This window comes from Pseudofrankia asymbiotica (genome assembly GCF_001983105.1).
Taxonomy (GTDB): Bacteria; Actinomycetota; Actinomycetes; order Frankiales; family Frankiaceae; genus Pseudofrankia; species Pseudofrankia asymbiotica.
In genome coordinates, this window is sequence record NZ_MOMC01000045.1 from 1 (window position 1) to 57,671 (window position 57,671).

At 72.1% G+C, this 57,671-nt stretch carries 48 protein-coding genes and 2 riboswitches (1 of these 50 running past the window's edge); of the genes, 22 read left to right on the plus strand and 26 right to left on the minus strand.

The window, feature by feature from the left end; translation table 11 throughout:
- From BL253_RS21820 to BL253_RS21830, 3 genes are all read left to right on the plus strand, one after another.
- The coding region (locus tag BL253_RS21820) for a transposase (RefSeq protein WP_198946349.1) at positions 1–423 on the plus strand (423 nt) is incomplete at its 5' end.
- Positions 424–887: 464 nt separating this feature from the next.
- Entirely contained in the window at positions 888–1,106 is a 219-nt protein-coding gene (locus tag BL253_RS21825; protein ID WP_081438567.1) for a CbtB domain-containing protein, read from the plus strand.
- Between the two features lie 15 nt (positions 1,107–1,121).
- Complete coding sequence (locus BL253_RS21830) at positions 1,122–1,997, plus strand: CbtA family protein (RefSeq protein ID WP_076818997.1); 876 nt, start codon at positions 1,122–1,124, stop codon at positions 1,995–1,997.
- Positions 1,998–2,107: 110 nt separating this feature from the next.
- On the opposite strand, the gene BL253_RS21835 is transcribed toward BL253_RS21830, so the two are convergent.
- The 8 genes from BL253_RS21835 to BL253_RS21870 all read right to left on the minus strand — a co-directional run bounded on the left by BL253_RS21835 (position 2,108) and on the right by BL253_RS21870 (position 11,147).
- Positions 2,108–2,890, minus strand: coding sequence for a (2Fe-2S)-binding protein (locus BL253_RS21835; protein WP_081438550.1), 783 nt, complete (start codon positions 2,888–2,890; stop codon positions 2,108–2,110).
- Positions 2,887–4,509, minus strand: coding sequence for an ABC transporter ATP-binding protein (locus tag BL253_RS21840; protein WP_081438551.1), 1,623 nt, complete (start codon positions 4,507–4,509; stop codon positions 2,887–2,889). The genes BL253_RS21835 and BL253_RS21840 overlap by 4 nt, the downstream gene beginning before the upstream one ends.
- Positions 4,506–5,396, minus strand: coding sequence for an ABC transporter permease (locus BL253_RS21845; protein ID WP_198946350.1), 891 nt, complete (start codon positions 5,394–5,396; stop codon positions 4,506–4,508). The genes BL253_RS21840 and BL253_RS21845 overlap by 4 nt, the downstream gene beginning before the upstream one ends.
- Positions 5,393–6,385, minus strand: a complete 993-nt coding sequence (locus tag BL253_RS21850) for an ABC transporter permease (protein ID WP_076819081.1) — start codon at positions 6,383–6,385, stop codon at positions 5,393–5,395. The genes BL253_RS21845 and BL253_RS21850 overlap by 4 nt, the downstream gene beginning before the upstream one ends.
- Before the next feature lie 2 nt (positions 6,386–6,387).
- Positions 6,388–7,968 (minus strand): ABC transporter substrate-binding protein, encoded by a 1,581-nt coding sequence (locus tag BL253_RS21855; RefSeq protein ID WP_131831540.1) that lies wholly within the window; start codon positions 7,966–7,968, stop codon positions 6,388–6,390.
- Between the two features lie 28 nt (positions 7,969–7,996).
- Positions 7,997–8,210: riboswitch (cobalamin riboswitch) on the minus strand.
- 61 nt (positions 8,211–8,271) lie between these two features.
- Positions 8,272–9,186: a methylisocitrate lyase gene (gene prpB, locus BL253_RS21860; protein ID WP_076818999.1), complete on the minus strand. Its 915-nt coding sequence runs from the start codon at positions 9,184–9,186 to the stop codon at positions 8,272–8,274.
- A gap of 17 nt (positions 9,187–9,203) precedes the next feature.
- Entirely contained in the window at positions 9,204–10,715 is a 1,512-nt protein-coding gene (locus BL253_RS21865; protein WP_076819000.1) for an MmgE/PrpD family protein, read from the minus strand.
- Positions 10,716–10,751: 36 nt separating this feature from the next.
- On the minus strand, positions 10,752–11,147 hold the full coding sequence (locus BL253_RS21870; RefSeq protein WP_076819001.1) for an ArsR/SmtB family transcription factor: 396 nt from the start codon (positions 11,145–11,147) through the stop codon (positions 10,752–10,754).
- Positions 11,148–11,250: 103 nt separating this feature from the next.
- On the opposite strand from BL253_RS21870, the gene BL253_RS21875 reads away from it, so the two are divergent.
- The 3 genes from BL253_RS21875 (at position 11,251) to BL253_RS21885 (ending at position 14,780) form a co-directional block, all read left to right on the plus strand.
- Positions 11,251–13,224 carry a heavy metal translocating P-type ATPase gene (locus tag BL253_RS21875; protein WP_076819002.1) on the plus strand — a complete coding sequence of 658 codons (1,974 nt, stop codon included), beginning with the start codon at positions 11,251–11,253 and terminating at the stop codon, positions 13,222–13,224.
- Positions 13,225–13,339: 115 nt separating this feature from the next.
- Entirely contained in the window at positions 13,340–13,825 is a 486-nt protein-coding gene (locus tag BL253_RS21880; RefSeq protein ID WP_076819003.1) for a flavin reductase family protein, read from the plus strand.
- A 175-nt stretch (positions 13,826–14,000) separates the two neighbouring features.
- On the plus strand, positions 14,001–14,780 hold the full coding sequence (locus BL253_RS21885; protein WP_076819004.1) for a GntR family transcriptional regulator: 780 nt from the start codon (positions 14,001–14,003) through the stop codon (positions 14,778–14,780).
- A 119-nt stretch (positions 14,781–14,899) separates the two neighbouring features.
- On the opposite strand, the gene BL253_RS21890 is transcribed toward BL253_RS21885, so the two are convergent.
- A complete protein-coding gene (locus tag BL253_RS21890; RefSeq protein ID WP_198946352.1) occupies positions 14,900–16,267 on the minus strand; it encodes an LLM class flavin-dependent oxidoreductase in 1,368 nt (455 codons plus the stop codon).
- Positions 16,268–16,539: 272 nt separating this feature from the next.
- Positions 16,540–16,766: riboswitch (cobalamin riboswitch) on the plus strand.
- 323 nt (positions 16,767–17,089) lie between these two features.
- Between BL253_RS21890 and BL253_RS21895 the strand changes: the two genes are divergently transcribed.
- Both BL253_RS21895 and BL253_RS21900 read left to right on the plus strand, forming a co-directional pair.
- The gene (locus BL253_RS21895) at positions 17,090–19,591 is read left to right on the plus strand and encodes a ribonucleoside-diphosphate reductase subunit alpha (protein ID WP_076819005.1); all 2,502 of its coding nucleotides are present in this window, start codon (positions 17,090–17,092) and stop codon (positions 19,589–19,591) included.
- Complete coding sequence (locus BL253_RS21900) at positions 19,588–20,724, plus strand: ribonucleotide-diphosphate reductase subunit beta (protein WP_241835001.1); 1,137 nt, start codon at positions 19,588–19,590, stop codon at positions 20,722–20,724. The genes BL253_RS21895 and BL253_RS21900 overlap by 4 nt, the downstream gene beginning before the upstream one ends.
- A gap of 359 nt (positions 20,725–21,083) precedes the next feature.
- Here BL253_RS21900 and BL253_RS21905 read toward each other — a convergent pair whose 3' ends face one another.
- Entirely contained in the window at positions 21,084–22,220 is a 1,137-nt protein-coding gene (locus tag BL253_RS21905) for an enoyl-CoA hydratase/isomerase family protein (RefSeq protein WP_076819006.1), read from the minus strand.
- The gene (locus BL253_RS45160; protein WP_338013733.1) at positions 22,217–22,321 is read right to left on the minus strand and encodes a hypothetical protein; all 105 of its coding nucleotides are present in this window, start codon (positions 22,319–22,321) and stop codon (positions 22,217–22,219) included. The genes BL253_RS21905 and BL253_RS45160 overlap by 4 nt, the downstream gene beginning before the upstream one ends.
- 568 nt (positions 22,322–22,889) lie before the next feature.
- Between BL253_RS45160 and BL253_RS21915 the strand changes: the two genes are divergently transcribed.
- Together BL253_RS21915 and BL253_RS21920 are read left to right on the plus strand one after the other, a co-directional pair.
- Positions 22,890–23,591, plus strand: coding sequence for a cysteine hydrolase family protein (locus BL253_RS21915; RefSeq protein ID WP_076819008.1), 702 nt, complete (start codon positions 22,890–22,892; stop codon positions 23,589–23,591).
- A gap of 221 nt (positions 23,592–23,812) precedes the next feature.
- The gene (locus BL253_RS21920; RefSeq protein ID WP_076819009.1) at positions 23,813–25,468 is read left to right on the plus strand and encodes a regulator; all 1,656 of its coding nucleotides are present in this window, start codon (positions 23,813–23,815) and stop codon (positions 25,466–25,468) included.
- A 247-nt stretch (positions 25,469–25,715) separates the two neighbouring features.
- On the opposite strand, the gene BL253_RS21925 is transcribed toward BL253_RS21920, so the two are convergent.
- The 4 genes from BL253_RS21925 to BL253_RS21940 form a co-directional block, all read right to left on the minus strand.
- The gene (locus BL253_RS21925) at positions 25,716–27,110 is read right to left on the minus strand and encodes a serine hydrolase domain-containing protein (protein ID WP_076819010.1); all 1,395 of its coding nucleotides are present in this window, start codon (positions 27,108–27,110) and stop codon (positions 25,716–25,718) included.
- A gap of 68 nt (positions 27,111–27,178) precedes the next feature.
- Positions 27,179–28,399, minus strand: a complete 1,221-nt coding sequence (locus BL253_RS21930; RefSeq protein WP_076819011.1) for a sensor domain-containing phosphodiesterase — start codon at positions 28,397–28,399, stop codon at positions 27,179–27,181.
- 264 nt (positions 28,400–28,663) lie between these two features.
- Positions 28,664–28,894, minus strand: coding sequence for a hypothetical protein (locus BL253_RS21935; protein ID WP_076819012.1), 231 nt, complete (start codon positions 28,892–28,894; stop codon positions 28,664–28,666).
- A 317-nt stretch (positions 28,895–29,211) separates the two neighbouring features.
- A complete protein-coding gene (locus BL253_RS21940) occupies positions 29,212–30,885 on the minus strand; it encodes a GMC oxidoreductase (protein ID WP_081438569.1) in 1,674 nt (557 codons plus the stop codon).
- Between the two features lie 2,074 nt (positions 30,886–32,959).
- Here BL253_RS21940 and BL253_RS21945 point away from each other — a divergent pair.
- Both BL253_RS21945 and BL253_RS21950 read left to right on the plus strand, forming a co-directional pair.
- Positions 32,960–34,435, plus strand: coding sequence for an amylo-alpha-1,6-glucosidase (locus BL253_RS21945; protein ID WP_076819014.1), 1,476 nt, complete (start codon positions 32,960–32,962; stop codon positions 34,433–34,435).
- 51 nt (positions 34,436–34,486) lie between these two features.
- Positions 34,487–34,882, plus strand: a complete 396-nt coding sequence (locus BL253_RS21950; RefSeq protein ID WP_076819015.1) for an STAS domain-containing protein — start codon at positions 34,487–34,489, stop codon at positions 34,880–34,882.
- 72 nt (positions 34,883–34,954) lie between these two features.
- On the opposite strand, the gene BL253_RS21955 is transcribed toward BL253_RS21950, so the two are convergent.
- The 3 genes from BL253_RS21955 to BL253_RS21970 form a co-directional block, all read right to left on the minus strand.
- The gene (locus BL253_RS21955; protein WP_198946354.1) at positions 34,955–36,031 is read right to left on the minus strand and encodes an alanine racemase; all 1,077 of its coding nucleotides are present in this window, start codon (positions 36,029–36,031) and stop codon (positions 34,955–34,957) included.
- Between the two features lie 270 nt (positions 36,032–36,301).
- Positions 36,302–36,685 (minus strand): hypothetical protein, encoded by a 384-nt coding sequence (locus tag BL253_RS21965; RefSeq protein WP_076819017.1) that lies wholly within the window; start codon positions 36,683–36,685, stop codon positions 36,302–36,304.
- A 125-nt stretch (positions 36,686–36,810) separates the two neighbouring features.
- The gene (locus BL253_RS21970; RefSeq protein WP_076819018.1) at positions 36,811–37,509 is read right to left on the minus strand and encodes an alpha/beta fold hydrolase; all 699 of its coding nucleotides are present in this window, start codon (positions 37,507–37,509) and stop codon (positions 36,811–36,813) included.
- A 210-nt stretch (positions 37,510–37,719) separates the two neighbouring features.
- On the opposite strand from BL253_RS21970, the gene BL253_RS21975 reads away from it, so the two are divergent.
- The 3 genes from BL253_RS21975 (at position 37,720) to BL253_RS21985 (ending at position 40,842) form a co-directional block, all read left to right on the plus strand.
- Positions 37,720–39,444 (plus strand): flavin-containing monooxygenase, encoded by a 1,725-nt coding sequence (locus BL253_RS21975; RefSeq protein WP_241835002.1) that lies wholly within the window; start codon positions 37,720–37,722, stop codon positions 39,442–39,444.
- A 73-nt stretch (positions 39,445–39,517) separates the two neighbouring features.
- Positions 39,518–40,351, plus strand: coding sequence for a mycofactocin-coupled SDR family oxidoreductase (locus tag BL253_RS21980; protein WP_076819019.1), 834 nt, complete (start codon positions 39,518–39,520; stop codon positions 40,349–40,351).
- 59 nt (positions 40,352–40,410) lie between these two features.
- Positions 40,411–40,842, plus strand: coding sequence for a PPOX class F420-dependent oxidoreductase (locus tag BL253_RS21985; RefSeq protein WP_076819086.1), 432 nt, complete (start codon positions 40,411–40,413; stop codon positions 40,840–40,842).
- A gap of 127 nt (positions 40,843–40,969) precedes the next feature.
- Here the strand turns inward: BL253_RS21985 and BL253_RS21990 are convergent, their stop codons facing one another.
- Positions 40,970–42,262: an ABC transporter substrate-binding protein gene (locus tag BL253_RS21990; RefSeq protein ID WP_076819020.1), complete on the minus strand. Its 1,293-nt coding sequence runs from the start codon at positions 42,260–42,262 to the stop codon at positions 40,970–40,972.
- 491 nt (positions 42,263–42,753) lie between these two features.
- Between BL253_RS21990 and BL253_RS44815 the strand changes: the two genes are divergently transcribed.
- Positions 42,754–42,879: a hypothetical protein gene (locus BL253_RS44815; RefSeq protein WP_274535234.1), complete on the plus strand. Its 126-nt coding sequence runs from the start codon at positions 42,754–42,756 to the stop codon at positions 42,877–42,879.
- 214 nt (positions 42,880–43,093) lie between these two features.
- Here the strand turns inward: BL253_RS44815 and BL253_RS21995 are convergent, their stop codons facing one another.
- Both BL253_RS21995 and BL253_RS22000 read right to left on the minus strand, forming a co-directional pair.
- Entirely contained in the window at positions 43,094–44,299 is a 1,206-nt protein-coding gene (locus tag BL253_RS21995; protein ID WP_076819021.1) for an SGNH/GDSL hydrolase family protein, read from the minus strand.
- Positions 44,296–45,690, minus strand: coding sequence for an MFS transporter (locus BL253_RS22000; RefSeq protein WP_076819022.1), 1,395 nt, complete (start codon positions 45,688–45,690; stop codon positions 44,296–44,298). The genes BL253_RS21995 and BL253_RS22000 overlap by 4 nt, the downstream gene beginning before the upstream one ends.
- Before the next feature lie 104 nt (positions 45,691–45,794).
- Between BL253_RS22000 and BL253_RS22005 the strand changes: the two genes are divergently transcribed.
- Together BL253_RS22005 and BL253_RS22010 are read left to right on the plus strand one after the other, a co-directional pair.
- Positions 45,795–46,505: a TetR/AcrR family transcriptional regulator gene (locus BL253_RS22005; protein WP_076819023.1), complete on the plus strand. Its 711-nt coding sequence runs from the start codon at positions 45,795–45,797 to the stop codon at positions 46,503–46,505.
- Between the two features lie 109 nt (positions 46,506–46,614).
- Entirely contained in the window at positions 46,615–47,145 is a 531-nt protein-coding gene (locus BL253_RS22010) for a hypothetical protein (protein WP_131831541.1), read from the plus strand.
- Between the two features lie 48 nt (positions 47,146–47,193).
- Here BL253_RS22010 and BL253_RS22015 read toward each other — a convergent pair whose 3' ends face one another.
- The 5 genes from BL253_RS22015 to BL253_RS22035 all read right to left on the minus strand — a co-directional run bounded on the left by BL253_RS22015 (position 47,194) and on the right by BL253_RS22035 (position 53,087).
- The gene (locus BL253_RS22015) at positions 47,194–47,736 is read right to left on the minus strand and encodes a thioesterase II family protein (RefSeq protein WP_076819025.1); all 543 of its coding nucleotides are present in this window, start codon (positions 47,734–47,736) and stop codon (positions 47,194–47,196) included.
- A gap of 92 nt (positions 47,737–47,828) precedes the next feature.
- On the minus strand, positions 47,829–49,043 hold the full coding sequence (locus tag BL253_RS22020) for a beta-1,3-glucanase family protein (RefSeq protein ID WP_076819026.1): 1,215 nt from the start codon (positions 49,041–49,043) through the stop codon (positions 47,829–47,831).
- A gap of 247 nt (positions 49,044–49,290) precedes the next feature.
- Positions 49,291–50,841, minus strand: a complete 1,551-nt coding sequence (locus tag BL253_RS22025) for a glycoside hydrolase family 18 protein (RefSeq protein WP_076819027.1) — start codon at positions 50,839–50,841, stop codon at positions 49,291–49,293.
- Positions 50,842–50,943: 102 nt separating this feature from the next.
- On the minus strand, positions 50,944–52,383 hold the full coding sequence (locus tag BL253_RS22030) for a sensor histidine kinase (RefSeq protein ID WP_076819028.1): 1,440 nt from the start codon (positions 52,381–52,383) through the stop codon (positions 50,944–50,946).
- Positions 52,380–53,087, minus strand: coding sequence for a response regulator transcription factor (locus BL253_RS22035; protein WP_076819029.1), 708 nt, complete (start codon positions 53,085–53,087; stop codon positions 52,380–52,382). The genes BL253_RS22030 and BL253_RS22035 overlap by 4 nt, the downstream gene beginning before the upstream one ends.
- Before the next feature lie 36 nt (positions 53,088–53,123).
- On the opposite strand from BL253_RS22035, the gene BL253_RS22040 reads away from it, so the two are divergent.
- From BL253_RS22040 to BL253_RS22055, 4 genes are all read left to right on the plus strand, one after another.
- Positions 53,124–53,732, plus strand: coding sequence for a hypothetical protein (locus BL253_RS22040; protein ID WP_076819030.1), 609 nt, complete (start codon positions 53,124–53,126; stop codon positions 53,730–53,732).
- Between the two features lie 248 nt (positions 53,733–53,980).
- Complete coding sequence (locus BL253_RS22045) at positions 53,981–55,609, plus strand: ABC transporter substrate-binding protein (protein ID WP_076819031.1); 1,629 nt, start codon at positions 53,981–53,983, stop codon at positions 55,607–55,609.
- Between the two features lie 165 nt (positions 55,610–55,774).
- Positions 55,775–56,806, plus strand: a complete 1,032-nt coding sequence (locus BL253_RS22050; protein ID WP_338013734.1) for an ABC transporter permease subunit — start codon at positions 55,775–55,777, stop codon at positions 56,804–56,806.
- 26 nt (positions 56,807–56,832) lie between these two features.
- Positions 56,833–57,671: the 5' portion of an ABC transporter permease gene (locus BL253_RS22055; protein ID WP_076819088.1), read on the plus strand. It continues 130 nt past the right edge of the window; only the first 839 of its 969 coding nucleotides appear in the window; the start codon lies at positions 56,833–56,835; the stop codon falls past the right edge of the window.

Below are 57,671 nucleotides of genomic sequence, written 5' to 3' on the forward strand. Positions count from 1 at the left end.
CTCTGGGGCGTGGTCCGCACCCACAAAAGCGCCGAGAACACCCTGGCCGCCTTCCAGTCGATCCGAGCGGCCCGCCCCGACAACGCCCCGGTCTACGTCATCTGCGACAACCTGTCGGTCAACACCACCCCGAAGATCCTGCGCTGGGCGGCGCGCAACGACGTGCACCTGTGCCTGACCCCGACCTACGCCTCCTGGGCCAACCCGATCGAGGCCCAGTTCGGCCCGGTCCGGTCCTTCGTCATGAACAACTCCAACCACCCCAACCACCCCGCGCTGGCCCGCCACCTACAGGCATACCTACGCTGGCGCAACACCCACRCCCGCGACCCCTCCGTCCTGGCCGCCCAACGCCGCGAACGCGCCCGCGTCCGCTCCGAACGCCAACAACGATGGGGACGACCACGACCACACGCCGCCTGACCCACCCCGGCACACGTTCGCGGTCAGCGCACTAGGGCGTGGTCGGCGTCCGGCGCGCTGGTGCGAGGCCGCGCGCAGGGCCTCGGCCATCTCGGCGAAGCCTTCGACGGCGACCGCCGTCATGATCGCGTCCTTGCCCTTGAAATGGCTGGGGCCTGGTGTGGCGTGGTGTGGCGGGACCGTCGTCGTTCCGCCTGCCTGTCCGTCCGTCGGAGGGTCTCAGCGTTGGCCCTCCCTGGACGAGGCCGGTATCGGTCGTGTGACCTGGTTGATAGGGCATTGACAGGGTCTGGCATGCCCCGCACACTGCGAACACGATCTGTGGGTGGAAGCCGGTGTGAATCCGGCGCGGTCGCGCCACTGTGATCAAACTGTCCGCCCGTCCGGGCGGACGTTTGAGAGTCAGACCCACCCGCGGGTCCAGTCCGAATGTTCAGGGACGCGTGATCCCGAAGGGGGCTGCCGTGAGTACCAGTGCGCCTGTTGTCGACGCGCAGGACCAATCGATCTCCTCACCTGTCAGCGCGCGGGCGCTGTGGCTCGGCGGAGTCCTCGTTCTTTCGCTCCTGCTGTACTACTTCATCGGTATCGACCAGGGTGCGACGTCGCTGTTCGGCCAGGACAGCCACATCCATGAGTTCGTCCATGACGCGCGGCACTTCCTCGGCTTCCCCTGCCACTGAGAAGCCGGAGTCGTCATGGAATCGCGTTTCGTTTTCCGTGCCCTCGGCGTCGGCGCTCTCGGCGGCCTGCTGGCATTCGTCTTCGCCCGGATCTTCGCCGAACCGTTCATCCAGAACGCGATCGACTACGAAGCGGGCCGCGACGCCGCCCAGAACGAGCTCGACAGGGCCGCGGGCCTGACGGTCGGTGGCGAAGAAGCGGAGATCTTCAGCCGGGGGCTGCAGCGCAACCTCGGTATCGCCACCGGCATGGTCCTGTTCGGCCTGGCGATGGCCGGCCTGTTCGTCGTCGCCTACCTTGTCGTGTCCCGGCGCTTTCCCGGTATCCGGCCACGGGTGCTCGCGGCCCTGCTCGCCGCCGCCTGCTTCCTGGGCTTCTACGCCGTCCCGTTCGTGAAGTACCCGGCGAACCCACCCGCGGTCGGGCACGGCGAGACGATCGGCGACCGGAGCGCGGTCTACCTGGCCATGGTCGGGATCTCCGTCGTCGCGCTCATCCTCGCCGTGGTGGCCGGCTACCACCTCGCCAGGCGCTTCGGCACCTGGTACGGCAGCCTGCTCGCGGCGCTCGGCTTCGTCGTCGTCATCTCCGTCGCGATGGCGCTGCTGCCAGCCCTGGGGCACTTCCCGCTCAACGAGTCCCAGTACGGCAGGCACGCCGCCGAGACCCCGCAGCCGCTGCTCGACCCGGACGGGAAGATCGTGTACCCGGGCTTCCCGGCCGACGTCCTGTTCAAGTTCCGGCTGTACTCCCTCATCGCCCAGATGATCATGTGGGCGACGATCGGTCTCGCCTTCGGCGCGCTCGCCGAGCGCGTCACGGCCAGGGCGAAGGCTCCCGCGTCGGCCAGCCGCCCAGCGGCGGTCGTCACGCCTTCGCCGGCATCCTGACGGCGCGTACCCACCTGGACCGAGCCCGGCGGGCCGCGACTGCGCGGCCCGCCGGGCTCGCTGGCGTCCGGCCGAGGACGCCATGACCACGGATGGCCGTGGGCCGAGTACTACGGCCCGCGTTCGCCGTGACGAAGCGGGGGCGCCGCCGTGCTGAGACCCAGGGCGCGGTCGACGGCGGCGCGTCGAGGGCAGTCGGTGCACATGGTCTCGGAGGGGACGCGGTAGAGCAGGCAGCAGGAGGCGCGGTGAACGAGTCTGTGGCTCCTGTTGTGGCCCACCTCCACGTCGGCGTAGCGAGGGCGCGGCAGGGGCGGACCGATCCGGGCGACGAGGCCGGCCGCCAGCGCGGTGGCGTGCTCGACGCGCCCGGTCGCCTGCCCGGCCCAGAGCAGCCGGCCCGCGATCGCGTCGGTGGCGATCGCCCAGAGTGGCGCCGGGCGGCCCTTGGTGAACGCGGCGACGGCGCCGATCGCCGTGGCGAGGCTGGCTCTCAGCTCGGCGGCCAGGTGGTCGATGCCACCGTCGAGGACGGCGGTGGAGTGGGAGCCGCGGAACCGGCTTGAGGGCGTGTGGTGCAGGACGAGGTCTTCCAGGCGGGGGCTGAGGCTGTGGCCGGTGAGGGCGAGGCTGGCCAGGGACGGGTTGAGCAGGACCGCGCTGGCCGAGTACCACCACAGTGTCGCCAGGACGTGCTGGTCGTCGATGTTCCAGATCCCGGCGCGGAGCCTGATCTGTTCCGCCAGCCAGTCGTGGTCGGTGACCCGGGTGGCGACCAGCTGGTTGTCCGACGGGGCCGGGCGCAGGACGTCACCGAGCTGACCTGGCAGCTGGGCCAGCACCTGCCTGGTCAGCTCGTCGGGGGTGGGCGGCGGCATGCCCGCGCCGCTCATGATGGGACGCCGGTCGTCATGACGTCGACTATCCGCCCGCGCTCGAGTCGCACCGTGCGGTGGACGAGGGCGGTGAGCAGCGGCAGGTCGTGGCTGACGACCAGCAGCGCGGTTCCCTGCTCGGCGACGCCGCGGAGCAGGGTGACGATCCCGGCGGCGGTGGTGACGTCGAGGCTGGCGGTGGGTTCGTCGGCCACGATCAGCGCGGGCCGGGCGATGAGCGCGCGGGCGATGGCGACGCGCTGGCACTGCCCGGCGGACAGCTGGCCGGGCAGCAGGGTCGGATCGAGGTCGGCGAGGCGTACCTGGGCGAGTGCCTGACGGGCCAGTCCGACGCGTTCGGCCCGCGACCACCGTCGTCGCCGGGTGAGCGGCTCGGTGATCGTCCGCCACAGGGGCCAGCGCCGGTCCAGCGACGCGACCGGGTCCTGGAAGATCGGCATCACGTAGCCCGGCGGCGGGCCCGGCAGCTCGGCCTCGGTGTAGTGGCGGGTGCCGGAGTCGGGCGCCTCGGTCCCGGAGAGCAGCCGCAGCAGGGTGGACTTGCCCGAGCCGGACGGCCCGAACAGGCCGACGAGCTCGCCGGCGCCGATGGTGATCGAGACGTCCTCGACCGCGCGCACCGTCCGCGAGCCGTCGCCGTAGGAGCGGGTGAGGTTCGCCGCGGCCAGCACCGGTCGAGCGGCGGGCCGCTGCCCCTCCTCGGTGGCGGGCCGGCCCTTCTCGACCTCGGTGGCGGGCGGGCCCTTCTCGACGGAGGGCGCGCAGGACGCAGCGGGGAGGCGGACGGCGGTGGAGGCGGCGAGCAGGCCGCGCGTGCAGGGGTGGTCGGGGTGTTCGAGCACCTGGCCGGTGGGGCCGGTCTCGACGACGCGGCCGTCGGCGATGACCGCGACGCGGTCGCTGTGACCGGCGACCAGTCGCAGGTCGTGGCTGATCAGCAGCAGGGTGGGGCTCGCGGCGCGCAGGGTGGCGAGGACGCCGTCGGCGAGGTCGGCGTCCAGGGCGCTCGTCGGCTCGTCGGCGATCGTCAGGGCGGGGGAGTGGGCGGTGGCGGCCGCGATGGTGACCCGCTGCAGCATGCCGCCCGACCACTGGTGCGGCCGGTCCCGCAGCCGCGACCCGGCGTCGCGGATGTCGAGGGCGTCCAGCCGTCCGACGACGGCGCCGTCGGGCGGGCGTCGGCCCTTCGCGGTCCAGGCCTCGGTGACGTGGTGGGCGATGGTGCGCAGGGGGTCGCAGGCGGCGTAGGGGTCCTGGGCGACGTAACCGATCCGGTCACCGAGATGTCGCCGCATCGCCCGTCGGGGCAGACCCAGGATCTGCTCGCCGCACAGTTCGATCGATCCGGTCACCGTGGTATGGGCGGGCAGCTGCCCGAGGACGGCGCGCGCCAGGCTGGTCTTGCCGCAGCCGGACTCGCCGACGAGCGCCAGGCACTCGCCGGCTCGCAGGTCGAGGTCCACGCCGGTGAGCGCGCGATGGCCGTTGCCGTAGGTGAGGCGCAGGTCCCGGATCCGCAGCGTGATCTCCGCGGTCCCGGTCGGCGTCTCGGTCGGCGTCTCGGTCGGCGTCGCGGTCGGCGCGTCGAGGGAGGTGGGAGAGTCGGGAGACGTCATGAGACGCGGGYGGGGTCGGTGCAGTCGCGCAGCGCGTCGCTGATCAGCGTGGCGGCGGTGACGGCGGCGATGACGCCGAGGCCGGGGCCGACGAGCAGCCAGGGCGCGATGGTGAGATCCATGYGGGAGTCGTTGAGCATGGCGCCCCATTCGGCGGTGGGGGGTTGGACGCCCAACCCGAGGAAGGACAGCCCGGCCAGGCCGAGGATGGTGTCGCCGAGCAGCAGGGTCGCGGCGATCAGGACCTGGGAGAGCACGCCAGGCAGCACGTGCCCGGCCGCGACGCGGTACATCGGGATGCCGGCCATGCGGGCGGCGATCACGTCCGGGCGTGTGCGGGCCCCGACGGTGTACGCACGGGCGAGCTTGGCCAGCCCGGCCCAGCCGGTGACCGCCATCGCGAGCACGAGATGGCCGAACCCGGGCCCGAGCACCCCGACGACGGCGAGGGCCAGCACGAGGGAGGGCAGTCCGAGCAGCAGGTCGATGATCCGGCTCAGGACGAGATCCACCACACCGCCGCGCAGGCCCGCGACGGTCCCGGCGACGAGGCCGAGGCCGGTGCTGATGAGGAACACCAGCAGCGCGGCGCCGAGCGAGGTGCGGATCCCGGCGACCGTGCGGGCGAACTCGTCACGCCCCGCCGCGTCCGTTCCGAGCCAGTGGCCGGATCGCGGCGAGAGGAGCTGGTGGGCGTAGTCGGTCGCGTTCGGGTCGCGGGCGAACAGCGGCCCGACGACCGTGACCAGCAGGATCAGCGAGGCAAGGGCGGCTCCGGCGCGGAACCCGTGGTGCGCCATCAGTCGGCGCCCAAGCCCCGCCACGGCGAGAGCGGTACCGGCATCGATGTCGGTAGGCAGGCGCCGCCCCGGTGACAGGATGCTCATGCTGCCGTGTCGACCGTGTCGACCGTGTCGGCGGTGTCGGCGGGGCGGCGCCGCGCCCGCGCGGGGCGCAGCCGAGGGTCGATGCTGGCGACGATCAGGTCGACCACCAGGCTGGCCACGACGTAGGTGACGACCGCGATCATGGTGTAGGCGACCACGACGGGCAGGTCCCGGGCGTCGATGGCCTGGACGGCGTACTTCCCGACGCCGGGCCAGCTGTAGACGGTCTCGGCGATCGGCGCCCCGCCGAGCAGCCCGGCCGCGCCCAGTCCGGCGACGGTCAGGAACGGTCCCGCCGCGTTGGGCAGCACGTGCACCCACAGCCGCCGCCACGCCGAGGCGCCGCGGGCGGCGCTCACCCGCAGGTACGAGGCGGAGCGGGCCTCCAGCAGGCTGGCCCGCAGCACCCGCGCCCAGTACCCGGCCGACCCGAGCGCCAGCGTGAGCGCCGGCCAGCCGACCGTGGACCAGGACCCGTCGGCGATCACCACCCCGAGGTCGAGGCGCACGACCAGCACGTTGAGCACGAACAGCCCGATCAGGAACCCCGGGGTGACGACCATGACCAGGGTGACCGCCCGCACCGCGCGGTCCAGCCACCCGCCCGGCACGGCGCCGGCGGTCAGGCCGAGCAGCAGCGCCAGCCCGAGCGAGATCAGCATCGCGACAAGGGTCAGGCGCGCGGTGGCCCCGAGGCGGGCGCCGATGTCGCTCATGACCGGGTTGCCAGTCTGCCAGGAGGTGCCGAAGTCGCCGTGGACCGCGCCGGTCAGCCAGTGCCAGTACCGCGCCGGCACCGGCTGGTCCAGACCGAGCTGTACGCGTGTCGCCGCGATCTGCGCGGGGTTCGGCTCGGCCACGCCGCGGGCCGCGAGCACGGTGCGGGCGGGGTCGCCCGGCGCGGTCAGCAGCATGGCCCACACGGCGGCGCTGGTCACCCAGAGGGTGACCAGCGCCTGCCCCGCCCGCCTGCCGAGAGCGGCCAGCACGGTCAGCTCGTGGGCGCGGTGGTGGCGTCGACCCACAGGTTCGCCGGCGGAACCCTGAAGCCCTTCCAGGCCGGTCCGGCGACCGCCGCCGGCAGCCGCTGCCCGGTGAAGACGATGTAGGCGTTGTCGGCGATGCGGCGCTGGATCTGGCGCAGCAGGTCGTCGCGCTGGTTCTCGTCGACCGCCGTGGAGACCCGCTCGATCAGCCCGTCGAGGGCGGGGTCGCTGATACCAGTGGTGTTGCTCGGGCCCTTGGTCTGGAAGTAGTCGCGTAGCGGCGGGATCGGGTCGCCGGCGAAGGAGACCATCCCGTTTCCTTCGAGTACGGCTGTCCAGCCGGTCGGGTCCTCCTGCGCGGCGTCGATGTCGGGGACCTGGTTGATGGCCACGTCGATCCCGATCGCCCGCAGCTGGGCCTGGATCGCCACGGCCAGGGTCTGGGTGTCGGGCTGCTGGGCGTACGTGTCGATGGTGAACTTCAGCGGTGCGCCGTTCCTGGTGAACATGCCGGACCCGTTCTGGGTCCATCCGCCCTGGGTCAGGGCGTTCCTGGCGGCGGTGACGTCGGTCTTCTGGGTGGCGACCGCGTACGGCGCCGCGGAGACGTACATGCCCGTCGCCGGCTGGTAGAGGCCGTTCATCACCTGGTTGGCGAGCTGGTCGTAGTCGATGCCGGCCTGTACCGCCTTACGCACGGCGAGGTCGTTGAAGGGTGCGGTCCGCTCGTTGAGGAACAGCTGGAGCGTCGGGCCCTTCGGCGTGYCGGTGACGTAGTAGGAGTCGGTGCGGCCCTTCAGCGTCCTGGCCGACGTGGTCGGCGGGTACAGCGCGAGGTCGGCCTCACCGTGCTGCACCGCGAGGATGCGGGCGCTGGCGTCCTCGGTGAACTTCACGGTGACCGACGCCAGGGCCGGGGTGCCGTCCCAGTACTTCGGGTTGCGGGTCATCGTCATGACCTGCGGGCTGTTGCCGGTGACGACGTAYGGGCCGGTGTACATCTTCGCCGCGATCAGTTTCTCCGGGCTGCCCTTCGCCGTCGCGTAGGCGGCCTGGTCATAGATGATGAAGAACGACTCGTCGCCCAGGATGAACGGCATATTCGGTACCGGGCCGCTCGTCGTCAGCGTGACCTGGTCGGCGCCCGTCGCGGTGACCGTCGCGCCGGGCAGGGCCGCGGCGGCGGACGAGTTCTCCTTCAGCTGGTATTCCATGCACGCGACCAGCGCGGCCGCGTCCAGCGGCCTACCGTCCTGGAAGGTGATTCCCGGATTGAGCGTGAGAACCCATGTGGTCGGTGAGGTGCTCGTCAGCGATTTCAAAAGCCACGGGGTGACGGTGCCCGCGTTCTGGGGCTTCATGAGCAGCTCGCCGTAGCCCAGCTCGTTGCCCCAGTATCCGTTTTCGACAGGGTCAAGGTCGTCGACCGCGAAACTCGTCGCGATCGTCAGTGTCTTCGCCGCCGTCCCCGCACTCGCGCCTGGCGAGGACTCGTCCGCCTGCGTCGAGCAGGAAGCCAGCCCGACACACGCGAGTATCACGGCGAGCGCCGCCGACGTTCGACGAACGAACCTGGGCACGCTCACGCGGACCGCCTCTCCAACACCTCGTGGATGGGTACTCGGTGCCGTGGCCGGTCTCCTGGCTGACGGGTCGTTCGCACCGGACCGAAGTYCGGCCTCGAACCGCCGCGACCTGACACCTTCCCAGACGTGATGGCGTCCAGTGGCTCCCCTCACGGGGACAGGTCGAAGCACCCGATTCACAGTGGCGAGGGCCGCGCCGGCGTCACACCGGCTTCCCGAGCACCACGGCTCGCCGAGCCTAGAGGCCGTCGTCGCGGGCCGCAAGGCTCATGGGCCGCGCAGGTGCCGCACCTCACGTGGAGATCAGTCGGAGAGGCGGAAGTTGAAGATCTCGTCGTCGAAGACGTTGTAGTCGGCGTAGTCGAGCAGTTCGTAGAGCCTCGCCCGGTGCTGCATCCGGTCCACCAGCCCCGCCTGGGTGCCCTCGTCCCTGATCCGGCGCAGGCCGTCCTCGACGGCGCCCATCGCGAGGCGCAGCAGCGTCACCGGGTAGATGACGAGGTTCACGCCGACCGACTCGAGCTGCGTCGCGGTGAACAGCTCGCTCTTGCCGAACTCGGTCATGTTCGCGAGCAGCGGCACGTCCACGGCCTCGCGGATGGCCGCGAACTCGTCGAGGTCCGCCATCGCCTCCGGGAAGATCATGTCCGCGCCGGCGTCGACGTAGGCCCTCGCCCGGTCGGCGGCCGCGTCGAGGCCCTCGACCGCGCGCGCGTCGGTCCGTGCGCAGATGACGAAGTTCGGGTCCCGGCGGGCCGCGACGGCCGCGCGGACCCGCCGCACCATCTCGGCGGTCTCGACCACCGACTTGCCGTCGAGATGGCCGCACCGCTTCGGGTTGACCTGGTCCTCCAGGTGGCAGCCGGCGAGGCCCGCGTCCTCGAGGACCTGGATGGCGCGGGCGACGTTCATCGGCTCGCCGAACCCGGTGTCCGCGTCGACGATCGCCGGCAGGTCGGTCACCCGGGCGATCGCGCCGGACCGCCCGGCGACCTCGGTCAGGGTCGTCAGCCCGATGTCGGGCAGGCCCAGGTCGGCGGAGAGCACCGCGCCGGAGACGTACACACCGTCGAACCCGAGCCGCTGGATGAGCAGGGCGGACAGCGGGTTGAAGGCGCCCGGGAAGCGCAGCGGCCCGCTGTCTCCGCTCCGGGAGGCGGCCAGCGCCTCGCGCAGCGCCACCCGCCGGTCCGCCGCCGGTGTCCGGGCATGCAGCATCGCTGGTCTCCTCCCAACTAGAAGAGCCCGCCCTCGGACCCGATGGGCAGCGGCCAGTCGGGCACGAGGGTCAGCTCGCCGAGCTCGTCCGGCCGCAGCTCCGGCAGCCGCACGGCGGCGGCGAGGAACCGGTCCTGCTCGTCGGTCGGCACGACGCCCTCGGCCAGCCGGCGGAACTTCGCCACGTACTCGGACCGCCCGAACGGCCGGGCACCGAGCGGGTGCGCGTCGGCGACGGCGATCTCGTCCTCGACCGTCGAACCGTCCGCCAGCGTGACGACGACCCGCCCTCCGAACGCCTTCTCCGCCGCGTCGGTCGCGTGGTAGCGGCGGGTCCAGTCCGGGTCCTCGACCGTGGTGATCTTCCGCCACAGCTTGACCGTGTCGGGCCTGGCGGCACGCCGCGGCGCGTAGGAGCGCTCGTGATGCCAGCCGGAGTCCTGCAGCGCGACGGCGAGGATGTACGGGATCGAGTGGTCGAGGGTCTCGCGGCTCGCTGTCGGGTCGTACTTCTGCGGGTCGTTCGCGCCCGAGCCGATCACGTGGTGGGTGTGGTGGCTGGTGTGGATGACGACCGAGCGCGCCGTCGCCAGGTCGGGGCCGAGCCGCGGGCCGAGGCGGCGGGCCAGGTCGATGAGCGCCTGGCTCTGGTACTCGGCCGAGTGCTCCTTGGTGTAGGTGTCCAGGATGCCGAGCTTGGGCTCGCCGGGGCCGGGCAGGCCGACGACGTATCGCGCCCGCGGGCCGTCGAGCAGCCAGGCGATCACTCCGTCCTCGCCCTCGTAGATCGGGGACGGCGCGCCCTGGCCCCGCATCGCCCGGTCAACCGCCTCGATGGCGATCTTGCCGGCGAACGCGGGCGCGTAGGCCTTCCAGCTGGAGATCTCGCCCTTGCGGGACTGCCGGGTCGTCGTCGTGGTGTGCAACGCCTGGCCGACCACCTGGTAGACGGTCTCGGTGGGCAGGCCGAGCAGCGTGCCGATGCCGGCGGCGGCCGACGGCCCAAGGTGCGCGATGTGGTCGATCTTGTGCTTGTGCAGGCTGATCGCGCGGACCAGCGCCACCTGGATCTCGTAGCCGGTCGCGATGCCGCGCAGCAGCTCGCGCCCGCCGAGCCCGACGTGCTGCGCCGCGGCCAGGATCGGCGGGATGTTGTCGCCGGGATGGGAGTACTCGGCGGCGAGGAACGTGTCGTGGAAGTCGAGCTCACGCACCGCGACGCCGTTCGCCCAGGCCGCCCACTCGGGTGAGACCCGGGTCTCGGGCGGCAGGCCGAACACCGTGGCGCCCGCGCGCCCGGCCGGCGGGGCGTGCCGTAGCGCCTGCTCCCGGGCCGCCGCGACCGGCCCGCGGGCCAGCGCCGCCGCCGCCACGCCGGCGTTGTCGATCACCCGGTTGATGACCATCTCGGTGACCTCCGCGGTCACCGCCACCGGGTCGGTCGCGACGGCGGCGATCTTCCAGGCGAGCTGCTCGTCCCGGGCCAGCCGCTCCTCGCTGCGGTGGACGCGCACCGTGTGCTCGATCATGCGGTCACGCCTGTCCCTCAGGCATCCGGGGCTCCCTCAGGCACCTGGGGCGGTCGCCGGCTCGCGTCCGGCCTCGGGGGAGGCGTCCGGGAGGCCGAGGCCGAGGTGCTCGACGTGGTACAGGGCCTGGTCGAGGAGTTCGGCGACGTGGTTGTCGTAGAGGGCGTAGACGACGGAGCGGCCGGTCCGGGTGCCGACCACGAGGCCAAGGTGCCGCAGCAGGCGGAGCTGATGGGAGCAGGCGGACTGCTCCATCCCGACCTCGGAGGCCAGCTCGGTCGCGGCAAGCGGCCCTTCGCGTAGCCGGGCGAGGATCAACAGCCGCGACGGGGTCGCGAGCGCCTGGAGCGTGGTGGCGACCTTCGCGGCGCTGGCCGCGTCCAGACGGGGGCGCGGGACGCGGCTTGCTGGCGGTGCGGCTCCGTGACCCACCTGACCAGGGTACGCCCGCCATGAACATATGAACTGTTGTTCATATATTCCTGTACGGTGGGGCGGACCTGTCGTCCAGCGCGGCCTACTCGAAGGACCCCCGATGTTGTTGCCGCCCACAGTGGGCCGCTCGGCGCCGACCGCCCGCGCCGCCGGAGACCGGCCGGTACCCAGGCGCCGCACCCGGGTCCTCGCCGTGCGTGAGAGCCGCTGGGCGGCCGCCGCGCTCGCGCTGTTCGTGCTGGCGTTGCCGCCGTACCTGCTGCACGCCCCGGCCTGGACATGGGCGCCGCTCTACGCCGCCGTGTACGCCACCGGCGGCTGGGGCCCGGGCTGGGCGGGTCTTCAGGCGCTGCGGAACAGGACTCTGGACGTGGACCTGCTGATGGTGGTCGCCGCGCTGGGAGCGGCGGCGGTCGGACAGGTGCTCGACGGGGCGCTGCTGATCGTCATCTTCGCCACGTCAGGGGCGCTCGAGGCCATCGCCACCGCCCGGACCGCGGACTCCGTGCGCGGCCTGCTCGACCTGGCACCGGCCACGGCCAGCCGGCTCGCCGACGACGGCACCGAGCAGACCGTGCCCGCCGGCGAGCTGGCGGTCGGCGACACCATCCTGGTACGCCCGGGCGAGCGCGTCGGCGGCGACGGCCGGGTCCTGGGCGGGGCCAGCGAGGTGGACCAGGCCACGATCACCGGCGAGTCGCTGCCCGTGGTCAAGGAGAGCGGCGACGAGGTGTTCGCCGGCACCGTGAACGGCACCGGCATGTTGCGGGTGAAGGTCGAGCGCGACCCGGCCGACTCGGTACTCGCCCGGATCGTGGCCATGGTCGAACAGGCCTCGAGGACCAAGGCGCCGACCCAGCTGCTCGTCGAGAGGATCGAACAGCGCTACAGCCTCGCCATGGTCGCCGGCACGGTCGCGCTGTTCGCCGTGCCGCTGCTGGCCGGCGCCGTCCTGCGGCCGACGTTGCTGCGCGCCATGACCTTCATGATCGTCGCCTCGCCCTGCGCGGTCGTGCTGGCCACCATGCCCCCGCTGCTGGCCGCGATCGCCACGGCTGGCCGTCACGGCGTCCTGGTCAAGTCCGCGCTCGTCATGGAACGCCTCGGCCAGGTGGACGCGGTCGCCCTGGACAAGACCGGGACCCTCACCGAAGGCACCCCGCGAGTCACCGACATCCACCCGCTGACGGGCTCCGGCCTGACCGAGGACGGCCTGCTGACCCTCGCGGCGGCGGCGGAGCATCCCAGCGAGCACCCGCTGGCCCGCGCCATCGCCCGCGCCGCCCGCACCCGCGGCCTGCGCGTGCCGTCCGCCGAGGACTTCGTCTCGATCGCCGGCACCGGCGTGACCGCCACCGTCGACGGCCACGCGGTGACGGTCGGCAGCCCCGCGCGCCTGCCCGGCGGACGTGCCAGCCATCCGGCCGTCGTCGCGGCGGCGAACGAGGTGGAAGGGCCAGGCCGCACCGCGGTCGTCGTCGCGCTGGACGGCGCGCCGGTCGGCGTACTCGGCATGGCCGACCGGCCGCGCGACGGCGCGCCCGCCGCCGTCGCCGCCCTGACCAGAGTGACCGGCGCGGCACCGGTCCTTGTCACCGGCGACAACCCGGCGGCCGCCGCCCACCTCGCCGCCGAACTCGGCATCGTCGACATCCGCGCCGACCTGCTGCCGCGGGACAAGGTCACCGTCCTCGCCGAACTGCGGCACGCCGGCCGGAGGGTACTGATGGTGGGCGACGGCATCAACGACGCCCCCGCGCTCGCCGCCGCCCACACCAGCGTCGCGATGGGCCGCGCCGGCTCCGACCTCGCCCTCGAGACGGCCGACGCCGTGGTGGTCCGCGACGAGCTCGCCACCATCCCCGCCGTCCTCGCGCTCGCCCGGCAGGCCCGCCACCTGGTAGTCCAGAACCTCGTCGTCGCGGCGGTCTTCATCGTCGGCCTCGTGGCCTGGGACCTGGCGGGGACCCTCCCGCTGCCGCTGGGCGTCGCCGGCCACGAAGGCTCCACCGTCCTCGTCGGCCTCAACGGACTACGCCTGCTCTCCGACTCCGCCTGGCGTCGGGCCCGCTGATCGCCCGTGCTGTGGCGCCGCGGCGGTCGGCGGGCGGTTCGGTCTCTTGACATCTGATATATCAATCGGTCACGCTGCTCTGGTGACAAGTGCGGCAGAGGCTCCCCGTACGGACATGGCGGACGACGCGACGCGGCTCTTCCGCGAGGCCATGGCCCTGTTCCCCAGCGGCGTGACGATCGTGACGACCGCCGACCACACCGGGCGCTGGTGGGGCTTCACCGCCAGCTCGTTCTGCTCGGTCTCCATGGACCCGCCGCTGGTGCTCGTCTGCCTCGCGGCGAAGGCCGAGTGCCATCCGGTGTTCGCGGTGGCCGAGCGGTTCGTCGTGCACGTGGTGCATCCCGAGCACGCGGACCTCGCCGTCCGCTTCGCGACCAGGGGAGCGGACAAGTTCGCGGACGCGGGCTTCCGTTCGGACGAGAACGGCCTACCTGTCCTGGACCGGGCGAGCGCGACGTTCAGCTGCGTCACCCATGCGGTGCAGCCGGCGGGTGATCATTCGATCCTGCTGGGCCGGGTGGAGCGGACCTCCGTCGGCGAGGATCATCCCGCCGTCTACTTCCGGCGCCGGTTCCATCTCATCGGGGACGTCGCCTGAGATCCCCGATGTCCGTCCGTCGACGGACCTGGGAGCCGGCTTCGGGGCCGGCGCGCCGACCGACCCGCCCCGTGGAGCGGCGAGAGACATCCCTCTCTGATATACGCTGATTGCCGTGTCAGCGTCGGGCCACCTACATCCGCCTACCGGCGGAGTCATCGAGGGTGAGCGAGCGGTGGCGACAGACGTCCCGGCTTCGGCGGGAGACACCGACGGAACGGGCCTTCGCCGGCTGCGGCTGGGGGCGACCGCCCGGGACCGCGTGGCCGATGTGCTGCGCGACCAGATCATGAGCGGCCGGTTCGGCCCGGGGACGCGCATCGACCTGGACGAGACCGCCTCCTGGCTGGGCACGAGCCGGACCCCGGTCCGGGAGGCGTGCCTGACGCTGCAGTTCGAGGGGCTGGTCCACGTCGCCCCCCGCAGCGGGGTCACGGTCATCGGCCTGCGCCAGCGCGACGTCGAGGACAACTTCGCCCTCAGCGCCCAGCTCGCGGGCTCCGCGGCGGCCTGGGCGGCGGAGCGGATCTCGGTGCCGGCTCTCGACGAGGTGCGGCGGCTCGCCGACGGCGTCCGCGTGGCCGTCGAGGCCGGCGGGGACCCGAAGATGCCGAACTTCCTGTTCCACCGGGCGATCAACCGGGCCAGCGACTCGGTGCGGCTCATCGCGCTGATCCGCCAGACCGGGCGGATCATCCCGTGGTCCTTCTTCGACATGGTTCCCGAGCAGGTGGGCTGCGCCCTGCGGGAACACGACGACATCGTCGACGCGCTCTCGGCCCGCAACGCCGCCCGCGCCCGCCGGGTCTCGGAAGAACACGTGATCAACGCCGGCCGGCTGCTCGTCGCCCGGATGTTCGGCGACCAGCCCGCCGCCGGTACCGATACCGGCGCTGGCGCTGGCGCTGGCGCTGGCGACGCCGGCCCGCTGCCCGGCACCAGCGTCGCCAGCTAGCGCCGCGCCCGCGAGTGCGCCGGTCGAACCGTCGGCGCGGAAGGCCGTTAGGGGCTGTACCCGGATCCGAACGCCGAGCGGTTGCTGTGCTCGTCCGGATCCGGGTACAGCCCCGCTGATCAGGCTCCCGGCTGCGCGAAGCCGCTGACGGGGCGGGCGAGGCCGAGGTTCTCCCGCAGCGTCGAGCCGGTGTAGCTGGAGCGCATCAGGCCGCGGCGGCGCAGCTCGGGCACGACCATCCGGACGAAGTCCTCGAACGCGCCCGGGAAGTGCGTCGCGGCCAGGACGAAGCCGTCACAGGCGCGGGACTCGAACCACTCCTGCATCTGGTCGGCGATCTGCTCGCCGGTGCCGACGAACCGCGGACCCTGCAGCAGGGAGGCCCGATGGCTGGCGAGTGTGCGCAGGGTCAGCTTCCCGCCGCCGAGATGCCGCTTCACCCCCTGGACGAGGCCGCGGATACCGGAGATGGAGTTGATGAGCTCGTCGGTGATCTCGTCGTCGAGCGAGTAGCCGGAGAAGTCGTGGTTCGTGAGCTCGGACAGCAGCGTCAGCGACGCCAACGGGTGCACGAGCTCGTTGAGGAAGATGTTCTCCTTCTCCCTCGCGATCGCCTCGGTCTCGCCCACCACGGCGTAGACCATGGGCAGCATGCGCACGGCGCCCGGGTCGCGTCCCTCGGCCCCGATCTGATCCTTCTGGGCCTTGTAGTGCTCGAGGGCCACGGCCTGGCTCGGGTCGGCGGTGAAGATCAGGTCGGCCCACCGGGCGGCGAAGCGCTGGCCTCGGCCGGACTGGCCGGCCTGGATGATGGGCGGGCGCCCCTGCGGCGGGCGGGGCACCGTGAGCGGGCCGCGCACGTTGAAGTACTTGCCCTCGTAGTTGATCTCGTGGACCTTGGCCGGGTCGGCGAAGACGCCCGCGGCGCGGTCCAGGACGAGGGCGTCGTCCTCCCAGGAGTCCCAGAGCTGGGTGACGATCTCGATGAACTCCTCGGCGCGGTCGTAGCGCTCGTCGTGGGCGAGGTGCTGCTCGACGCCGAAGTTGCGCGCCTCGGCGTCGTTCACCGAGGTGACGACGTTCCAGGCCGCCCGGCCGCCGCTGAGGTGGTCAAGCGTCGCGAAGGTCCGCGCGACATGGAACGGCGGGTAGTACGTGGTCGAGTAGGTCGCCCCCAGGCCCAGGTGCGTCGTCGCCGCGGCGGCGGCACCCAGCACGGCCGTCAGGTCCATCTTGACGGGGCGGGCACCGTAGCGGACGGCGTCGTCGGGGGACCCGCCGTAGATCGACGGCATCGCGAGGCGGTCGTCGAAGAACATCAGGTCGAACGTGCCGTCCTCGAGCGTCCGCGCGATCCGCTGGTAGTAGCGCAGGTCGAGAAAGTCGGGCGCCGAGTTCGGGTATCGCCACGAACCCGAGTACACCGACACGTTCGAGGCCTGCATGAAGGCAACCAGGGTGAGCTGGTCGTCGCGTCCGGCGGACACGTCCACCCCTTTCGTGAGTTGATATATCAGAGATGTGGTCACAGTAGACGCCGCCGGACACCGCCGGGTCAACCCGGGTCGGGAACGGCGGGCGTCACGGACCCGTGGCGCGGCCGGCGTGGCCGGGCGAGAACGGCGCTCCACGTGCCGTCGGCAGGGGGTCGGGCCGTCGCGATGTGGTCGGATCCGGTAGTTGATCGTCCCCCGGTGTCCGGTCGCGACGCGAGCCGCGACACAACATGTGGGCTAGTTGCAGTCGTGTGATTCTCATATGTAGGGTGTGGCTCGTTGGTTCGGCCGCCCCGCCAAGGGCGGCCGTCGTAAGAGGGAACCCGGTGGGAGTCCGGGACTGCCCCGCAGCGGTATGTGGGAACGACCGCCGTCAGGAGCACTGGGCGCGATGGCGTGCCTGGGAAGCGACGGCCAGTAGGTCCGTCGGCGCCACCGGTGCCGGCGGGAGCCCGCGAGTCCGAAGACCTGCCAGCGTGCCGCGCGCGAACACGCGCGCGGCCGGTCCGACGGCCTCGAGGGAGGGCCGGGATCACCGTGCCGGAGCTCGTCCGGGCACGGGCACCTCGCTGGTCACGCCCGTGGCCTGGCGTTGTCGCGCGGGTAGTCGGCCGCGCTGCGTCGCCGTCAGGGGACGGACCGTCAGGTTCCCGTGCGCCCGAGCGTCCCCGAACCGGTGGCCTCCTCCGTCGTGCCACCGGCCAGACCGACCAGCGGACTCGCGCGAGGAGAGACGTGACCGTCACCGAATCGTCCCCGACAGCAGGCCCTGGCCTGAGGGCCGCCGGACACGCGAAAGAAGATCATTACCACATGTCCTTTGGCTCGACCGGCACCCAGGCGACGCGTGTCCGCCGCCGCGACGGCACGCTCGAACCCGTCGACGTCACCAGGATCGCGGGCGCGGTGGCGCGCCGCGCGGACGACCTCGACCGGGTCGACCCGCTGCGGGTGGCGACCCGCACGATCGGGGGGCTCTTCGACGGCGTGACGACGGAGGAGCTCGACAGGCTCGCCGTGCAGACCGCCGCGGACCTGATCGGTGAGGAGCCGCAGTACTCACGGCTCGCCGCCCGCCTGCTCGCCGGGCTCATCGCCGGCGAGGTCGCAGGCCAGGGCATCACCTCGTTCAGCGAGGGCGTCGCGAACGGCCACCGCCTTGGCCTCGTCGGCGACACGACCGCCGCTTTCGTCGCCGCGCACGCCGCCGAGCTGGACGAGCTCGTCGACCCGGACGCCGACCGGGCCTTCGAGTACTTCGGCATCCGCACCGTGCAGGACCGTTACCTGCTGCGTCATCCGCGTACCCGGCTCGTCGTGGAGACGCCGCAGCGCTGGCTGCTGCGGGTCGCCTGCGGGCTGTCCCGCGACGTCGCCGAGGCGGCCGAGCTGTACCGGCTGATGGCGTCGCTCGCCTACCTGCCGAGCTCCCCGACGCTGTTCAACTCGGGCACCGCGCATCCGCAGATGTCGAGCTGCTTCCTGGTCGACTCGCCGCGCGACGAGCTGGAGTCGATCTACGAGCGGTATGGCCAGGTCGCCCGGCTGTCGAAGTTCTCCGGCGGCATCGGGATCGCCTTCTCCCGGGTACGCTCTCGCGGCGCGCTGATCCGCGGCACCAACGGCCGTTCCAACGGCATCGTGCCGTGGCTGCGCACCCTCGACGCCTCGGTCGCCGCCGTCAACCAGGGCGGCCGGCGCAAGGGCGCCGCCTGCGTGTACCTGGAACCCTGGCACCCCGACATCGAGGAGTTCCTGGAGCTGCGGGACAACACCGGCGAGGACGCCCGGCGCACCCACAACCTGAGCCTCGCGCACTGGATCCCGGACGAGTTCATGCGCCGGGTGCACGCCGACGAGGCCTGGTCGCTGATGGACCCCGACGAGGTCCCCGAGCTGACGGACCTGTGGGGCGACGAGTTCGACCGCGCCTACCGGGCGGCGGAGGCGGCGGGACGCCACGTCCGCCAGCTGCCCGCGCGCGACCTCTACACCCGGATGATGCGCACGCTCGCGCAGACCGGCAACGGCTGGATGACCTTCAAGGACGCCGCGAACCGGACGGGCAACCAGACCGCCGAGCCGGGCAACGTCATCCACCTGTCGAACCTGTGCACCGAGATCCTCGAGGTCACCAGCGACGGCGAGACCGCGGTGTGCAACCTCGGCTCGGTGAACCTGGCCCGGCACGTGCTGGCGCCCGAGTCGGCGGGCACCGCCGCCGACACCGCGCGGTCGGCGTCGGCGGGTCCGGTGGCGGACCCGGCCGCCCGGATCGACTGGGCGATGCTGCGGGCCACCGTGCGCACCGCGGTCACGTTCCTCGACCGGGTGATCGACATCAACTACTACCCGACGGCCGAGGCCGCCGCGAGCAACCCGCGGTGGCGCCCGATCGGGCTCGGCGTGATGGGCCTGCAGGACGTCTTCTTCGCGCTGCGGCTGCCGTTCGACTCGGCCGCGGCCCGCGAGCTGTCCACCAGGCTCGCCGAGGAGATCGCGCTCACCGCGTTCGAACGGTCCGTCGAGCTCGCCCGCGAGTTCGGGCCGCATCCGGCGTTCGCGCGGACCCGGGCCGCGCGCGGGGTCCTGCACCCGGACCACTTCGACGTGACGCCGACGCAGCCGGAGCGATGGGCGGCGCTGCGGGCCGGGATCGCCGAGCACGGCCTGCGCAACTGCCTGCTGCTCGCGATCGCGCCGACCGCGACCATCGCGTCGATCGCCGGCTGCTACGAGTGCATCGAGCCGCAGGTGTCCAACGTGTTCAAGCGCGAGACGCTGTCCGGCGAGTTCCTGCAGATCAACAACTACCTCGTCGAGGAGCTGCGGCACCGCGGCCTGTGGACGGCGCCGGTCCGGGAGCGGATCAAGGCCGCCGAGGGCTCGGTGCAGGAGCTCGGCGAGCTGCCGGACGACATCCGGGCGCTGTTCCGGACCGCCTGGGAGCTGCCGCAGCGGGCCCTGATCGACCTGGCGATCGCGCGGATGCCGTACGTCGACCAGAGCCAGTCGCTGAACCTGTTCATGGCGGACCCGAACATCGGCCGGCTGTCGTCGATGTACTCGTACGCCTGGTCGAGCGGCCTCAAGACGACGTACTACCTGCGCTCCCGGCCCGCGACCCGCATCCAGCAGGCGACGGTGGCGGCCGCCACCGCGTACACCATCCCGACCCAGGAATCCCCGGGGGACAGCACGAGCGGTGGAGCCGCCGAGGACTCGGCCGCCAAGGCCTCAGCCGCCGCGGCCTCAGCCGCCGCGGCCGTCGCCTGCTCGCTGGAGAACCCCGAGATCTGCGAGGCCTGCCAGTGACGACGCCCGCCCCGGCCCGGCCCGTACCCTCCCCGTCGGTCCATCCGGTACCCGGCCAGGTCATGCCGGCGTCGGTGCCGGCACCGGCCATGCCCACCCGGGCCGGGCTCGCCGCCGAGGTTCCGGAGACGCGGCCGACGCTGCTCGACCCGGGCATGAACCTGACGCTGCGGCCGATGCGCTACCCGGCCTTCTACGACCGCTACCGGGCGGCGATCCGCAACACGTGGACCGTGGAGGAGGTCGACCTGCACTCCGACCTCGCCGACCTGCACCGCCTCAGCCCCGCCGAGCGGCACCTGGTCAACCGACTGGTCGCGTTCTTCGCGACCGGCGACACGATCGTCGCCAACAACCTGGTCCTCAACCTCTACCGCCACGTCAACGCGCCAGAGGCACGGCTCTACCTCTCCCGGCAGCTGTTCGAGGAGGCCGTGCACGTCCAGTTCTACCTGACGCTGCTCGACACCTACCTGCCCGATCCGGACGAGCGGACCCGCGCGTTCGCCGCCGTCGAGAACATCCCGTCGATCCGCGCGAAGGCACGGTTCTGCTACCGCTGGATCGACTCGCTGGGTGACCTGGACCAGCTGCGCACGCGCGAGCACCGGCGGGCGTTCCTGCTCAACCTCATCTGCTTCGCCGCGTGCATCGAGGGACTGTTCTTCTACGGCGCGTTCGCCTACGTCTATTTCCTGCGCTCCCGCGGCCTGCTGCACGGGCTCGCGTCCGGTACCAACTGGGTGTTCCGCGACGAGTCGATGCACATGGAGTTCGCGCTCGACGTGGTGGCCGCGGTGCGGGCGGAGGAACCCGACCTGGTCGACGCCGGGTTCGAGGCCGACGTGCGCCGGATGCTCGCCGAGGCGGTCGACGCGGAGACCGTCTTCGCCGAGGACCTGCTCGCGGGCGGGATCGCCGGGATGACCGTGCCGGACATGCGCCGCTACCTGGAGCACGTCGCCGACCGCCGCCTCGGCCAGCTCGGGTTCGCGCCGATGTTCGGCTCGGCCAACCCGTTCTCGTTCCTCGACCTGCAGGACGTGCAGGAGCTGTCCAACTTCTTCGAACGCCGCGTCTCCTCCTACCAGGTCGCCGTCGAGGGCTCGATCTCCTTCGACGAGGACTTCTGAGGCACGGCGACGAGGACTTCTGGGGCCGGCCCGCGTCGATCCAGGGCCCGGGGCGGCGGGCATCCCGCCAACGCGGCCCCTCAACCGGCGTGACCGAGAGGCCCGCCGCGCCTCAGGGGATCTGACCATGGCCTGTGGGGGCGAAGGCCGTCGCCCTGGGCACCACACCCGATGGGGGGATGACGGCCAGCCCCAGAAACCATGACCCAGGTCGATCCGGAGGAGGCTTCCAGGGGCGCGTCACGACGCGACCCTGGAAAGCCTCTCCGCACCCGGCCACAGCTAGCCCAGACTTCGGACCTACTCGTCTAGGCGTCGCGGAACTTTGTCCCGCGCTTCTCGACGAAGGCGGCGATCGGTCATCGGACCATCGGCCGTCGGGCCCAGGCGAGGCTCCGAGCGAGGTCGAGGTCACCGCGCGCCGGGGCGGCGAAGAACTGGGCGACGAGGGCGGCGTCGACGTCGGCGAGCGTGCTCGGCGTCCAGCGTGGATTCCGGTCCTTGTCGATGATCTGGGCGCGGATTCCTTCGGCGAGATCATGGTGGCGCAGGCAGGCGACGGAGACCCGGAACTCCTGAACGAGTGCCGCGTCCAGGTCCGGGAGTGTCGCTGCCCGGCGCAGCGCGGCGAGGGTGACAGCGAGCGCCGTCGGCGACTTCGCCTCGATCTCGTCGGCCGCCGTGGCGGCCGCCGGTTCGCCGCTCGCGCGCAGGCGCGCCACGATCTCCTCGACGCTGTCCGCGGCGTAGCAGGTGTCGATCCAGCCGCGCTCGGCAGCGAGGTCTCCCATGTCGGCGGGGATGGCCAGCGCGGTGACGGCCTCGGTCGGTTCCGTCCCTGCCGCCAGGGCGCCGACCAGCGCCGGTAGCCGCGTCGCCGGGACCAGGAGGTCGGCGAGTCCCGCGGTGATCGCGTCGGCGCCGGTCAGGGTGGCGGCGGTGAGCGCGGCGTGGGTGCCGGTCTCGCCGGGCATCCGGGAGAGCAGCCAGGTTCCGCCGACGTCGGGCACGAACCCGATGCCGGTCTCCGGCATGGCGATCCTGGACCGTTCGGTGACGACGCGGACCGAGCCGTGCGCGGAGATCCCGACGCCGCCGCCCATCACCAGGCCGTCCATCAGCGCGACGTAGGGCTTCGGGTAGCGGGCGATGAGCGCGTTCAGCCGGTATTCGTCGGCCCAGAAGTCGACGGACCCGGTGCCGCCGGACCGGGCGTCGCGGTAGAACGCACGAACATCGCCGCCGGCGCACAGCCCGCGCTCGCCTGCCCCGTCGACGACCACGCAGGTGATCGAGTCGTCGGTGGCCCAGCCGACGAGCGCCTCGGTCATCGCGAGGACCATGCCGTGGGTCAGCGCGTTGATGGCCTTCGGCCGGTTGAGGGTGAGCCGGCCGACGGCACCCTCGACGCGGCGGATCACGTCGTCGGCGCCGTCCGCCGGCGCGCCGTCGGCTGGCGCACGGGTGGCGGGGATGGGGGGAGTGGCGGCGCTCATCGGGCCGCCGCCAGCATCGCGCGGGACGCGGTCACCCGCGTGATCTCGTCGGTGCCCTCGAGGATCTGGTGCACCCGCAGGTCTCGCACGATCTTCTCCAAACCGAGCTCCGTGAGGTATCCGTGGCCGCCGTGCGGCCGCGTGCCGGGTTCGCGACGGCGAACCCGGCGTCGGTGACGAACCGACTGGCCATCGTGCACGGCTGGGCAGCCGGCGGGGCCGGCGGGGCCGGCGGGGCCGGCGGGGCCGGCGGTGTCCGCGGTGTTCGTGGCGCGCCAGGGCAGGCCGCGGGACGCCGCCAGCTCGGTGCCATGCCCGCGAGATGACTCCGCGTCGAGAGGCCGCCTCGGGGAGATCTGTATACGGCGCCGGATACGAAATCGTATACGTCATTTACTACTGCGTTACACGGGGACACGCGGGCCGAAACCGGACGGCCCGACAGTCGTCGAAGGCAGCTAGCACCCGCGGTATCCAGCCCCGAATCCCCGTCAAACCGCACGTAGAAGACCCGAACCCGGCCTTCCCGGCCGGCTCGCCCCTGCCCCGGCGCGATCCCCGGCCCGCCCGGCGACCCGCGAGGTGCGCCGACGGGCGCGCCGGCCGGTTCAGTTTCTCCGGGTCAACCCGCGAACCGTCCCCGTCTCCGCCGACGACAGGACCCCTGGCATGACGAGCGCACCATTCACCGTCCCGGCCCGTCCATACGACTTCACCTTCGACCCAGCCACGACGGCCCTCGTCGTCATCGACATGCAGCGCGACTTCATGGAGCCGGGCGGTTTCGGTGAAAGCCTCGGCAACGACGTCTCCCAGCTGCGGAGCACCATCGAACCGCTCACGGCGGTCTTCGCCGCGGCCCGCGCCGCCGGCCTGACCGTCATTCACACGAGGGAAGGCCACCAGCCGGACCTCTCGGACCTTCCCGAGGCCAAGCTGAACCGGGGCAACGCGACCCTGAAAATCGGCGACGTCGGGCCGAAGGGGCGAATTCTCATTCGCGGCGAGTATGGCCAGGACATCATCGACGAGCTCGCGCCRATCGAGGGCGAGATTGTCATCGACAAGCCAGGCAAGGGCGCCTTCTACGCCACCGCGTTCGGCGACATCCTGGCGGAGAAGGGCATCAGATGCCTCGTCGTCACCGGTGTCACGACCGAGGTGTGCGTGCACACGACGGTCCGGGAGGCAAACGACCGCGGCTACGAGTGCCTGGTCCTGTCCGACTGCGTCGGCAGCTACTTCCCGGAGTTCCAGCGGGTGGCACTCGAGATGATCGCCGCCCAGGGCGGCATCTTCGGCTGGGTCGCGCCGTCGGCCGCGTTCATCGACGCGCTCGCGCCCCTCCTGGCGGCGTCGGCCGCGCAGTGACTGTTGCCTTCCCGCCGACGGGCCGTGGCCCTGCCGCCGAGGGACCGACGGCGAGCCGTCACATGACCGGCGGTCGGTGAAAGGACCGGCCGGTCAGTACCGGCCGGCATCGCAGGAAACCCGGCCGCCGTATGCCGGGCGGACCACGACCGGCCCGCGCCGCAGGCCGGTACCCGGGCAGCCGCGCCGCGGCTGTGCCCACCGTCATTGAGGAGTCTGTCATGGTGAAGTTTCCAGGGACGGGCGGCACAGCCACCGCCGGTCCGCCACTGTGGGTCCGGGGGGACCTCAACGCGTTCTTCGGGCTCGGCATCAACGTGCTGGTCAACGTCCTGGTGCTGACCGGGCTGTGCATCGGCGTCATCGCGATTCCCAAGGGGGACGTGCTCGGCACGATTCTGCCCGCCCTCGGTATCGCGCTGATCCTCGGAAACCTGTACTACACCTACCTGGCCCGCCGGCTCGCGATAAAGGAGAACCGGTCGGACGTCACGGCGATGCCGTACGGCCCCAGCGTGCCGCACATGTTCATCGTCACCTTCGTCATCATGCTGCCGATCTACCTGAAGACGAAGGACCCGTTCAAGGCGTGGGAAGCCGGCATGGCGTGGGCCTTCATCATCGGTGTGATCGTCATGCTCGGCGCGTTCGTCGGCCCGACGATCCGCCGTTACGCGCCCCGGGCGGCCATGCTGGGCACCCTGGCCGGTATCTCGGTCGCGTTCATCTCGATGCGGCCGGTCGGGCAGATGTGGGAGGCGGCCTGGATCGCGCTGCCGGTCTTCGCCCTGCTCATCGTCGGGCTGCTCACCGACATCAAGCTGCCCTGGAACCTGCCGATCGGGGCGGTCGCGCTGCTGGTGGGCACCGCGATCGGCTGGATCGGCGGCTTCATGCACACCCCGGACGTCACCTCGGCGGCCAAGGACATCGCGCTGGCCGTGCCCGACTTCCGGTTCGACATGCTCTTCTCCGGGCTGAAGGACCTCTCGCCGCTGCTGGCCACGGCCATCCCCCTCGGCGTCTACAACTTCACCGAGGCCATGACCAACGTGGAGAGCGCCGCCTCGGCCGGTGACAACTACAACCTGCGCGCGGTCCTGCTGGCCGACGGCTTCGGTGCCGTGATCGGCTCCTGCCTGGGCTCACCCTTCCCGCCCGCCGTCTACATCGGCCACCCCGGCTGGAAGGGCGCCGGCGGCCGCACCGGCTATTCGCTGRCCACCGGCGTGATGATCGCGATCCTGTGCTTCTTCAGCCTGTTCAGTCTCCTCGGCTCGATTCTCCCGTTGCCGGCGATCGTGCCGATCCTGCTCTACATCGGCCTGCTCATCGGCGCCCAGGCCTTCCAGGTCTCGCCCCGGGCGCACGCGCCGGCGGTGGTCGCGGCCCTCCTGCCCAACATCGCCTCGTGGGCGGTCGGCCTGATGGACAACGTGCTGTCGGCCGCCGGCACCTCGGCGACCCAGGTGGGCTACGACAAGATCAACCAGGCGGGAGTCATCTACAAGGGATTGATGATCTTCGGCGAGGGGGCGATCCTGGCCGGCCTGGTGCTGGGCTCGATCGTCGCCTTCATCATCGACAAGCGGTTCGTTTCGGCCGCGATCTTCTCGGCCATCGGCGCCGTGCTCTCGTTCATCGGCCTGATTCATGGCGAGAAGGTCGAGTGGAACGCCAACGGCCAGGTCGCGCTGGGCTACCTGCTCCTGGCCGCCGTCTGCGTCGCCTTCGCCCTGACGAAGCCGGCGCCGCGGGTGCCGGACGCCGACGAGATCGAGCTGGAGCGCGTCCATGGCGTGCCGCAGCAGCCCGGGAAGAAGGACAAGGACGGCGAGGCCGCCCCCGCGGCGGAGGTGCCGGCCGCCGCGAGCTGACCCGGGCCGGCGCCCTGACCGCCCTGCCGACCGCCGATCCGCCCGGTGGTCGGCAGGGCACGGTCACGCCCTGGCCGGGGCCGTCCCCGCCGCCGTTCGCCCGCCAGCCCGCGACGGTAGATCACCACCATCGTGTCGCCGCGGTCGTGAATCGAGTCGGATCGCGACAACGACAACACGTTCGCGGCGATCATGAGCGGCCGCGGGGGCGGCCCGCCGGGTTCGTCCGCCGGGTTAGCCCGACGGGTTAGTAGGTATGCCAGCCGTCTGGGGCGAGACCGCCGGGGATGTCCGCGTTGGGGTCGTACGGCGTGCGGGTGAACACGAAGCTGCCGATGTCCAGATGCCTGGCGGTGCCGTCCGCCGCCCGGATGACACGCAGCCTCTCGCCCGCGTAGTAGCCGTTCAGCCCGGTCCAGGTGCCATCCGCCTCGGCCCGGAAGCGGGAGCCGCCGCCGGTCTGGCCCTGCGGGATGAGCTCCAGCCCCCGGTCGGCGCGCAGGTGCAGCAGGTGCGGCGACGGACCCCAGTGCCACAGGCCGGTGAGCGCCAGCAGCTCCGGATCGGCCGCCGGCAGCGGGCGCCACGGCTCCGGTATGCGCGGTTCGTGCTCGGTGACGATCCGGATCAGGTCCGCGGCGATCTGCCCGACCGGCGGCCCGGACGTCGCGTTCGCCAGGACGACCGCGGCGACGTCGTCCCGTTCACTCACCCAGAGCGCGGCCAGGAATCCTGGCATCGAGCCGGTGTGGCCATGCAGCAGCCGGCCGTCATGCCGGCGCAGCTGCAGGCCGAGCCCGTAGCCGGCGGACCAGTCGTCGGACTCGTCGACCTCGTCATCGTCGGGTTCCGACGCGGGCCGGCGCATCTCGGCGAGGGTGCTGGCGCGCAGGACATTCTCGGCGCCGCCGGCTAGGAACGCGGCCCAGCGGGACAGGTCGGCGGCGGTCGACCAGAGCTGGCCGGCCGGCGCCATCACGCCGGTGTCCTCCAGCGGCTCCGGCAGCATCACGTCCGCCCATGGGTGCACCGCGAAGCCGCCGGCGTGCGGGGCCCGCGGCAGCGGCGTGGTCCTGGCCAGGCCCAGCGGCGCCAGCACCTCGGAGTGCAGCACGTCGCCCCAGGGCTGCCCGCGCAGCTGGCTGACCAGCGCGCCGAGAAGCGCGAACCCGGGGTTCGAGTAGTGGAACCGGCGGCCCGCCGGGTGCCGCACCGGAGGCTCGTCGAGCACATCGGCGAGCCGGGGCCGCAGCGTTCCCGGCGTGCGCTCCCACCAGGGGCCGGGGGTCTCGGACGCGAGGCCCGAGGTGTGGCCCAGCAACTGAGCGATTGTCAGCGCCCCGGCCCCGGTGCCCGGCAGGTGACGGTCCAGCGGGTCGGCGAGGTCCAGCGCGCCCTCGTCCCGCAGGCGCATGACCTGCACCGCCACGAAGGTCTTCGTGATCGAGCCGATCCGGTACTGGACGTCGGCGTCCGGGCTGTGCCCGTCAATCATGCTGCGGCCGTCGGCCCAGACCAGTCGTCCGCCGCGCACCACCGCGCCGACCAGCGAGGGCGTACGCCCGTCCGCCTGCCCGACAGCCAGCCGATGCAGCAGCGCGCGTCGCGTCGTCGGCAACAGTTCCTCAGGAGGCAAGGTCATCGTCCGTCACCATATAGCCGGCGAGTGGACGTCGTCCGCGCAGGCGCCTCGCCCCGGAGGGGCACCACTCAGGCGGCGCAGTGCTTCGGGAGTGGCAGCGGCCCCGGGTAGCCGAGGTAGAAGCCCTGGGCGTGGTCGACACCGAGGTCGGCGAGAACGGCGAGCTCGGCCGCGGTCTCCACGCCCTCGGCCAGAACCTGGGCGTCGATCTCGCTGGCGAACCTGACCAGGGCGGCGACGAGAGCCTGGCGGGCGGGATCCGCGTCGATCCTCGAGGTCAGCTCCCGGTCCATCTTGAGGATGTCCGGGGTCAGCTGCAACAGCCGGTTCAGATCGGCGTTGGCGACGCCCACGTCGTCGACCGCGATCCGCGCTCCTCGCCGCCGCAGGTCGTCGAGCGCGGCGCGCACCGCCTCGTAGTCCTCGATGCACTCGTGTTCGGTGACCTCGATGACGACCCGGCCGTACGACGCCGCGGCCATGGCGTCGTGGATCCGGCCGCAGGCGACCACCGTCGGGGACGCGTTCACCGACAGCCACAGGTGGTCCGGCAGGACGGGCAGCACGGCGAGCGCGTTCACGATCGCGGCGAGCTCGAGGTCGGTGCGCAGGCCGACCGACGCGGCGGCGGTGAACCACGCCTCCGGGCCGCCGGATCCCGGGGGGAAGCGCGCCAATGCCTCCGCGCCGATGATCTGCCGGGTTCGGATGGCGACGACCGGTTGGTAGATCATGGTCGGTCGGTCGCGGATCACCGTGGTGATCCGCTCGACCAGCAGGTCACGGTCCTCGCGCTTGTGCGCGAGATGCGAGATGAACCGGGCGAGCACCTCGGCCAGCAGCGCCAGGAAACGCGCGTCCTGGCTGGAGAGCTCCGGCCTGGCGTCGTGGCTCAGGCAGCACAGCATGCCGTGGAGGCGACCGTCGTCGAGCACGACCGGAGCGCCGATGTAGGCCCCGATGTTCCACCGGCGCGTCAGCGCGAGGGGAGCGGTCCGCTCGTCCGTCCGCGCGTTGGGGATGACCGGTGGTAGCCGTCCGTCCAGGACCCGCGAGCAGTAGGAGTCGGTGTAGCAGGTGGTGGTCCCGGGGCCGATCCCGAACGACTCCGCGTCACCGTGCAGAGCCTCGATCGTCTGTACCTCGGTGGTCAGTCGGGATACCCAGGACAGCTCCATCATCAGATGGCGGCGAGCCAGCGACAGCAGCCAGGACACCGCCTCCTCCGGGTCGAGGGCGGCTTTGCGGGCGTCGCACAGCATCCGCCCGCAAATGTCGGTCTCGGACATGACGATCCCCCCGACGGCCTCACGACAGGGCGTTCCCCGCCTGGCCCGGCCCAACCGGTTCCCGCCACGGCCTGTCCGGCCCCTGCCGCGGCTCACTACTGGCTGACTGGCCGAGGGTTGGTGGCGGCTCTCGCCACCCGGCTCGATGCCAACGCCAGACCATGGTCTGGGCGAGCCGCCACCAACCCCGCGTATTCCGTCACCGCTTCGTGAACCGCCCTGGCGGGACATGCGCCAGCCGTCGGCCAGACGACCCCGTCGTCGTCACACGGCGGGCGCGCCCTCGCCCCGCTGGTGGGCGCCGCGCTCGATGTGCTCGCGGTAGGCGGCGTCCTCCTCCGGGGTGGTGGTCAGGCCGTCCGCGGCGCGCATCGCGTCCTCGTCGATCGGGCCACCGTCCGCTCCGGTCACGGACTCGTCGCTGCGCCGGCCCTCCTCGGCCTCGGCGAGCGCATCGGGGTTACGGAAGTCGAGATCACGTTCCGGGTTCGGCATCGAATCAGCTCCTCGTCCGAAAGGCTGTGCCGGATGGCTGTGCCCACGTGTCTGCGCACCTTCCCGCCGCGCCCGCCGTCAACCCGGCCGGGTGGCGATTCCCGACCACCAGGCCGCCGGGGTGGCCGGCGAGGTCATTGGCCGGCGCACCGGTCCGGCGTGCCAGCGCGGTCCGTGCCACCGCGAAGCTCGGCGAACCTCCGACCATGTCGCCCTCGGTGGGGCGATCGGCGTCACCGGGCCGCGGCGCGCCGGTCCCGCGGGCGGGCAGTCGCCGCCCGGGGACCGGCGCGCCGCTCAGAGCACCCGCTCGACGTCTAGAAGATCCTCCCGATGTCCTGGCTGACGATCCGCGCCATGCTGTGCTCGGCGAGTGCCGCGATGGTCATGGACGGGTTGCAGGCACCGGTGGAGCCCGGAATCCGCGCACCGTCGAGGACATAGAGGCCGCTCTGCCCGAGAACGCGGCCATACAGGTCTACCGCCGATCCCATCGGAACGCCGCCGAGAGCGTGCCATGTCGACGCCTGGGTCGCGTTGGTGTCGGTCACGGTGCCGCCGCCGGCCTGGGCGATGGCGTTCATCTTGTTGCGGATCAACGTCTGGAGCGCGGCGTCGGCATTGGTGGGCCAGGTCAGCTTGGCGTCGTCCGTGGCCGAGTCATAGGCCCAGGTGCCGGCCCCAGGGACGATGCCGAAGCCGACCACGGTCATGAACCGTCCGCCGGTGAGGGCGGCCGGCGGCGCGCCAGCGTGGACGATCCGCAGCGGGATCGTGCTGAAGGGATCGACGCCGCCGACAGCCGCCGGACCGCCCTCCTTCATGCCCGGGTCATCGTTCATGCCGGTCCACGAGTAGATGCGGTCGCCGTTGTTCCCCCACTGGGTGCCGACCGCGTCCGGCAGGTTCGGGATGAGGTTCTTGCCCTTCGCCTTGACGAGCAGCCGCGTCGTTCCCGGCGAGCCGGCGTTGAGGAACACCGCGCTCGCGGTGATGTTCTTGTGCTCCTGGATGACTCCGGCGGTGTCGATGCGGTCGACCGACAGCACCCATTTCTTGTTGGCGCCCAGCTTGATGTCACGGACGACGTGGAGCGTCTGCACCTGCACCTTGCCCGTCGCCTCCGCGGCGGCGAGATAGGTGACGTCGATCGAGTGCTTCCCGCCGTTGTTGACGCCGAACGCGATGTCACTGTTGGTGTAGGCGGCGTTGTACTGGCCGTTCAGCTCCCCGCGCACGAAGTTCCAGTCGACCGGCAGCGGCACCCGGAACGTCTGGAGGCCCGCCTTGGGGGCGACGTTCAGGAAGATCCGGGAGGAGGCGTACGGGCTTGAGTTGAGAACGTCGTTGGGAATGGTGGAGATGCCCAGCATCGAGGCGACGGTGGGATACCACTTCGAGTTGAGCTCGGGATAGAAGCCGGAGGCCAGCGGCATGGACCGGGCGAACTCGGCCACGTTCGGCTGCAGCGTCATTCCGTGGTACATGATCGAGCCGCCGCCGACGCAGGCGCCGCAGTTGACGGTGATCCCGTTGCCGTTGATGACCTCGAGAACACCGGTGTAGGGCGGCCAGAGGGGGAAGGGCGGGGCGCCCGGCACCGGCGCGTAGGGGGACAGCCAGGCCGACCGGCTGTCCAGGTTCGCGAGGGTCGCGAAGGTGTTCGAGTTCGGGCCCGTCGGCCACCGCAGGCCGCGTTCCAGGACCATCGTGGTCACGCCGGCCTTGGCCAGCCGGAGCGCCGTCACGCCCCCGCCGAAGCCGGTGCCGACGACGACGGCCCGCGCGGTCACCTCCGTCGTCGTCACCGCGCGCGCCGGCGTGGCGCCGGCTACCAGCCCGCCGAACGCGACCGCTCCCGCGCCCGCGGCGGTGGCGCCCATGAACCCGCGGCGGCTGAAGCGGCTGGACGATGTCGGGCTGTCCGGCTCGGATGGTGCCGGCTCGGATGGTGCCGGCTCGGGTAATACCGCGGATGCCTCGTCTGACATGTTCGCCTCCAATTGTCGCGCGTTGCGGTCTCCGCCTCCATGCCTGGCCCCGACACACGCCTACGCCCTGCGGTGACCTCATCACGACAGCGCTGGACCAGGTGCTGGATCCAACGCCAAATCGTGCGGGCAGGGCAGGGCAGGGCAGGGCCGGGTGGATGGCGGCATGAAAAAGATGGCCGGCTATTCGCGAACCATCTCAAGAAGTTTGGTGAGAAAGCGAGAAGGCGGCCCGGCATAGCCAGCCGAGCTGGCGCGTATGCACCGGCTAGAAACGGTGTCGAGCCGGCGGGCCCGTGTGATACCGGACATATGGATAGCATCCGGTTGTCCCGCTGTCAACAGGGCTCCCGATGTCATCGTATACAAAATAAATTCGCACGGAACGATGGTGCAAATAATGCACGGAGGCCACCGAGCCGGCGGTGCAAATAATGCACGGAGACGTCGTGGCTGGTCTTTCGGAACGGCGTTATGACGTGCTCTTCTGGGCGTCCGAGCCCGATCAACGGCATCCGGCCGGACTCGGCCCGCCGGGGAGCGGCGGCCGGGTCCCGAGCCGCGCGACCGGCCAGGTCAGTGCCATGCCAGCCCGTGCCGCCCCGTATCGCCGGCCGCGCCTCGCGTCAGCCAACGGCCCATCGGGTGGCCGACGTGTTCGATGTGTGGTGGAGGTGAGCCATCGCCGGTAATGCGGGTGACACCATTCGATGTGGTCGGCGCGCCCGGTGACACGGGCATTCGCCGCCAATGGTGATCTGCCCTTGGTCCGGGCGCATCGGCTGGTGGCCCCTTGTTTCCGTCGGGGCGTCGCCGGTATTTGTCCTGTCGTGCGCGGTCGCGGACTGGTCGCTGGTCGACGTGGCCCTGGTGGTAACGGTCCGAAACGGCGGTGCGGACGAAATAAGGCGTCCGGTGGTGGTATCGATTCTTATCTTTTCCTAGCGGACTTCCCGACGGGCACCTCTCCTTCCAGGGCCGGTCTACACCGGCGCCCGCGCGTCGTTTACCGACCTGAGAAACCCCGAAGACAACCGGCGCGGCCCGCGCTTCCGCCGCTGTGATCTTCGCGTTCCGCGAGCATCGAGGCGGCGCGCCTCAGGGGCAACTTTTTCGCGCGGACCCGGAAGGCTCACAGGGCTGTGACCCCGACGAACGAGCCCGAGCGCCGATGGCACTTTGGTGCCGTCGGCGGCGTTCGCCCCCGCGGGTCCCTCCCGCCGGGGGCGTGAGGGATCCGCGATGTGGGATAGGAGGTCGCCCGGCGGGGAACGGCCGGGTTCAGCGGTGCGGGCCGTTTCCGGCTGAGGTGAGGTGGGAGAGGAGTTCCATCGACACCGCGACCGCGCGGCCGGTCGCACTCGGCCCGATCCGCCCGTCGCGGATTTGTCCCGTTCTGTGCCCGTCACCGCCCGCGCGCCTTCCGTCACTGGCATCCAGTGCCGGCTTCGCTCCGCGGGATGGTGGGCGGGACCGGGAATGTGGGGTAAGGGGCCGCCGCGGACTGGATCAACACGGCGTGAGTTGCGGTCAACAACCATTTTGCCGTTTGGGCGAACGCTCAGCATCGGCACAGGTCCGGTATTTGATCGAACATTCGGCGGTTGCGGATAACAACCATTTCGCCGCTTGGGTGAACGCTCGGCATCGGAATGGTTCCGTCCTCCGCTGGTCGCGCTGGTCGCGCTGGTCGCGCCGGCGGCCTGTCGTCGAGGGACCGGGGTCACGGGGCTGGCGGTCGCCGGCGAGCGAGGCGGCGGAAGACCATGACGGAGACGCGCGACGGGCGTCGCCCCGACCGTCCGGGGCCTGCCGCGCGCGCCGCTGGCGGCGGCCAGCCACGTCCGCCTGCCGGCTGGTGAGAAGCGTGGCGGTCCCACATCCCGGTGAGACGCGCGGCCGGTGGGACGCGGGAGCGGTCCCCACGCGAGACCTGGCGCTGAGACCAGAAGATCTGTGACAGAGAGCTACCGGACAGGGGGTGCTGAGACAGGTGGCGCGGTAGGAGGTGTGTGTCGCGGTCTTTCGGGGACGAACCTCGCAGCTGGGGTGAATCGGCGAAGGGGACGGCACCGTGACGACGACGGAGGACACGTCCTCGCTGGGGACCGGCCCGTTTCGGGCCGTACAGAAAGGGGTGCCGTCCGAGCGCCGCGGTATCACTCCGCCCGCGATCACTCCGCCCGCGCAGGCGCGGCCCGGTCACCGCGCCGAGACGCGTGAGACCGCCGGCCCTGGCGTCGAGACGGCCCGGGCCCGTGCCCTCGACGTGCTGCGTGCCAACGACGGCGGGGGGTTCACCCGGCCGTCGGCGCGGCTGTACCCGCATCAGTGGCTGTGGGACAGCTGTTTTGTCGCCATCGGTCTTCGCCATGTGGACGTGGAGCGGGCGGCCGGCGAGGTGCTGTCGCTGTTCGTCGGGCAGTGGCCGAGCGGGATGCTGCCGCACATCAGGTTCTGTCCGGCCATCGGCGAGCCTTACCACGCGGACCCGGGGCTGTGGGGCGTGCGCGACGCGGTCGAGGCGCCGCCGGTGGTGGAGACCAGCGGTGTCACCCAGCCGCCGCTGGTGGCGGAGGCGGTCGCCCGCGTCGGCGCGGCCATGCCGGCGCGTCGGCGGCTGGCCTTCTACCGGCGGGTGCTGCCCGGCCTGGTCGCCTACCACGAATGGCTCTACCGGGAACGGGATCCTGAGAACACCGGCCTGGTCTCGGTCGTGCATCCGTGGGAGTCGGGCATGGACGACACGCCGCCGTGGTCGGACGCCGTCCGGGACCTCGCGCCCGCGAAGGTGCGCGCGGTCAGGGACGCGGGAGACCTCGACGTGCTCGAGGGCCTTCGCCGCGACAACAAGGCGGTGCCCGCCCAGGAGCGGATCGCGGCGGACGAGCTGTTCACGCTCTACGAGCTCACCGGCCGGCTGCGGGCGGTCCGCTACCGGTTCGACGAGCTCCGCGCTGCCGGGCTGCCGTCGATCCGGGACGTCGGGTTCAACGCGGTGCTGGTGCGGGCGAACCGCCAGCTCGAGACGGTCGCGGCCGACGCGGGACTGGAGCTCCCCACCGGGCTTCTCCGGGCCATGCGCACCACGCGCGACGCGTTCAGGAACGTGCTGGCCGGCGGTTTTCCCCGCCACCAGGACGCCCGCACCGGGCGGCTGCTGCCGGACGAGACGGTGGCGGGCTTCCTCGCCCTGTACGCCGGCGTCCTGCCGCCCGAACAGGCCGGTCGCCTCGCCGGACAGCTTTTCGACGCACGCTGGACCGGACGGTACGGACCGGCCAGCCTGCCCTTCGACGCCCCCGCCTTCGACCCGGGCCGGTACTGGCGGGGACCGGTGTGGCCGATGGTGAACTGGCTTCTCGTCGACGGCCTGAGAAGGTCGGGGCGAGTGGCCGAGGCGCGGCGGCTGCGGGACGAGACCGTCGAGCTCGTCGTGCGCTCCGGACGGACCTACGAGTACTACTCCCCGGTCGACGGCGGCGGCCACGGCGCGCCCGACTTCGCGCCTACAGCGGCGGTATTTCTTGACATGATCTACGCCGAATGACCCGGTCACCAGCGTCGGGTCGAAGAGATCAGCCGATGGCGGAGGGGGACAATGTGGTTGGCGGTCCACGCCGGCAAGGTGGGACCGGTCGGCGTCGTCCACGTGCGCGGCGAGCTCGACCTGGCCACCCGGCCTCGGTTGGAACAAGGGCTCGACGCGCTGCTTGACAGCGGCTGCGCCCGCATCGTGGTGGATCTCGGGGAGGTCGAGTTCGCCGATCTGAGCGGACTCGACCTGCTCGCGCGGGCACAGCGACGGGCGCGGGCCGAGGGCGGCTGGCTCCGGGTGGCCGCCCCGCCCTGGGGGGTGCGGCGCATCCTCGCCGTGACCGACCTGGGCGACATCCTGCCCGTCTACCCGGACGCCTACGAGGCGATCACGGACGCGGGCCGTCCCCGGACCGGGCCGCCCATGCCACGACGGAGCGACGAGGACTCGCGCAGGTGAGCGCGCGGATCCTCGCAGACCCTCGCCGCGCGTCGCCCGGGCCCGCCACACCCCCGACCACCGTCGTCCCGGTCAGAGGTTGGCGCCGCGGGCGGTGACCGGCCAGTGGCCGGCCACGACGCCGCCACGGGTGACCACCAGGTGATCGACCAGGTTCACGGCGGCACAGACATGGTTGGGCACGAGGAGAGTGGTGCTCCCGATCGGGGGAACGCGGCCGCCCGGCGCGACGGTGACCACGGCATGGTGCTCCGACAGGGACGTCACGGTGGCATCCGGAAACTCCGGGAGGTGGCCGAACCCGGGTGCCCAGGCGGGACGGTCGGCCCCGAGGATCTTGCTGCCGGCGTCGAGCACGAACCGGTCGGGAGCCGGCGCGCTCACCACCGTCGTCGCGGCGGCCAGCGCTATCTGGTCGGCGGTGCACGAACCGAGCGCGAGCTGCTGCGCGTCGTTGAGGACGTAGACCCCGGGGCGGAGCTCGGTGACCGTCCCGGGGCGGGAGTACGCCAGGCTGGGCGTCGACCCGCCGCTGAGCACCGTGATGGTCAGGCCCGCGGCGGCGACGGTCCGCGCGGCGACGGCGAGCGCGGTCTCCTCGTCGCGCGCCGCCTGGGACCGGGCGTCGGGATGGTAGGCGTGCCCGGGGAAGGTGAACACCCCGCGAACCCGCAGACCGGCGTCCGCGGCCGCGAGGGCGACCTCGGCGGCGGCGCCGGGCGCGACTCCGCTGCGGTGATGACCGCTGTCCACCTCGATCATCACCTCGACGGGCGCGCTCACCGCGCCGAGGCGACGCGCGGCCGGGACCGAGTCGACGCCGACCGCGACCAGCGCGCGGTCGGCCAGCCGCCGCAGCCGTTCCGCCCTGGCCGCGTCAGCCCACACCGGGTAGGCGATGAACAGGTCGTCGAACCCGGCCGCCGCGAACGTCTCGGCCTCACCGATGGTCGCCACGGTCAGGCCGACGGCTCCCGCCCTGCGCTGCAGGTCGGCGAGCCGCGGACTCTTGTGCGTCTTGGCATGGGGACGTACCGCGAACCCGCCGGCCGCGGCGGCGGCGGCCAACCGGCTGATGTTGTCATCGACGACATCAAGATCCACCACGAGCGCGGGCGTGCTGATCCCATCGGGAACCGGGAAGATCACAGATGTCCTCGCAATATGCCCTCGCCACGTCACATCAGGTTCGCGTCCGCGGCACCGACAGTCCGGCGCCGACATCCGTGTCAACGGATCGGCCGGACCTATCGTCGCCCCGGCCGCTGATCGTTTTCGGACCGGACTCCGCCGCTGTGCAGGCGACGACCGCGATGTTCGCCGACCTGGACAACCGTACGGCGGCGGCCACGCCCGCCACGGTCTGATCTGTCCGCCGCGCGTCCGATCCTGATCGGTGACGGTTGTGGCCAGTGTTGGTCATGCGGGCGCGGCGGTGACGGTGAGGTCGAGAACGCGTCCGTCGAGGGTGCCGACCGCGAGGCGGTCCCGCCCGTACCTGGCCAGTGAGAGCGGCACGACTCGGTGGCCGTCGACGTGGAGGGCCACCCGGTGTTGCTCCTCGCCGCTGTCGGTGCGCAGGATGACCAGTTCGCCGGTGTTGAACGCGACGTAGCCGAATTCCGTGTCGGCGTCGAGCGCTGTGGCCTCCTGATCGGCTGTGAAGACCCATCGAGCGGCACCGGACGGGTAGGCCCGTCGAATGATGTACACACCGCCTGTCTGTAGCCCGGCGCCGTCGTGGACGCGGCCGGTGTGCACCAGCGCCGGGCCGGCCTGATCCTCCGCGACGCCCGATGTCAAGGCGCGCGGCGGACGTCAGCGCTACGGATCAGAACCCGCCCCGCCAAGCCCCCGCGCGGCGTCGACGTACCCGTCGTGGGCGTTCCGCGGAACGCCTACGGACCCGGCGTGCCGATCGGCCGCGGTCAGCCCAGGGCGATCGCGCTCCGCACGAACTGGGCGAAGCCTTCCGGGTTCTCGCGGTGGGCCATGTGGTTCGCGTCCGGCAGCTCGAACACGTCGGCCCTCATCAGCTCCGCGAAGGCTCGCATGCCGGGGCCGAAAGGGGGCTGGGTGGCCGTGCCGTAACCGGCGATGCACCTGGCGGTGAGGTGGTCCAGATCAAACGGCCGAGACAGTGTTGCCGACGCTTCCGCAAGGAACAGTCGTCGCTCGCGGTTCTGGCGCTGGGTGCCCGGCACTTTCTCCTTCACCGACGCGATCGCGCCCAGGATGAGCTGGCCATGGTTCCCCTTCCACCATGAAGCCCATGGCATTGCCGTCTCCCAGAGGGCGACGGAAAGGACAAGGTCCGGCCGGCGGACGGCCGCCGCGACAGCGACGTTGCCACCCCAACTGTGACCGACGACTGTCGCCGGGCGATCACCGAGGACCATGAGTAGATCGTCGGCATGGCCGGCCAGATCGGCGGGCGTTCCGTCCCAGACCGGCTTCTCGCCCCACCCGCGACGGTCGTAGGAGACGATGTCCACGCCGTCCAGAGCCGCGGCCACGGGGTCGAAACTCGACGCCTGGTCGCGGGTCCCGTGCACCAGCACCACCAGCGGTGGTCGGCTGGCCGCTCCGCCGCCGTCGGACTCGTGAGACGCGGATTCGAGGGTCACGATGGTATATGTTATCCAATCGAGTCTCGGGGAGGCCGGGCGGGGCGGCCGACGCCGGTGGATCTGGCGTCACCGCCTGGGTCAGGTGGCCCGCTCAGGCTGCTCTCCGCCGGGCTCGGAATCGTCMGGACCGACGAGAACAGGAGAGGGGGCGGGCGGCGTGACGACGACGACCGAGACCGCGCCAAGCGACCATGGCGGCGTGACCGGATGACCCCCGACCTGAACCTCGCGGCCGGCGTGAACTCCTCGGCCGACGTGAACCCCGTGCAGGTACCCGGCCCCACGCCCGAGGCCGCGCTTGACTACGAGGTCGTCGTCATCGGGGCCGGGTTCGGTGGCCTGTACGCCCTCCACGCGCTTCGCGGAGCCGGCTTCTCGGCCCATGCGTTCGAGTCGGGCGGCGGCGTCGGCGGCACCTGGTACTGGAACCGTTACCCGGGGGCCCGCTGCGACGTCGAGAGCGTCGACTACTGCTATTCCTTCTCCCGCGAGCTGAACGCACAGTGGGCCTGGTCGGAGCGGTTCGCCGGCCAGCCCGAGATCCTGCGGTACGCGCGGTACGTCGCCGAGCGCTTCGACCTGCTGCCGATGATCACCTTCGACACGCGGATCACCTCCGCGCGCTACGACGACGGCGACCACACCTGGACCGTGGAGACCGACCACGGCCGGCGATTACGCTGCCGGTTCCTCGTGGCGGCGGTCGGTGCGCTCTCGGCGACGCAGGTGCCGCAGATCCCCGGCCACGACCGCTTCACCGGCCCCACCCACCACACCGGACGGTGGCCRCACGAGGGCGTCGACCTCGCGGGCAGGCGGGTCGGGGTGATCGGAACCGGCTCCTCGGGCATCCAGGCCATCCCCGAGATCGCCGCCGAGGCCGCCCACCTCACGGTCTTCCAGCGCACTCCGAACTACAGCCTGCCGGCGCGCAACCGGCCGATGTCCAGCCGCGAGATCTGGGTCGCCCAGCGCGACTACGAGGGACTTCTCGCGTCGGGCAACGCCACCGACGCGGGCGTGTACAACGTCGGGACCGGCCGCCCYGCCCTGGCCGACCCGCCCGAGCGGCGCGCCGAGGAGTACGAACACCGCTGGGCCGTCGGCGGTACCGAGCTCATGCGCACCTACGGCGACACCGGGCGCGACCTGACAGCGAACGAGACGCTGGCGGAGTTCGTCCGGGGCAAGATCCGCGAGATCGTCGCCGACCCGGGCACCGCGGCCTCGCTCATCCCGACCGACCATCCGATCGGCTCGAAGCGGATCTGCCTCGACAGCGGCTACTTCGCGACCTACAACCGCGACAACGTCACGCTGGTCGACCTGCGGCACGAATCGATCACGACGATCACCGAGACCGGGATCGACACCGACGCGGCGTCGTACGACCTGGACGTGCTGATCTTCGCGACCGGGTACGACGCCATGACCGGCCCGCTGACCCGGATCGACCTGCGCGGCGCGGACGGCGACTCGCTCGCGCGGCGATGGTCCGGCGGGYCGCGCAGCCTTCTCGGCATCGCCGTCGCCGGCTTCCCGAACCTGTTCACCCTGACAGGGCCGGGCAGCCCGTCGGTGCTGGCCAACGTGATCCGGGCGAACGAGCAGCACGTCGACTGGGTCGTCGCCTGCCTCGCCCACCTGCGCGAGCGGGGCCTGACCCGGATCGAGGCCGACCTCCAGGCCCAGGACGAGTGGGCCGCCCACGTGCACGAGGTCGCGACCCACACCCTCTATCTCCACGCGAAGTCCTGGTACCTGGGCGCGAACATCGATGGCAAGCCCCGGCAGTTCATGCCCTACATCGGCGGCATGATCGCCTACCGCAAGGCATGCGACGACTGCGCCGCCGACGGCTACCGGGGGTTCGCCCTGTCGGGCGCCCGCGGCGACGCCGCGGGCGCGGCGCCGGTCACGAAACCGGCCTGACCGGGCCGACCGGGCCGACCGGGCTGGACCGGCCTGACCAGCGAGTTCTGATCCACGAGACGGGAGTTCACTCATGGGACGGTTCGACGGACGCGTCGTCTTCATCTCCGGGGGAGCCCGCGGCCAGGGCCGGTCGCACGCGCTGCGGTTCGCCTCGGAGGGCGCCGATGTGGCGATCTTCGACGCGCCTGGGCAGCCCGGGTCCATCGTCTACCCACTCGGGACGCGCGAGGAGCTGGCCGAGACGGCCAAGCTGGTCGAGGACCTCGGCCGCAGGTGCGTGACGATCGTCGCCGACGTCCGCGATCCGGCTCAGGTCGACCGGGCGGTCACCGAGACGGTCGGGGAACTCGGCCGCCTCGACTTCTGCCTGGCCAACGCGGCCGTCCTCAGCAAGAGCCCGATCGCCAGGATGACCGACAACACGTGGCGCGACGTCATCGACATCAACCTCACCGGCGTCTTCAACACCCTGCGGGCGGTGCTGCCGACGATGGTCGAGCAGCGGTTCGGCCGGATCGTGGCGACCTCGTCGCTCGCCGGCCGCACCGGTCAGCCCTACCTGGGGCACTACGCGGCCGCCAAGTGGGGCGTCATCGGCCTGGTCAAGACGCTCGCCCTGGAGGTCGCCGCGCAGGGCATCACCGTCAACGCGGTCCTGCCGACCTCGGTCGACACACCGATGATCCTGAGCCGGGAGATGCTGCGCGAGATGGTGCCGGGCGAGAACCCGACGGTGGCCGACGCCGCGGCCGCCTACGGCTCGAGCCATGCCATTCCGGTCCCGTGGGTCGAGGCGGCCGACATCTCCGGTGCCATGGCCTACCTCTGCTCGGACGACGCTCGCTACGTCACCGGTGAGACGCTGTCGGTGACGGCGGGGGCGATGGCCCGGAACTCGGCGTAGGACGGCCGGGACTTCGGCGGGGCGGAATGCGCCGCATGGTCGGACTCCTTCTACCGAGCATGACCGCCACGTCGTTCGACCCGCACGCGCTGCTCGCGGAAAGCCGGCTCGGCGTCCTCGCGACGATCAAGTCGGATGGCCGCCCGCAGCTTTCCCCCGTCCTGCCCTACTACGACCGGGGGGCCGGCGTCCTCTACGTGTCGATGACCGAGGGGCGCGCCAAGACGGCGAACCTGCGCCGGGATCCACGGGCGGCGCTGGAGGTGACCAGTCCCGACGGCAGGGCATGGGCCACCGCCGAGGGCGGCGTGACGCTCACCGGGCCGGGAACCGACCCGCTGGGCCCGGAGATCGAGGCCCTGGTGGAGTACTACCGCCTTGCCGCCGGCGAGCACCCGGCCTGGGACGAGTACCGCGCGGCGATGGTGTCCGACCGCAGGGTGCTCATGACGATGGCGGTTGACCACGTGTACGGAACCAGGCTCGGCTGACGGCGGCTCGCTGACGGCGGCTCGGCTGACGGCGGCTCGGTTCCCACCGAGAGGGGTATCGCCGAGGACGGCATGGTCCGGGTCTGGGCCACGGGTGGACCGTGGCCCAGACCCGAGCCGGGGCTGGTCAGGGCTGCTGGAGCAGGGTGCTCATCCGTTCTGGAGTGATCTTGACGCCGCATTCGGGCTGGGTCTCCGGCTCGAACCTGTCACCGGCGTTGCTGACCCGGATGACGTCGTAGCAGATCGAGACGTTCTGGTAGTTGGTCGACAGGCTGACGGAGTCCTCGGGAGTCATTCCCGCGCTGTCGTAGTTCTTGACGCCGCGCAGACCGGAGATGAACGACTCCCTGGTCAGGCATGGACCGGCCTCCTTGAGGCCCCGCAGGAACAGGTCGGCCGACAGCCAGCCCTGGACCGCGCTGTCCTGCGTCGGTGGCTGGATCTCCGGGGAGTAGGTGCCCATCGCCTGCGTGAACCTCTGCTGCCCCGGAGAGTTGAGCTCGAAGGGCTTGATGTTGGTGAAGATCGACACGCCGGCCAGCGACGGGCCGTACCTCGCCAGGTTGCTGCTGTCGTAGCCAGAGGGCAACAGCACGACCTTGAGCTTGCCGCCCAGTGACAGGCCGACCCTGCGGAGCTCCGGCAGCAGGGTGGCCGCCATGTCCGGGGGCAGTACCCCGCCGATCGCGTCGGCGCCGGCGGCCTTGATCTGCTGCGCGACGCTCCGGTAGTCGATCACGGTACTGGTCGTCTGAAACGTCTTGACGACGTTTACGCCCTTGGCCTTCAGGCTCGCCACGAACTGCCGCGTGAAGTCCCCGCTGGTGGAACTCCCGTCGATCGCGAAGACGGCCACGCGGGACCCGCCCTGCTTGTAGACGTACTTGCCCCAGGCGGTGCTGGACCCATTTCCCGTGTAGAACCACGAGAACATGTTGTTCTTGCCCTGCCAGCTGGGGTCGCTGGCCAGGCCCGTCACCGGGACGTCGCGTTCCTGCAACAGGCTGGCCGAATCCTCGCCGGCGCCGGACCCGTAGATGAATCCGAAGATGTTCTCCTGGTCGAGGAGTTCCTGGACCATGGTCACGTTGAGCTTCGGGTCCCCCTGGTCGTCCCGCCAGGCGTAGGTGACCTTGYGGCCGAAGACGCCGCCGTCCTGCTCGTTGGCGACGTCGAGCCGGGCGTCCACGCCGGCGCGGAAGGCACGCGTGCCGCTGGCCGACGGGCCGGTGTCGCTCCAGGTCATGCCGGCCTTGACCTCGGTGGGCGTGACACCCGGCACGGCTGTCCCGCAGCCCGCGCTGCCAGCCGCCTCGCCGCCCGAGGGACCGCAGGCGGCCAGCCCGGCAGCGAGGCCGCCGGCGCTCGCCGCCAGCGCGATGGCCCTGAGCGTTCGCCGACGAAGTGGAAGCGACATCGCGGGCCAGCTCCTCTGAGCGACAACGGCGGCCGTTCGGCTTTGTGAATCTCGTGTCCGCCGCCTCGGAAGACCCGGTGCCGAATGTTGCCCATGTCACAGCGGCCCGGCATTGCACGGGCCGCCGCGCTCTGGATCCCCCGCTATGGATCGATATCGGGCGCAATGCTATCGACCCACGCCGCCGTCAAGATAAACGGGTGCAGGCAAACTCCCGGTAAACATTGAGTTTATTTATCGGGGTTGCCTAATGTGGAAACGGTTTCGCTCATTTACCCGTGCCGGCGAGACGGGTGTGCCGAGCGTGTACGCCTCCGGGAGTGACGCGGGACGTCTCCGGGCTGGTCGGTTCGGTCAGGGACTCGTCACCGGACGCGAGGGCTCCCGCCTCCGCCAGGGTGCGGCCGGCAGATCACCACTACCGTGTCGCCGCAGTCGTGAATCGAGCCAGATCGCGACCGCGGCAACATGCCCGCGGCGATCATGAGCGCTTGCGGACGCTCGGCGCGGAGGCTGGCGAGGAGGACCTTGTGGCCGTCGACCACGAGTCCGGCCCGCGCAAGGTCACCGTGGCGAACGTGCGCGGCTTCGCCCACGTCGCGGTCGAGCTCGTCTGACTGCCGCCTCTGGCGACGTCCGCTCGTTTCGGAACGGCCTTCTCAAGATCGGTCAGACGTTGCGCGCCTCGGGTGACGCGCAACGTCTGACTGACTCACGAATCCTGAAAAGGTCATTCCGGAGTGGGCGAACAGTCGGCGGGCGCGGCGCCGGCCCACGCCCGGGGAATCCGCGTGGCGGTCGAGGTGGCGGGCCAGGATGGCTACCGTGCGGCTACAGGAGGGTGAGGCCGATGGCGTCGGCCATTGCCTGGTAGCCGGCGTCGTTGGGGTGCAGATGGTCGCCGGAGTCGTGGGTCGGGTCGAGCGCGTCGCCCATCGCCAGGGCCAGGTCGATGACCGCGTCGTACTCACCCGGCCCGCGGATCCAGGCGTTGACCGCGGTGCGCTTGGCCTCGCTGGTCGGGGTGGAGAACGCCGAGCCGCGTATCGGCAGCAGCGTCACCCCGATTGTGCGCAGGCCCGCGGCTCGAGCCCGCCGGGCCATGTCCCGGTGTCCGGCTATGACCTCCTCGGCGGAGACCTCGGTGTATGGCGCGAGGACCGGGAACGGCGAGTCCTGCGCCATTTCGCTGATCCCGATGTCGTTGATTCCCGCGAGGATCACCACCGTGCTCACCCCTGGTTGGGCCAGCACGTCGCGGTGGAACCGGGTGGTGGCCCGGTCGCCGAGCCAGGCCGAGTCGACGATGACACGGTTGCCGCCGATTCCCTGGTTCAGCACCGCGCGAGGCGTGCCCGCGGCCACCAGCCGCCGCGAGAGCTGGTCGGGGAAACGGTGGTTGGTGTCCGGGGTGCTGCCGGTTCCGTCGGTGAGCGAGTCGCCGAACACCACGATGCCGTCGTTGTGGATCCCGTAGCCGTGGATGCCGTCGTCGTGGGCCGCGGCCACGTCGACGCCGCCGAGGTAGTACCAGGATTCGGACGTCTCGGTGAACGCCGCGTCGTCCGCGTCCGCGCGGTGGTCACCCGTCGCCCGAAAGGTCGTCGCCAGTGCCTGGGCGTGGTAGGTCGCGGGCCCGGATGGCTCGGCCAGGTATGCCGTGACGGTCGCCGAGTCCAGCGCATCGACGGGAAAGGCGACTCCGTCAGTGGCCAGGTCGGAGCCGGCCGGGACGGTGAAGGTCGTACTGCCGCCCACGGTCAGCTCCCGCGAGGTGCTGGGCTTTACCGCGGCCCCACCCACAGTGGCCGCCACAACAAGGCCGCTGACCCGCAGAGGCAGGGCCCCATACCGATTGGACAGCCGTATTCTCAGCGCCTCGCCGCCGATGCCGAGCCGGACGACCTGGCGGATGGTCTGGCCGGCGAAGCCCTCCTCGGACCAGTTGGGGCCGAAGCCGGCCCCGGGACGCTGCGGCGAGGTGGTCCAAGCGGCTGTCCAGCGGCGCTTCTGGCGGCTCGGATCGGTGGTGCTCACGCGCCGGCTCCTTCCAGAACGGGGGTCCGCGGCGCATCGGGGGCCGGCCGGGAGGGCTTGAGGGCGAGCGAGATCAGGCCGCCGGCGACGGTGACGGCGGCGGCCGTCCAGCCGGCGACGTGCAGGCCGTGGAGCAGGTCGGGTGAGCCGGTGACGATCGCGACGAAGACCGCGAGGCCCAGCGCGCCGCCGACCTCCTTGGCGGTGCTGGCCAGTCCCGACGCGACGCCCTGCTCGTGGGGCGCCACGCCGGATCCGGCGGACGCGAACAGCGTGACGAAGGCGACGCCGCCGAACAGGCCCCACACCACGCTGCCGGGCAGCAGGGTCCAGAAACCGCCCTCGGTGGAGGTGCCCGCGACCATGACGGCGATGCCGACGCCGGTGCCGATCGTCGACACCGAGAGCGTCGCGCGGATTCCCCAGCGGTTGAGCAGCGCTGGGGTGATCCTGATGGCGGCGACCATGCAGGCGAGCGTGAGCGGCAGGAACGTGAGCCCCGCCCGCAGCGAGCTGTAGCCACGGACGGGTTGCAGATAGGTGGTGAGGATGTAGAAGCCGCCGCCGAGCGTGCCCTGGAAGGCGGCGATGACAATCATGGTGGTGGCGAGGTTGCGGCCCCGCGCCAGCCGCAGGGGTATCAGCGGATCGCGGGCGCGGGCCTCCACCGTCAGTAGCAGCAGGAGCAGGACCACTCCGACGGCCAACGCACCGGCGCCGCGCACCGACACCCATCCGGCCTCCGGGCCGGACGCCAGGCCGAACACGAGCAGTGCCGCGCCCGCCGTGGCCAGCGCGGCCCCCAGCGCGTCGAACCCACCGGAGGTGCGGGCCGGGTCGGTGGGCAGCAGCCGTGGCCCGGCGAGGACGCAGCCGAGCGCCAGCGGCACGTTGACGAAGAACACCCATTCCCAGCCCAGGTAGTTGGTCAGCACCCCGCCCAGCAGCGATCCGGCGGCCAGCCCCGCGCTGCCGGCCATACCCCAGACGCCCAGCGCCCGGTTGCGTGCCGGCCCCTCGGCGAACCCCCGGTAGATGAGGGTGAGCGTCGCTGGAGTCAGCAGGGCCCCGCCCGCCCCCTGGACGGCGCGGGCGGCGACGAGTGCCCCGGGACCGGGCGCCAGGCCTCCCGCCAGCGACGCGACGCCATAGAGCGCCAGCCCGGTCATGAACATCCGGCGTGGCCCGAGCCGGTCCACGGCCCGCCCGCCGAACAGCAGCAGGCCGCCGAGCCCGACGGCGTACGCGCTGACCACCCACTGCACGGACCGCGGGCTGAAGTCCAGCGCGTCCCCGATGTCGGGCAGCGCCACATAGACGATGTTGTAGTCGAGCGCCACGATCAGCTGGGTGACGGCCAGCAGCGCGAGGCGAAGTCGTTCTCGTCCCATGGTTCCCAGTCTCTACACGCAGAAGATTTACTACACGGCGTTCATAGTTGATGCGCCGTACAGTAGCCAAACGCCGTAGACTGTCAAGGGTGAACGACCACACCATGAGCCGCCGCGACCGGCTGCGCGCGGAGACCAGCGCCGAGATCAAGGCGATCGCGCTCAAGCTCATGGCCGGCGACGGCCCCGACGCGATCTCGCTGCGCGCCATCGCCCGCGAGATGGGCATGACCGCCGGCGCGATCTACAGCTACTTCGCCACCCGCGACGACCTGATCACCGCGCTCATCGGCGACGTCTACACGTCCGCCATCCAGACCCTCGAGGCCGCCAGGGACGCCGTGCCGGAAAGCGATCCGGGCGGCCGGATCATGGCCTGGGCGCAGGCGATACGCGCCTGGGCCCTCGCCAACCCCGAAGGCTTCCGGCTCATCTACGGCGACCCGGTACCCGGCTACCACGCACCCGATGACGGCCCCGCGAAGGACGCCGAGCTGCGCGCCTGCACCGGGCTCATCGGCCTCGTCGCCGGCGCCTGGCCGGCTGCTCGCGCGCTTCAACCGAACGACCGGCAGTACGGCTGGACCGACTTCGACCCCGGCCTGGTCGCCCACATCCAGAAGGACTTCCCGAGTCTTCCACCTGCCGCGATGGCGMTGACCCTGCGCGTGTGGGGCCGCATGCACGGCCTCATGGCCCTCGAGATCTACGGCCACCTGCGCACCCTCATGCACGATCCGGCGACCGTCTACCGCGACGAGATGCGCGACCTCATCGCCTCCCTCGGCCTCACCTCCCCGGCCCCGGCCGGGTAGTTCCGGGCGTATCGGAACCGGAAGGGTTCGGGCCGCGTCGGTATCCCCGGACGTCGGATCCCCGGACGTCGGATCCCCGGACGTCGGATCGGCGGGCGGGAGGGCTGGGATGGACGGGCACGGGCCTACCGCGCCGAGCCGCGTGGGGTGCCGCGCCGCCATACTGATCGCGAGTCTGCTGGTCGCCGGTTGTTCCGGCACCGCGGCGTCTCCGCACCCCGCCGCGTCGAGCGTGCCGACCGTCGTCGTATCCACCACCCCGCCCGCGGCCGACCCGACGACCATGGCGCTCACGAAACTCGCGAAGGACGCCGCGTCGAACAACGGTGAACCGGATGTCTCGACAGCTCAGGTGGTCCGGACGACGCGGCAGGCGGCGGCCGCGCTGGGAGATCACGGTTTCATCCCGCCTGATCCGGGCGGGCAGGTCATCGTGCTTGGGCTCACGGGGAGCTTCGTGATCCGCCACCACTCGTGCCCGGCCCCGGTCCCGCCTCGCACCGACCACTGCCCAGATCCCACCGGCCGCTTTCTGTACCTCGGCGTGGACCCGACAACCCTTGAGTCGTATTCGCTGAGATTACGGAACGACCCGCTGGACCTCTCGGAGCTCGGCCCGGTCGAGACGCTGCGATGGTGAACCCGCCTCCCAACGGGTAATGGACGTCCCAACGGTGCCCCGCGCGGCCTACGTGACCTGGACCGCTGGTCGACCGTCAGGTGGGGCGGCAGTGTCATCGATGAGTCGTAGGCGGCGTATGAGTTCTTCGATGACCGGAGCCGGGTTCTCGCGCAGGTGGAAATGCCCGCCGGGGAAGACCATTCCGTCGAAGGAGGCTCCGGTCACCTCGGCCCAGGCCAGGACGTCCGCCACCCGGACCGTCGGGTCGTCCGCCCCGGCGAACGCGAGGACGTCGACCGGCAGCCGGTCGTCCCGCGGCGGCTGGTAGGTCTCGATCAGCCGGTAGCCGCTGCGGATGATGGGCAGCAGGTAGTCCAGCAGGTCCTCGCGCTTGAAGATCGACTCGTCGGTGCCGCCCTGGGCGCGGAGCACCTCGACGAACCGCTCGCGGGACAGCAGGTGCTCCTGGCCGGGGCTCGCGACCGCCGCCGCGCAGCGCGCGGACACGACCAGCAGCCGGACGAGGCCCGGCCGGCGTTCCCGCAGGCGGCGGGCCGTCTCGTGGGCGACGGACGCGCCCATGCGATGACCGAACAGCACCAACGGCACGCCGGCGCTGCCAGGACCGGGAGCTGGTCGTGGAGTGCCACGCCCGCTGACCAGGCTCCGGCCCCGTGCCGGGGCACAGGCACGGGCACGGGTCAGAAGGGGGTCAGGACGAGGGTGAGCTGGGACGGCGTGTGGTCCTCGATGTAGGAGGCCTGGGCGGCGACGTCGTCGAAGGCGAAGCCGTAGGCGCGGCCGTTGTCGGTGTGCTCGTGCAGGACCCGCGCGTAGTGGTTGGTGACGGCGTCCCGGTAGTACGTGCCCGGGTCGCCGGCGGGCTGCGCGGCGCCGGTCAGCAGCGTCGAGCGGTTGAACCCGGCGCCGAGCACGGCGGCGACCGGCCCGGTGACCCCGTCGTTGGGGGCCGCGAGGGCGCCGTCGCAGAAGAAGACGTCGCGGGTGCTCGGCCGGCGGAACGGGGCCACCCCGCCGTCGAAGGTCAGCGCGCCRCCGGCGACCCGGCCGGTGACGCGGCGTCCGGCGGCGTCGACGGTGAGCCCTCCCGAGGCGTAGCGGCTCCACACCGCGTCGATGTAGGGGTCGTAGTAGGTGGCCGGGAAGAGCCCGGCCTCGATGCCGTGCCCCGGGGCGATCACCCGGACGTCGCCGGTCACCAGCGGGGCGAACGCCGGGTTGGCGCGGAGCGCGGCGAAGATGGCGTCTCGGCCGCCGGGCACGACCTGGCCGGTGGTCTGGTCGCCGTCGCCGTGCAGCCGCAGCAGGAGCGGGACGCTGAACATGTCGACCATGGTCGTGTTGCAGAACATGCCAGCCGCGTTGTGCGTGAACTCGACGAAGTCGTGCAGGACCGCGTGGCCGGGCGCGTCGCGCACCCAGCCGGCCGGGTACTGCAACGCTGGTCTGCCGGCCCCGTCGGCGACGATCCGGAAGTCGAGCCTCGCGCCGATCGAGACGTAGATCCGTCCGGACATCCCGGTGGGGATGGCGGCCACGGTGTCGCCGTCGGCCACCAGCGGGATCGCGATACCGCCGCTGTCCGCGCCCAGCGCGACCTCGGCGACGCTTCCGTCCGCGCGGGCGTAGACCTGCCGGCCGGTGCCCAGATCGGTGCCGACGACGTAGAACCAGATCTCGCGGTTGGCGTACCGGTAGGTGTGGTTGACGATGACCAGCGGCAGCGGCAGCGGCGTGCCAGGGGTGTGGGCCGGGATGTCGACCACCTCCTGGGTGGCCGCGAGCAGGCTGGCCCGGCGGGCGCCGTCGGGGCGGGTGGCCGCGGCGACACCGCCCACGCCGGCGCAGGCCAGCGCGGCCGCGCCGCCGGTCAGCAGGGCGCGTCGGTTCAGCATGACGGTCTCCTCAAGGTGACGTGACGGCGAGGGCTTCGGCCAGCGCCGACCGGGCCGTCAGGGCCAGCGGCGCCGTCGGTGCCGGTGCCGGCGACGCTGATGGCACCGGCACCGGAGTGGGCGCCGGCGGCGTCGACACGGCTGGTGCCGACGCCGCCGGCGGTGTCGACGGCGCCCCGGGAGGGGGACGGAGGAGGCCACCGTCGACGCCGGCCGCGGCGGCAGCGCGGCCGCGGCCGGGGCCTGCTCAGCCGCTGGAACCGGCGGCGAGGATCCGGGTGAACTCGAGCGGCTGCTGGGCGAGGCTGCTGCAGGTCGGCTGGGCGAAGTCGGCCGGCCCGCCGGGGCACGGCTGGTCACGGGTCAGCGACCACATGGACCACCAGGCCAGGCCGTGCTGCGCGGCGAACGCGGCGACCTGGCGGGCGTCGGACTGCCGGAAAACCTCGGTGCGCACGTCGTTGACGCCGATCATCGGGGTGACGGCGAGCCGGGACCAGGCCTGCGCGTCCGAGAGCCCGAACACGCCCTTCACCTGGGCCTGCGTGGCGGTGACCGAGTCGATGGCGTAGCCGCCCATCCGGCCGTCGGGGTTCGGCGCCACGCCGTCGCCGAAGTCCATCGCCATCACGTTGACCGCGTCGACCGTGACCCCGCGCTGCCGGGCGTTCTCCAGCAGCGCCACGCCGGTCTGGGTGAGCCCGGAGGGGAGCGCCGGCAGCGTGAACGACACGTTGAGGCGCCTGCCCTGGGCCGCCGCGTCCCGCTGGAGCTGGGCGATCGCCTGGGCGCGCCGGTCGTTCGCCGCCGTGTCGGACAGCGACGAGCCCTCGATGTCGAAGTCCACCTGGCTGAGCCCGTAGGCGCTGATCACCTGGCCGTAGGCGGTGGCCAGCGCGGCCGGGCTGCCGCAGGCCCCCGCGAGCTCGGTTCCGTTGGCGCCGCCGAACGAGACCCGCACGTCACCGCCCAGCTCGCGCAGCCGGCCGATCTGGCCCGGCACACCGTCCTGGTTCAGCTCGGACACGCCACCCCACCTGGGGGTGCAGCCGCCACCGCCCGCCAGCACGAACGCCAGCGTGTACGTCCTGACCCCGGTGGCCTGGGCGGCCGAGACCAGGTCGAACGGCGGATACAGCGAGGTGTCGACGTAGGGCGCGAAGCGGCCGGACCCGCCGCCGGACCCGCCGCCGGGCGAGGTGGTGGCGGGAGGCGCGGTGGTCGCCGCCGGACCCGACGTGGACGTGGCCGGAGCGGACGCCGTCGGCGACGGAGCGGAGGACGGCGAGGCCGGCGGGGCGGAGGCCGGCGGGGCGGACGTGGTGACCGGTGGCGCCGAGGTCGGCTCCACCGGATCGCCGGCGGGCACGCAGGGGCCGCCGTCGATCCGGCACCCGGCCGGGTCGGCGACGCCGCCCGGCGTGCTCACCACGAAGCCCACGTCGACCGCCGCGTCGGGGGCGAGCTCACGCTGCCACGATGGCGGGGTGACGGTGACGTGCTGCCCGTCGACCCGGTGCTCGGCGTTCCACAGCGAGGTGAGCCGCGCGCCGGCCGGCAGGTCGAACTCGAGGGTGAACCCACGGGCCGACCCGGACGTGTTCGTCACCCGGTACTGGGCGGAGTAGCCGGTCTCCCAGGCCGCCGTCCGCGTGTAGGCCGCGCCGAGGACCGACGCCGAGGCGGTACCGGGAATGGTGAGTGCCAGGACGAGCCCGGCCACGGCCGCGAGCGCGACCGCCGTGCCGGAGATGATCTGCCGGCGGCGTCGGCGGTGCCGGCCCTGCTTCGACGACATCGTGTTGATGACCTCCTTGGGAACCCCCGCGGCGGACGCTAGCCAGCGCGATGGCCGGCGCCGCCTGGCCTGAGGCAGCCGAGAAGGTCTCTTAGGACTCGCTTAGGAAAGGGCGGCCCGGGGCCAGTGCCGCCCTCGCCGTGCCCGCCGCCGTGTCCGCCCCGCGCCGGCGCCGGGGCCGGCGGTGGTGCGCAGGCGCAGCCGGATCTCGGCGCCGCCCAGCGCGGACCGCCCGACCGTCAGCTCGCCGCCGGTCGACGTGGCCACCCGCCGGGCGATGTCCAGGCCAAGCCCGGTGGAGCCGGCGCCGCCGGCACCGGCGCCGCGGCGCATCGCCTCGGCCGGGTCGGCGATGCCAGGACCCGCGTCCGCGACCGCGATGGTGACGGCGCCGGGCACGGCCCGCAGCGTCACCGCGAACCCGACGCCCTCGCCGGTGTGCTGGAAGACGTTGCCCAGCAGCGCGTCGAGCGCGGCGACCAGCTCCGCCCGGGCGACGGGCACCGGCGCGCCGTAGTCGTAGCCGCCGCCGTCGTGGCTGTCGTGGCCGCCCTCGGCCCCGGCCAGCCGCCAGGGGCGCCCCTGGTCCTCGGCGAGCGCGGACCAGAAGCCGACCCGGTCGCGGACGACCTCGGCCGCGTCGCAGCGTGCCGCGGCCGGCCCGCCGGCGCCGCGGTCGCGCGCCGCGCGGATGATGTGGTCCACCTCGCGCTCCAGCCGCTCGACGGCCTGCTGGACCTGGTCGGCCGGCCCGGCGTCGGCTGGCCCGGCGTCGGCCAGCGCCGCGGTGTTGAGGCGCAGCACGGTCAGCGGGGTCCGGAGCCGGTGCGACAGGTCGGCCGCCAGCTCGCGCTCGGCGGCGACGAGCTGGCGGATCCGATCGGCCATGGTGTTGAACGCGACGGCCGCGTCGCGTACCTCCGGCGGCACCCCGGAGCCCGAGAGGGGCACCCGGGCGTCGAGGTCGCCCGCGCCGAGCCGGCGGGCGGTGGCGGCGAGCCCTCGGGTCGCGCGCACGGTGCGGCTGGCCAGGCGGTCGGCGACCAGCACCGAGATCGCCACCAGGGCCACCGCGAGCCCGCCGAGCACCAGCCAGGCCGTGCGCACTCCCTGGCTCATCGACGAGGCGGGCACGAACACCTCGACCACCGCGATCCGCGCGTCGCTGACGGCCACCGGGCGCAGCAGGACCGAGCCGCCCGGCGCGTCGAGGACCGCGGACCGCCCGCTCGTCGCGGCACCGGCCAGCTGGTCCGGCGTCACCCGCGACGGCCCGATCGTGGTCAGCGCGCCGTTCGCGGCCGGCAGGTGGACGGCGGCCATGCCGTCGGCTCCGTCGCGGGTGGTGGCCAGCGCCCGGCCGAGGGCGAACGGGTCGGTGGTGATCGCCAGGGCCGGGCCGAGCTCGGCGGCCGTCCGTTCCGCCCGGACGAAGGCGCGGTCGCGCGCGGTCTGGGCCACGATCAGCCCGAGCGGGATGAGGAAGGCCAGCGCCACCATCGACGTGACCGCGATAGAGACCTGGATCAGTTCGCGCCTCATGCCGTGGGTGCCTCGAGCTTCACGCCGACCCCGCGCACCGTGTGCAGGTAGCGCGGGCTGGCGGCGGTCTCGCCGAGCTTGCGCCGCAGCCATGACAGGTGCACGTCGATGGTCTGGCCGCCGCCGTAGGCCTGGTGCCACACCGCCGAGAGCAGCTCGTCGCGCGTCACCACCACCCCGGGGCGGGCGGCGAGGTAGGCCAGCAGGTCGAACTCGCGGCGGGTGAGGTCGAGCGGCGCGCCGGCCAGCGTGGCCGTCCGGCGGCGGACGTCGACGACCAGCTCGCCGACCCGCGTCGGCGGGCTCGCGGCGGTCGCCCGGCTCGCGGCGTCCCGCCCGGCCGGGCCCGCCCGGCGCAGCACGGCGGCGACCCGGGCGTTGAGGTGCTGCGGCGTGAACGGCTTGACGAGGTAGTCGTCGGCGCCGCTGTTGAGCAGCCGCACGATGCTGGCGTCGTCGTCGCGCGCGGTGGCGACCACCACCGGCACGTCCGTGACGCCGCGCAGCATGCGCAGCGCGGCGGCGCCGTCGAGGTCGGGCAGCCCCAGGTCGAGCACGACCAGGTCACAGCCGACCTGCGTGATCTCGCGCATCGCGTCCAGGGCCGCGCCGGCGCTGCGCACCGCGTGCCCGGCGGCCGTGAGGTGACGGACCAGCGCCGCCCGCACCGACGGATCGTCCTCGACCACGAGCACTGTCGCCATACCGCCGTACCGTAGAGCCAGCGCCCGCTGGCCGATATGTCCGCCCTGTACCATGCCGACGTGGCCAGGACGCTGCGCCGCCTCGCCCTGTGGACCATCGGCACCGGCCTGGCCGTGCTGGTCTCCTGGTTCGGCGTCCAGCGGGTGCTCCCGCTGGACACGGCCGCGGGCATACCGCGGGCCGTCCCGGTCGGGCCCCTGGTCTCCCCTTCCGCTTCCTCGGTTCCGAGCGCCGCCGCGCCCACACCCGGCGGCGCCGCGACCGCGTCGCCCGGCACATCCGCGTCGACGCCCGCGACCACCGGGCCGGCGGACGGCGCCCCAGGTCCCGGAGCGGCCGGGGCGACCGCCGCCGGCGGCCCGGCGGGATCCGCGGGCGGGCAGGTCTCGCGACCGCCCGCGTCGGCCCCGGCGGCCTCGAGCGGCGCCGCCGTCCGCGGCTACCAGCTGACCGGCGGGCGGGTCGTGCTGGAGCTGACCGAGACCTCGGCACGGCTGGTGTCCGCGACCCCGGAACCGGACTGGCGGGTCCAGGCCTGGGAGGCCGAAGGCTGGCTGCGCGTCGACTTCAGCCGCGACGGCGCGGCCACATCCTCCTGCTTCGTCACGTGGAACGGGCATCCCCCGACCGTCCAGACCACCTGAGCGGGGGATCGGACCGGGAGGGGCTGTCGCGACCTCAGCGGCTGCCGGCGACGCGGACGGGGCCCGACCTCGCCTGTGACATGGCCGTTTCTCATATTTATCACTTTGTTCACCGGGATTGACGAAAAATTGGCGATCTGGCTAGTGTTGCGCCGCCTGCCAGCGGGGGACGGAGTGCCGAGCCGCCCTGGTCAACCCGGAAGACAGGCGTCACCGGACACCCGGACATCAATGAGAAAGAGACCGTCGTGAATCGATCCAGACAGTTCGCACCCGCCCGGTGGGCCGTGGCCGTGGCCGCGCTCGCCGTCGGCTCGACGCTGCTGAGCGCCTGCGGTTCCGACGGCTCGTCCGCCGACGGCGGGCCCGCGAGTGCGGCGGCCCGGCCCGGTAACACGTTGACCTTCGCGGTCGGCTCGGACGTCGGCTGCGTCGACCCGCAGCAGGTCGGCAGCAACGACTCGGTCTACTCGACGCGCCAGATCGTCGACTCGCTGACGGACCAGGACCCCGATACCGGCAAGATCGTTCCCTGGCTGGCACAGAGCTGGGAGATCAGCGCGGACGCGAAGGCGTTCACCTTCCATCTCAAGCCCGGCGTCACGTTCAGCGACGGCACGCCGCTGACCGCGCAGGTGGTCAAGGATAACTTCGAGGCGATCCCCAAGCTGGGCGCCCTCGCCCAGCTTGGCGCCGGCTACCTGGGCGGCTACGCCGGCGGCAAGGTGATCGACGACCAGACAATCGAGATCGACTTCCAGCAGTCGAACGCCCAGTTCCTGCAGGCCACCTCGACGTTCTCGCTCGGCATCGTGTCCGCGGCGAGTGTGCAGAAGACCCCGCAGGAGCGCTGCGGCGACGGCGTGATCGGCTCCGGGCCGTTCGTGCTGTCGAAGTACGTGCCCAGCCAGTCGATCTCGCTGAGGAAGCGCACCGGCTACGCCTGGGGTTCCTCGCTGTTCGCCAAGTCCGGTGACGCGTACCTCGACGCGCTCGAGTTCAAGGTGGTGCCCGAGGCCGGCGTGCGGACCTCCAGCCTGCAGTCCGGCCAGGTCGACGCGATCGGCGCCGTGGCCCAGGCCGACGAGGCGGCGCTCGAGGGCAGCGGAGCCCAGCTGCAGGCCCGGGCCAACCCGGGTGTGCCCTTCGGTCTGAGCTTCAACAACGCCAAGGCGCCCTTCACCGATCCGAACGTGCGGAAGGCGATCGGTCTGGCGATCAACCGGCAGCAGATCGTCGACACCGTGTTCCCGACCGGGACCAAGCCGGCGACGAGCATCCTCTCGCACACCACGCCGAGCTACGTCGACCTGAGCGCGAGCCTCGCCTTCGACAAGGCGAAGGCCGGCTCGCTGCTCGACGCGGCGGGCTGGAGACTCGGCGCGGACGGGATCCGGCGGAAGGACGGCGCCCCGCTCTCCCTGACGATCACCTGGTTCGCCAACGCCGCCACCAACCAGCCGGCGCTGGAGCTGGTCCAGCAGCAGCTCAAGGCCGTCGGCGTCCAGGTCGAGCTGAAGCAGCTCCAGATCGCGCAGATCACCCAGATCCTGACCGGTGGCGACTTCGACGTGCTGTGGGGCAACCTGACCCGGGCCGACCCGGACATCCTGCGCAGCCAGTACTCCACCAAGGGCCTGAACACGTACAAGATCCCGGCCACCGAGCTGGACACGGTCCTCGCCCAGCAGGCCGCCGAGCCGGACGCCACGAAGCGCGCGGCGCTCGTCGAGCGGGCCCAGCGGCTGGTCGTCGACAACGCCTACGTGACCCCGGTGGTGGAACTCGAGACCGAGCTCGGCGTCGGCAAGAACGTCCATGACCTGAAGTTCGAGGCGTCGACCCGCGTCCAGCTGCACGACACCTGGAAGAGCTGACCGACGAGATCGCCAGTCAGTCGGCGGCCGTCTGGCTGGCGCCGGCAGGTCGGCGACAACCCGGCCACGACCCGGCCGGCAGCGCGCGGACGGACCGACCAGCGGACGGACCAGCGGACAAGGCAAGAAGGATGAGGGGAGCCGGCGGAGAAGATGTGGCGCTACGTGCTTCGCCGTCTCGTACAGGCGGTCGTCGTGCTCTGGGCGGCGTACACGGTGACGTTCCTGGTGCTCGACCTCCTCCCGGGCGACCCGGTCTCGACCCTGGCCGGTGCGGGGGCGGACTCGCAGGGGATCGACCCGGCGCAGATCGCGCGGCTGAAACACCAGTACGGCTTCGACCAGCCGGTGCTGGTGCGGTACTTCCACTACCTGACGAAGGCGCTGCGCGGTGACTTCGGCGTCTCGGTGTCCACCAATCGGCCGGTCAGCTCGGTGATGCTCGACGCGCTGCCGCCGACGCTCGCGCTCACCGGGCTGGGCCTCGCCATCGGAATCGCCTTCGGCGGCGCGATCGCCCTGCTCGCGACCTACACCAACCAGCGGTGGCTGCGCCAGGCCCTGCTCTCGCTGCCGTCACTGGGCGTGTCGGTGCCGGGGTTCTGGGTCGGGCTGATGCTCGTCCAGCTGTTCTCCTTCCGGATCCGGCTGTTTCCCGCCTTCGGCAACGACGGGCTGCGCGGCCTGATACTGCCGGCCGTCACGCTGGCGGTGCTGCCCGGCGCGATGATCGCGCAGATCCTCGCCAAGAGCCTGCTCACCGCGCTCGCCGAGCCGTATGCCCAGACGGCGCAGGCCAAGGGCGCGGGCCGGGCCCGGGTACACCTGCGCCACGCGCTGCGCAACGCCGTGCTGCCCGCGTTGACGATCACCGGCGTGCTGACCGGCCAGCTGATGGCGAACGCCGTCGTCATCGAGACGGTGTTCTCCCGCAACGGCCTCGGCCGGATCACCGCCGCCGCCGTCACCGCGCAGGACATCCCGGTCGTGCAGGGCGTCGTCGTCTTCGGCGCGTTCGTCTTCATCACGGTCAACCTGGTCATCGACCTCGTGTATCCGCTCCTGGATCCGAGGATCGCCGTCGGCTCCGGCGGCCGCGGCCCGTCCAGGAGGAGGAGCGGAACGGTGGACACGCCTGCGGGCGGCGGCGCCCTAACGACGCCGGCCGTCGAGCCGGCGGCGGGGAGCGCGCTGTGACCCGCCCGACCACGGCCGTCGGGGCCATCAGGGCCGCCGAGGGTGCCGGGGCCGCCGAGGGTGCCGGGGCCGCCGAGGCTGCTGGGGCCGCCGAGGCTGCTGGGGCTGCTGGGGCTGCCGAGGTCGTCGGGGCGTGGCGGGAACCGGCGACGGCGCGCCGCCGTGTGGACCTGCCCCGGCTGGGGCGGTTCCTCCTCCACCGGCCCGGCCTGGTACTGGCGGTGATCGTGGTGGTGCTGGTGGTGCTGGCCGCGTTCTGGCCGGCGCTCTACACCTCCCGCGACCCGTTGCTGGGCGTTCCGGCCAGGCGGTTCGAAGGACCCAGCGGCCAGCACTGGTTCGGCACCGACGAGCTGGGCCGTGACGTGTTCGCCCGCGTCGTGCACGGCGCCGCGCTGTCCCTGAAGGCGACGATCATCGCCGTCGCCGTCGCGTTCGTCATCGGCGGCGGGCTCGGCCTCGTCGCCGGTTTCGTCGGCCGCTGGGTCGAGGACGTCATCATGCGCGTCGTCGACGTGCTGCTGTCCATCCCGGGGCTGTTCATGTCGCTCGCCCTGGTCACCGCCCTCGGCTACGGCACCGTCAAGGTCGCCATCGCGGTCGGGATAGCGAGCGTCGCCAGCTTCGCCCGGGTGATGCGCGCCGAGGTGCTCAAGGTGCGCCAGGCGACCTACGTCGAGGCGGCCCGCTCGATCGGCGCTCGCTGGTACAGCGTGCTCGGCCGGCACGTGCTGCCGAACGCGATGGGGTCGGTGCTCGTGCTCGCGACCCTCGACTTCGGTGTCTCGGTGCTGGCGGTGTCGGCGCTGAGCTTCCTGGGCTACGGGGCCGCGCCGCCGGCGCCGGAATGGGGAACCTTGATCTC

Excerpts from the sequence above, each read along its gene's own strand:
- BL253_RS21925 (WP_076819010.1), bottom strand. The coding sequence starts at position 27,110 with ATGACCTTGCCTCCTGAGGAACTGTTGCCGACGACGCGACGCGCGCTG.
- BL253_RS21930 (WP_076819011.1), bottom strand. The coding sequence starts at position 28,399 with ATGTCCGAGACCGACATTTGCGGGCGGATGCTGTGCGACGCCCGCAAA.
- BL253_RS21880 (WP_076819003.1), top strand. The coding sequence starts at position 13,340 with ATGGCGGACGACGCGACGCGGCTCTTCCGCGAGGCCATGGCCCTGTTC.
- BL253_RS21950 (WP_076819015.1), top strand. The coding sequence starts at position 34,487 with ATGTGGTTGGCGGTCCACGCCGGCAAGGTGGGACCGGTCGGCGTCGTC.
- BL253_RS21865 (WP_076819000.1), bottom strand. The coding sequence starts at position 10,715 with ATGATCGAGCACACGGTGCGCGTCCACCGCAGCGAGGAGCGGCTGGCC.
- BL253_RS21980 (WP_076819019.1), top strand. The coding sequence starts at position 39,518 with ATGGGACGGTTCGACGGACGCGTCGTCTTCATCTCCGGGGGAGCCCGC.
- BL253_RS21905 (WP_076819006.1), bottom strand. The coding sequence starts at position 22,220 with ATGAGCGCCGCCACTCCCCCCATCCCCGCCACCCGTGCGCCAGCCGAC.
- BL253_RS21830 (WP_076818997.1), top strand. The coding sequence starts at position 1,122 with ATGGAATCGCGTTTCGTTTTCCGTGCCCTCGGCGTCGGCGCTCTCGGC.
- BL253_RS21875 (WP_076819002.1), top strand. The coding sequence starts at position 11,251 with ATGTTGTTGCCGCCCACAGTGGGCCGCTCGGCGCCGACCGCCCGCGCC.
- BL253_RS21895 (WP_076819005.1), top strand. The coding sequence starts at position 17,090 with ATGTCCTTTGGCTCGACCGGCACCCAGGCGACGCGTGTCCGCCGCCGC.
- BL253_RS22040 (WP_076819030.1), top strand. The coding sequence starts at position 53,124 with ATGTCCGCCCTGTACCATGCCGACGTGGCCAGGACGCTGCGCCGCCTC.
- BL253_RS21935 (WP_076819012.1), bottom strand. The coding sequence starts at position 28,894 with ATGCCGAACCCGGAACGTGATCTCGACTTCCGTAACCCCGATGCGCTC.
- BL253_RS22035 (WP_076819029.1), bottom strand. The coding sequence starts at position 53,087 with ATGGCGACAGTGCTCGTGGTCGAGGACGATCCGTCGGTGCGGGCGGCG.
- BL253_RS21840 (WP_081438551.1), bottom strand. The coding sequence starts at position 4,509 with ATGACGTCTCCCGACTCTCCCACCTCCCTCGACGCGCCGACCGCGACG.
- BL253_RS21985 (WP_076819086.1), top strand. The coding sequence starts at position 40,411 with ATGACCGCCACGTCGTTCGACCCGCACGCGCTGCTCGCGGAAAGCCGG.
- BL253_RS21940 (WP_081438569.1), bottom strand. The coding sequence starts at position 30,885 with ATGTCAGACGAGGCATCCGCGGTATTACCCGAGCCGGCACCATCCGAG.
- prpB (WP_076818999.1), bottom strand. The coding sequence starts at position 9,186 with ATGCTGCATGCCCGGACACCGGCGGCGGACCGGCGGGTGGCGCTGCGC.
- BL253_RS22010 (WP_131831541.1), top strand. The coding sequence starts at position 46,615 with ATGGACGGGCACGGGCCTACCGCGCCGAGCCGCGTGGGGTGCCGCGCC.
- BL253_RS22025 (WP_076819027.1), bottom strand. The coding sequence starts at position 50,841 with ATGTCGTCGAAGCAGGGCCGGCACCGCCGACGCCGCCGGCAGATCATC.
- BL253_RS22030 (WP_076819028.1), bottom strand. The coding sequence starts at position 52,383 with ATGAGGCGCGAACTGATCCAGGTCTCTATCGCGGTCACGTCGATGGTG.
- BL253_RS22000 (WP_076819022.1), bottom strand. The coding sequence starts at position 45,690 with ATGGGACGAGAACGACTTCGCCTCGCGCTGCTGGCCGTCACCCAGCTG.
- BL253_RS21835 (WP_081438550.1), bottom strand. The coding sequence starts at position 2,890 with ATGAGCGGCGCGGGCATGCCGCCGCCCACCCCCGACGAGCTGACCAGG.